This is a genomic window from Mycobacterium sp. C31M (assembly GCF_053345865.1).
This window is the reverse complement of sequence record NZ_JBKFAX010000028.1, coordinates 1-56,162: the sequence shown is the minus strand read 5'-3', so window position 1 is coordinate 56,162 and position 56,162 is coordinate 1. Positions and strand designations below refer to the sequence as shown.

The window sequence follows — 56,162 nt, the reverse complement described above, 5'->3', positions numbered from 1 at the left end:
CGGGCTGCCCGGTCACATCGGGCATCGTCCGCGCCGACGGCCCGGAGCCGACCAGGATGACGATCTCATTGCTGGTCGCCGAATCCTGCCGGGCCGCGGGGATGGTGCCGATGACACGGTCGAGCTGTTCGGCCGACGATGCCTGCGGTTGACGGCGGACATCAGAGAAGCCGGCATCCTCCAGCGCCTGCACCGCATCCTCGTAGCTCATGTTCGCGACGTCGGGGATGCGGCGCTGTTCGGGTCCGGTGGACACGTTGACGGTGACGTCGTCACCTGAGGACACCGACGAACCCGAGCCGGGATCGGTACCGATGACGCGTCCCGATTCCACCGAGCCGTCTGGTCGGGAGTCGACCACTGGGTTCAGCCCACTGTCCTGCAGTTGGCTCACCGCCTCCTGGCTGGTCAGGCCCTGCACATCGGGAATCTGAACACGATTGACCGCGCCCACGATGTAGACCCCGGCGATCACCAGCAGCGCCACCGCCGCGATCGCGCCGGCCGCCAGCCACCCGCGCGAGCGCCGTGGGACGGCCGGCAGCGTGCGGGTGTGCGAGCCGCCGACCGCGGGGGTCTGATCGGTGTCCTCGGATTCCTGCGGCGATGGTGGCTGCGCGATCGGCGCGTTCCCGCTGCCGACCCGCTGCAGATCGGCCTGCAGGGCGGCGGCACTCTGATAACGCTTCTCGGGTTTCTTCGCCAGTGCCGTCATCACCACCGCGTCGAGTTCGGGGGAGATGCCGGCACGGCGCTGTGACGGTGGTACCGCCCGCTCGCGGACGTGCTGATAGGCGACCGACAGCGGGGTGTCCCCGGTGAACGGTGCCTGCCCGGTCAACATCTCGTAGAGCACGCAGCCCAGCGAGTACACATCGGTGCGGGCGTCGACCTGCTGGCCGCGGGCCTGTTCCGGGGAGAAGTACGCGGCCGTGCCGACGACGGCGGAGGTGGCCGTCAGCCGGTCGCCGGTGGTGGCGCTCATCGACCGGGCGATGCCGAAATCCATCACCTTCACCGCGCCGGACTGGGTCACCATGATGTTCGCCGGCTTGATATCGCGGTGCACGATGCCGCGGCCGTGGCTGAACTCCAGGGCGGTGCACACCTCGGCGATGATCGAGATCGCGCGCTGCGGCGGCAGCGCGCCGTGCCGCTGGATCAGGGTGCCGACGGTCGCACCGTCGACGTACTCCATCACCAGGAACGGCAGCTTGCCGGTCGGAGTCTCCGCCTCGCCGGTGTCGAACACCGCGACGATTGCCGGATGGTTCAACGCCGCGGTGTGCCGGGCCTCGCGGCGGAACCGTTGCGAGAAGTTCGGGTCGCGGGCCAGGTCGGCGCGCAGGATCTTGATGGCGACGTCACGGTTGAGCCGGACGTCACGGGCCCGGTGTACCTCCGACATGCCACCGAAGCCGAGTGTCTCGAACAGCTCGTAACGGTCGGTCAGCTGCTGCGGCGCCGTCATCGCACCGTGCCGCTCGCACCAGAGCTGTCATGTCCCACGTGTCGATCTTCCCCCAACGCCGAAGCAGGTTGCCTTGCGGTAGCCGCAATACATGTTTGTCCACAATCACCGGTTCATCCACAGCCTGCCGCTCTGGACCGTCAGCCCTGGCCGCGCTGTCGGTGCCCGGCGGGTCAATGGGCGCACGGCCGGCATTCCGCCGACCGGTGGATGACCAGAGAGGCATGCCATGTTCGAGACACCCTTCACCGCCGTCGGCAACGTGATCACCGATCCTGTCCTGCGTCGCGTCGGCGATCAGGACTTCGTCAAGTTCCGGATGGCCAGCAATTCGCGCCGACGCACCCCCGAGGGCAGTTGGGAGACGATCAACACGCTGTACGTCACCGTCACCTGCTGGGGAAAGGTCGCCACCGGTATGGCCGCCGTGCTCTACAAGGGTGATCCGGTGGTCGTCGTCGGCCAGATCTACACCGACGAGTACGAGGACAAGGACGGTAACCGCCGGTCCAGCGTCGAGGTCCGCGCCTCGGCGGTCGGTCCGGATCTGTCGCGGGTGCGCGCCAAGCTGGAGCGCACCCGGCGGGTCGAGGACTCCGCCGAGGATGCCGAGGATCAGCCGGGTGAGCAGGCGCCGGATCCGGAGCTGCTCATCTCGGCGTAGCGCGGGATTCGGCCGTGCCTAGGATGGAACGCGAGTTTTACGCGATTTCCAGCCACAGGAAGGCACGAGCACGGCATGGCCGAATTCATCTACACGATGCGGAAGGTCCGCAAGGCACACGGCGACAAGGTGATCCTTGACGACGTCTTCCTGAACTTCCTTCCGGGCGCGAAGATCGGCGTTGTCGGTCCCAACGGGGCCGGTAAGTCGAGTGTTCTCAAGATCATGGCCGGCATCGACCAGCCCAACAATGGCGACGCCTTCCTCCAGCCCGGCGCGACGGTCGGCATCCTCATGCAGGAGCCCGAGCTCGACGAGACCAAGACCGTGCGGGAGAACGTCGAGGACGGCGTCGCCATCAAGGCCAAGCTCAACCGGTACAACGAGGTCGCCGAACTGATGGCGACCGACTACACCGACGAGCTCATGGAAGAGATGGGCCAGCTGCAGGAGGAACTCGACGCCGCCGACGCCTGGGATATCGACTCCCAGCTGGAGCAGGCCATGGACGCGCTGCGCTGCCCGCCGCCGGACGAGCCCGTCACCCACCTGTCCGGTGGTGAGAAGCGTCGCGTCGCGCTGTGCAAGCTGCTGCTGTCCAAGCCCGACCTGCTGCTGCTCGACGAGCCGACCAACCACCTCGACGCCGAGAGCGTGCTGTGGCTGGAGCAACACCTCGCCGACTACAAGGGCGCCATCCTGGCGGTCACCCACGACCGGTACTTCCTGGACAACGTCGCCGAGTGGATCCTGGAACTCGACCGTGGCCGTGCCTATCCCTACGAGGGCAATTACTCCACCTACCTGGAGAAGAAGGCCGAGCGCCTGGAGGTGCAGGGCAAGAAGGACCAGAAGCTGCAGAAGCGGCTGAAGGAAGAACTGGCCTGGGTGCGTTCGGGTGCCAAGGCCCGGCAGGCCAAGAACAAGGCCCGCCTGGACCGCTACGAGGAGATGGCTGCGGAGGCCGAGAAGACCCGCAAGCTCGACTTCGAGGAGATCCAGATCCCGGCGCCGCCGCGACTGGGCAACACCGTCGTCGAGGTCAGCCATCTGGACAAGGGTTTCGAGGGGCGCACCCTGATCAAGGACCTGTCCTTCACGCTGCCCCGCAACGGCATCGTCGGTGTCATCGGCCCCAACGGTGTCGGCAAGACCACGCTGTTCAAGACCATCGTCGGTCTGGAGGCGCCCGACAGCGGTGAGGTCAAGGTCGGCGAGACGGTCAAGCTCAGCTACGTCGACCAGAGCCGCGCCGGTATCGACCCGAAGAAGAACGTCTGGCAGGTCGTGTCCGACGGGCTGGACTACATCGAGGTCGGGCAGAACGAGATCCCGTCGCGGGCCTATGTATCGGCGTTCGGCTTCAAGGGACCGGACCAGCAGAAGCCGGCCGGCGTGCTCTCCGGTGGTGAGCGCAACCGGCTGAACCTCGCGCTGACCCTCAAGGAGGGCGGCAACCTGATCCTGCTCGACGAGCCGACCAACGACCTGGACGTCGAGACGCTGTCCTCACTGGAGAACGCGCTGGAGCAGTTCCCGGGCTGCGCCGTGGTCATCAGCCACGACCGCTGGTTCCTGGACCGCACCTGCACGCACATCCTGGCGTGGGAGGGCGACGGCGACAACGAGGCCAAGTGGTTCTGGTTCGAGGGTAACTTCGGTGCCTACGAGGAGAACAAGATCGCCCGACTCGGCGCGGACGCCGCACGCCCGCACCGCGTCACCCATCGCAAGCTGACGCGCGACTGAGAACTCTCCTCCAAAACGACAAAACGGTTGCGCCGACGGTGACGTCGGAGTAGCCGTTTTGTCGTTATGGCCCTGTGAATCCGGTGGGGTGAAGGCCAAGCGGTTCGCGGTGGCGATAGGGTCGCCGTGTGTGCCGCGCAGGTCGCTCGAGATGCTCAGTGAGGAGCCTTCTCCCATGACGGTGAATCCCGGAACCACCGACCAGTTGCAGTTGAGCCAGGATGCCGTTGCGCGCCTGGCCAATGCCTATACCGAAACCCATCACGGACCCTATGGGGACGCGCCCGCGGCCGATACCGCGATCACCGCGCCGATCGTCCGTGGCACCACCAAGCTGGTCCCACAGGAACTGCTGGCCGCACACACCCGGCTGGGTCACCGGCGCACACCGGGCGAGACTCTGGTCGCGGTCTATCCGGCCGATGATCCGGGCGGTTTCGGCCCGGCCATCCAGGTGGTGACCGACCACAGCGCCATGCTGATGGACTCGGTGACGGTGCTGTTGCACCGGCTCGGCGTGGCCTACACCGGCGTGATGAACCCGGTGCTGCGGGCGACCCGGACCGCGGACGGGTCACTGGTGGCGCTGGCGCCGGCCACCGATCCCGATGCCCCCGCCGACGGCACCGACGAGATGTGGGTGCATGTGCGGCTGGCCCCGGCGGTCGACTCCGAGGCCGTCGACCGGGTTGCCGCATTGATGCCCTCGGTGCTCGCCGACGCCCGGCAGGTGGCCGCCGATTCCGCGGCGCTCAACGCCACCCTGATCGGCCTGGCCAACGCGCTGGATTCCGATCACGCCGGGCATTTCCCCGGTCCGGACCGTCGCGATGTCGCCTCGCTGCTGCACTGGCTCGGCGACGGGCATTTTGTGCTGCTGGGTTATCAGCGGTGCGCGGTGCACAACGGTCAGGCCACCGTCGACCCGGCCAGCCGGCTCGGCGTGCTCAAGCTGCGCACCGATGTGCTGCCGCAGCTCAGCGATGCCGACGACCTGCTGGTGCTGGCCCAGGCCACCATGCCCAGCTTCGTGCGTTACGGCGCCTACCCGTACATAGTGGTGGTCCGGGAGAACCCGGCAGGCCCGGCCTCCAGTCAGGCCGTCGAACACCGCTTTGTCGGGTTGTTCACCGTCGCGGCGATGAACGCCAATGTTCTTGAGATCCCGTTGATCTCACGGCGGGTCGACGAGGTGCTGGCGCAATCGCATTCCGATCCGAGCCACCCGGGCCAGCTGATGCTCGACGTCATCCAGACCATCCCGCGCTCCGAGCTGTTCGCACTGCACACCCCGGACCTCATGGAGATGGCACGTGCGGTCGTCGACCTCGGGTCGCTGCGGCGCACCCTGCTGTTCCTGCGCGCCGACCAACTCGGGCACTTCGTGTCCGCCCTGGTGTACTTGCCGCGTGACCGCTACACCACCGCGGTCCGCCTGGAGATGCAGGACATCCTGGTCCGTGAGCTCGGCGGCGCAAGCATCGACTACGCCGCCCGGGTCAGTGAATCACCCTGGGCGGTGGTGCATTTCACCATCAAGATGCCCGACGGCACCCAACGTGGTGATATCGACGCGTCCTCGGACAACGAGGAGCGGATCCAGCATCTGCTCACCGAGGCGGCCCGCACGTGGGCCGACCGGCTGATCGGGTCGGTGAAAACCGGGTCCATCGATCAGGGCACCGCCGAGCACTATGCGGGCGCGTTCCCGGAGGTGTACAAGCAGGCCTTCACGCCGGCCGACGCCATCGGTGATATCGCGATCATCGAAGAGCTGCAGGACAACTCGGTCAAACTGGTCTTCCGCGACGGCGGTGATGATCGGGTGGACTGGCTGACCTGGTACCTCGGTGGCCGGTCGGCGTCGCTGTCGGAACTGCTCCCGATGCTGCAGTGCATGGGTGTGGTGGTGCTGGAGGAGCGGCCGTTCACCGTGAACCGCGCCGACGGTCTGCCGGTCTGGATCTATCAGTTCAAGGTGTCTCCACACCCGTCGATCCCGTCCACCCCGGACGCCCAGATCGAGGATGTGGCGCGGCGGTTCGCCGATACCGTGACCGCCATCTGGCACGGTCGCGCCGAGATCGATCACTTCAACGAACTGGTGCTGCGGGCCGGGCTGACCTGGCAGCAGGTCACCATTCTGCGTGGATACGCAAAGTATCTGCGCCAGGCGGGATTCCCGTACAGCCAGTCCTTCGTCGAGGGTGTGCTGAACGGCAATCCGAGCACGGCGCGTTCACTCGTCGAGCTGTTCGAGGCGCTGTTCACCCCGGAGGGGGACATGTCCGCCTCGGGGAAGACGCTGGATGCCCAGGCGGCTGCGGCGGCCGTCGCCGCCGATATCGACGCCCTGGTGAGCCTGGACACCGACCGTGTGCTGCGGGCCTTCGCCAGCCTGGTGCAGGCCACGCTGCGTACCAACTACTTCGTCGGAGCGCCGGGTTCGGCCCGCGCCCAGGACGTGCTGTCGTTCAAGCTCAACCCCGGCCTGATCGACGAATTGCCGCTGCCCCGGCCGAAATTCGAGATCTTCGTGTATTCGCCACGGGTCGAGGGTGTGCACCTGCGATTCGGGTTCGTCGCCCGCGGCGGGCTGCGCTGGTCGGATCGCCGGGAGGACTTCCGCACCGAGATCCTCGGTCTGGTCAAGGCGCAGGCCGTCAAGAACGCCGTCATCGTGCCGGTCGGCGCCAAGGGCGGGTTCGTGGTCAAGTCACCGCCGCTGCCCACCGGAGACGCCGGCGCCGACCGTGACGCCACCCGCGCCGAGGGGGTGGCCTGCTACCGGCTGTTCATCTCGGGACTGCTCGACCTCACCGACAATGTCGACAAGTCCACCGGCGACGTCGTCACCCCCGCGGGTGTGGTGCGCCGCGACGGGGACGACGCCTACCTGGTGGTGGCTGCCGACAAGGGCACCGCCACGTTCTCCGATATCGCCAACGATGTCGCGAAGTCCTACGGCTTCTGGCTGGGTGACGCGTTCGCCTCCGGTGGCTCGGTGGGTTATGACCACAAGGCGATGGGGATCACCGCCAAGGGGGCCTGGGAGTCGGTCAAGCGACATTTCCGGGAGATGGGTGTGGACACCCAGACCCAGGATTTCACCGTCGTCGGCGTCGGCGATATGAGTGGTGACGTGTTCGGCAACGGCATGCTGCTGTCCCAGCACATCCGGCTGCTGGCCGCCTTCGACCACCGGCACATCTTCCTGGACCCGAACCCGGATGCGGCCTCGTCGTGGGCCGAGCGGGAGCGGTTGTTCGCGTTGCCCCGGTCCAGCTGGGACGACTACGACAAGTCGCTGATCAGCGAGGGCGGCGGGGTGTTCAGCCGCGAGCAGAAGTCGATCCCGATCAGCGGTCAGGTGCGGCATGCGCTGGGCTTGTCCGACGGGGTCGAGGAGATGACACCACCCGCCCTGATGAAGGCGGTGCTGCTGGCCCCGGCCGACCTGTTCTGGAACGGCGGTATCGGCACCTACGTCAAGGCCGAGACCGAATCGGATGCCGACGTCGGCGACCGCGCCAACGATGCGCTGCGGGTCAACGGAAATCAGTTGCGGGTCAAGGTGGTCGGTGAGGGCGGCAACCTGGGTGTCACCCAGCGCGGCCGTATCGAGTTCGACCTGGCCGGCGGCCGGATCAACACCGACGCGCTGGACAACTCGGCCGGTGTCGACTGCTCCGATCACGAGGTCAACATCAAGATCCTGATCGACTCACTGGTCACCGCAGGCAAGGTCAGCGTCGAGGAACGCACCCCGCTGCTGATGTCGATGACCGACGAAGTGGGCCGACTCGTGTTGGCCGACAACATCGATCAGAACGACCTGATGGGCACCAGCCGGGCCAACTCGGCCAGCCTGCTGCCCGTGCACGCCCGCCAGATTCGGGAGTTCGTCACCCAACGCGGGCTGAACCGCGAGCTGGAGGCGCTGCCCTCGGAGAAGGAGATCCTGCGCCGCCGCGAGATCGGGATCGGGCTCACCTCACCGGAATTGGCGACGCTGATGGCGCATGTCAAGCTGGCCCTCAAGGATGAGGTGCTGCGCACCGACCTGCCCGATCAGGAGGTGTTCGCGGTGCGTATCCCGCAGTACTTCCCGGTTGAATTGCGTGACCGGTTCGTCGGCGACATCCGGTCCCACCAGCTGCGCCGCGAGATCGTCACCACCATGCTGGTCAACGATCTGGTCGATACCAGCGGCATCACCTACGCCTACCGGATGTCCGAGGACACCGGTGTCGGACCGGTTGATGCGGTGCGCGCCTACGCCGCCACGGATGCCATCTTCAAGGCGGGTGAGGTGTGGCAGGCCGTCAAGGTGGCCGGTATCGGCGGTCTGCCGACAGCGGTGACCGATCGGATGACGTTGGATCTGCGCCGGCTGATCGACCGCGCGGGCCGCTGGCTGGTCAACTACCGACCGCAGCCGCTGGCCGTCGGCGCCGAGATCAACCGGTTCGCCGACCAGGTCGCCGCACTGACCCCGCTGATGCCGCAATGGTTGCGCGGTGCCGACAAGGCGATCGTCGCCAAGGAGTCCGGCGAGTTCGAATCCCAGGGTGTGGCACCGGAACTGGCCTACACCATCGCCACCGGCCTGTACCGCTACAGCCTGTTGGACGTCATCGACATCGCCGACATCGCCGACCGTGACGCCGCGGAGGTGGCCGATACCTACTTCGCGCTGATGGACCACATGGGCATCGACGGTCTGCTGACGGCGATCTCCGGGCTGGAGCGCGATGACCGCTGGCACTCGCTGGCGCGGCTGGCGATCCGCGATGACATCTACGGCTCGCTGCGCGCGCTGTGCTTCGATGTGCTGGCCGTCGGCGAACCGGACGAGACGGGCGAGCAGAAGATCGAGGAGTGGGAGCTGACCAACAGTTCCCGGGTCGACCGCGCACAGCGCACACTCGACGAGATCCAGGCCGAGGGGCAGACAGATCTCGCGACGCTCTCGGTGGCCGCCCGGCAGATCCGCAGCATGACAAGGACTTCAGGAACGGGGACAAGTGGCTGAGCGTTTCGTCACACCGGTGCCGGTGCGATGGTCGGATATCGACATGTACCAGCACGTCAATCACGCGACGATGGTCACCATCCTGGAAGAGGCGCGGGTGCCCTTCCTTCGTGAGCCGTTCATCAACGATCTGGACACCATCGGTCTGTTGATCGCCGAGGTCAACGTCAAATACAAAGGCCAACTTCGACTGGTGGATTCACCGCTACAGGTCACCATCTGGGTGAACCGGTTGCGCGCGGTGGATTTCAACCTGGGTTACGAGGTGCGCTCGGTGGGTGCCGATCCGGATTCCAAACCCGCGGTGATCGGTGAGACCCAGTTGGCGGCGTTCAACATCGAGGAGCAAAAGCTGGTGCGATTGCTGCCGCATCACCGGGAGTATCTGCAACGTTTTCAACGGTCATGACTCCCGACCGCGGCCTCTGGCTGGACAACGCCGCCCATCGTGACGATCTGGCGACCTTCGTCGACCGCGCCCTGCGCCTCGACGACGCGGCGGTGATCCGGTTCCGGGAACGCGCCGGCACCGGTCAGGTGGTGGCCTGGGTGTCGACGGGTTTCGACGTGCTGGCCTGTCGGGTGGTGGCCGGCCGGGTGCGCCCCACCGACCTGTCGGCGGGCGCGGACACTCTGGTGCAGTCGCTGCCCGCGATGGACGATTCCGGTTATGTGGAGCCGGGTTTCGCGATGGACTCGGCGTGGCGGGGTGCGCTACCCCCGGACACCGGGTTCGAGCATTTCGACGATGTGCCTGCCTGGGCCATCCTGGACCTCGCGGAGCGCGGGACCGCGCTGGCCAAGGAGCACAGCAGTGCGCACGGCCCGCCGGCCTCGTTGCTGGATCAGGAGGTGCTGGCGGTCAGCGCCGGGGAGTCCAGCGTCGGCATCCCGATGCGGTGTGTGTTCGCGTTGACCGCCATGGGGTTCCTGCCGCAGAACGCCGATGTGCTGGCCACCGACGAGATCGTCCGGGTACGTGCGCATCCGGCGTGGTTGCGGGTCGACGCCCGGTTCGGATCCGTCTACCGACGACTGGGGGACCCGGCGCTGGTGCTGCGGTGATTTCGGCGCGCTCGCGTACGCCCACCGTACGCAAGCGCGCCGAAATCACACGAGCCAGGCCGCGGCGTCCGGCGGTAACATCCCGTCGTCCAGTGGCGTGCTGCTCAGCAGCACCTCACCGTCGGGCAGCAGCATCGACGCAGGCCCGGTGTTGAACACACAAATCAGTCCGCCGGGGCGTCGGAACACCGAAGTCCCCAGCCATTCCACTGTGGATCCCTCGAATTCCGGACGACGCGTGCGCAATTCGATCGCCCGCCGGTACAGCTCCAGCATCGACGCCGGATCGCCCGCCTGCGCAGCCACGGTCAAGGGTCCCCAGTCGGTCGGCATCGGCAACCAGGTCTCGGTGCTCGACGAGAACCCGTACGGCGGCTGGTGCCCACCCCACGGCATCGGTACCCGGCAGCCGTCGCGGCCGCGCTCCATACGACCGGAGCGCTCCCACACCGGATCCTGCAGCACCTCGTCGGGCAGCTCGACATTCGGCAGGCCGAGTTCGGCGCCGTTGTAGACGAACACCGATCCCGGCAGTGCCAGCTTCACCAGTGCCATCGCCCGGGCCCGTGCGACACCCGGAGTGCCGTCGCCGTAGCGGCTGACCTCGCGCACCACATCGTGATTCGACAGCGTCCAGGTCGGGGCGGCTCCCGCCAATGCAGCCGACGCCAGCGAGTTGTCGATCGCCGCGCGAATGGCGTTGCCGGAGAAATCCGCCTGCACCAGTTGGAAATTGAATCCCAGGTGCAGCTCGTCGGGACGCAGGTACTTGGCGAAGCGCTCGTTGCCATGCACCCAGATCTCGCCGACGGTCACCGCCTCGGGGTAGTCGTCGAGCACCCGTCGGATGAACCGGTGGATATCGTGCACCGCATCGTTGTCGAAGCGTGGATCGTCGGCGCGGTTGCGCAGCAGCTGATTGTCGGTCAGATCCATGTCCGGCAGGTCGGCCGGTTTGGCCATGCCGTGGGCGACGTCGATGCGGAAGCCGTCGACTCCGCGGTCGAGCCAGAACCGCAGCGTCGTCTCGATATCGGCGAACACCTCGGGGTGCTCCCAGTTCAGATCGGGCTGGGCGGCGTCGAACAGGTGCAGGTACCACTGACCGTCGGGCACCTGGGTCCAGGCCGGCCCGCCGAAGATGGACACCCAGTTGTTGGGCGGCCCGCCGTCGACACCGTCACGGAAGATGAACCGGTCCCGGCGCCCCGGATCGGCCAGCGCCTGCACGAACCACGGATGCGCCGAGCTGACATGGTTCGGGACCAGGTCCATGGTCACCTTGATGTCGCGGGCATGCGCGGCGGTCAGCAGCCGGTCCAGCGCGGGCAGGTCGCCGAACAGCGGATCGATATCGCGCGGGTCGGACACGTCGTAACCGTGGTCGGCCATCGGCGAGACCATCACCGGGTTCAGCCACAGCGCCTGCACACCGAGGGCCGCCAGGTAGTCGAGTCGCGAGGTGATGCCGTCCAGGTCGCCGACGCCGTCGCCATTGCTGTCGGCGAACGAGCGCGGGTAGACCTGGTAGAACACTGCGTCCGCCCACCAGGTCATCAGAAGGCCGAGTTCACCATCGAATCGGCGGCCATCTGGAAGTAGTCCAGCAGGGCCTGACGGTGCCGGTCGTCCAGGGTCTGCGCGTCGATGGTGGCGACCGCGGTGTGCATACAGCGCAGCCAGGCGTCACGTTCCAGGAAGCCGATCCGGAACGGCGAATGCCGCATCCGGAGCCGCGGGTGCCCGCGGTTGTCGGAGTAGGTCCGCGGCCCGCCCCAGTACTGCTCCAGGAACAGTCGCAGGCGCTCCTCGGCGCCGTCCATATCGTCTTCCGGGTAGAGCGGAAGCAGGATCTCGTCCTCGCGCACCAGTTCGTAGAACTTGGCCACGATCTTGGTGAAGGTGTCGTGGCCACCGACTTCGTCGTAGAACGAGTGCTGCGCCTGGGTCACCGGACCCATTGTTCCCGATCTGCCGTCATCGGTCCGCACGGGGCGGCGATCAGCCGGGCTAAAAGGCATGTCACCCGATGTTCACCGGACTGACCAGCGAACACAGTCGAAATAGCCGTGCGAGCGACCACAAATCATGGTGGACTGTCCCCCGGAGGACGAATGTCGCAGCGCAGAAAAAGCCCTGCTCGACGAGCGGGAGCCGGATACCCCACGGCCGTGGTCGCCCCTAGTGCCGCGCGTCCTCTACAAGTCGCCGACGCTCTGCCCACCGTCCACCAGGGTTCGGTCTGGGGGCGACGACGGGTGCTGTTGCTGAATTCGACCTACGAGCCGCTGACCGCGCTGCCCATGCGTCGCGCCGTCATCATGCTGATGTGCGGCAAGGCCGACGTCGTGCACGATGACCCGTCCGGACCGGTCATCCACTCCGCGACCCGCACCATCGTGGTGCCCTCGGTGATCCGGTTGCGCACCTTCGTCCGGGTGCCCTACCGGGCCCGTATCCCGATGACCCGCGCCGCGCTGATGCATCGCGACCGGTTCCGGTGTGCCTACTGCGGCGGCAAGGCCGACACCGTCGACCATGTGATCCCGCGCAGTCGTGGTGGCGAGCATTCCTGGGAGAACTGCGTCGCGGCCTGCTCGGCGTGCAATCACCGTAAGGCCGACCGGCTGCTGGCCGAGTTGGGTTGGGCGCTGCGTTCGGCACCGATGCCGCCCAAGGGGCAGCACTGGCGATTGATCTCCTCGGTGAAGGAACTCGACCCGGCATGGGTCAGATATCTGGGTGAAGGAGCGGCGTGAGCGAGGCTTACGCTAGGTTTGCCTGGTGAGCACAGCACTTACCCATGGCCTGATGGGTGGGATCCCGCTGCTCTTGTTTCTGGTGTTGGCCGCACTGGCCTATCGCCACAAGGGACCCCATCCGGAACCGTACAAGCTTTCCGAAGAGTGGACGCACGACCCGATTCTGTGGGCCGCCGACGAGCCGGCTGACCACGGGCACGGCGGCCATGGTGACCATGTGACGGTGGGAGGTGGCGCAAGTGGCAAGTGGTAGCCATGCCCCGGCCGTCCCGGTGACTGATGTCGATCTGCCCCACGGGTTCGCCCTGACCAGCTCTGGTCGTATCTCGGGTGTCACCGAGCCGGGCCAACTGTCGGTGCACTATCCGTTCTCGACCAAGGATCTGGTCAAGCTCGACGATGCGCTGAAGTACGGCTCTCGGTACGCCAAGGCGCGTTTCGCGGTCTACATCGGCGACCTCGGTGCGGATACCGCGGCGAGCGCTCGCGAGATCCTGGCCAAGGTGCCCACGGCCGACAACGCCATGCTGCTCGCGGTGTCGCCGAATCAGAAGGCCATCGAGGTGGTCTTCGGGTCCGAGCTCAAGGGCCGCGGTGCCGAGACGGCCGCCCCGCTCGGGGTGTCGGCCGCGCTCGGTTCGCTGCGCGAGGGCAACCTGATCGACGCACTCGTCAGCGCCGTCAACGTCATGTCGGCAGCGGTCTCGCCGGCCTGACAACAGCTTCATCGGCCCCGGTATCGAATTCGGTACCGGGGTCGACTGCTGTCCGGGAGATGAGTTGCGCCCGGATCGCGACGTAGCGCTCCAGGAACAGCCGCTCGTCGAGACGCTTGCGCCGCATCCAGCCGGTCACCTCGTCATTGCACTTGCTGGCATTACACGCCGCGCAGGCGGGCACCACGTTGTCGATCGTGTAGCGCCCGCCGCGCGATATCGCCATCACACAGTCCCGTTGCAGCGGCTTATCGGTCACCCCGCAGTAGGCGCAGCTGCCCCAGGCGTCCTGGATCGACGTCCACTGCGCGGTGGTGAGGTCGTTGGCCGCCGCCTTCACCCGCCGGGTACGACGGCGTGCCGCGCGGGCTCTGCGGCTGTTCGGGTGCGCCATGGCGGCAGCCTAGATGCCCCGACACCCAGATCCCGCGAGCGACCGTGAACTGTCATCTCTGACGGCGTGTCGACGTACAGACACGGCCGCTCGCGAGGAAATCAGCTCGCGTCGAAGGCGCGTGCCTTGAGCGAGCGCTCCACTCCGGCGCGACCCTCGAGGACCAGCCGACGCAACGCCGGCGGCACATCCGGGCCGGCCAGGAACGCGTCGGCCGCGGACAGTCCGCCCTCGCTGATATCCCAGGACGGGTACAGCCCGATCACCACGGTCTGGGCGACCTCACTGGAGCGACGTTCCCACACCCCGGAGATGGAGGCGAAGTACAGATCCCGGAAGGGAGCCAGCAGCTCACCCTGGCCGGGCTGCACGAAGCCGCCGACGATTGCGCGGGTGGTGATGTTGGCGATGGTGTCGTCCTCGATCACCTGCTGCCAGGCGGCGTTCTTGACGACCCGCTGGGGGCGTGCGGCCGCTGCGGCGGCGGCGTTGCGCTTACCCGCCGCGGTGTTGTCACCGGCGGACTCGCCGTCGATGAAGGGGGTCTCGGCACCGTCGGCGTCGATCACCCCGGCCCGGGCCAGCGCGGTCACGATGCGCCAGCGCAGATCGGTGTCGATCACCAGGCCGGCCAGGTTCACCGCGGCCGGCTCGTTGTCCAACAGTGTCGACAGCACCGCGACGTGGTTCGGGGCGAGCACCGAGGTGCACAGCGCGTTGACGAACGCCAGCTGGTGATCCGAGCCCGGAGCGGATTCGCGCGCCGCATCCAGCAGTGCATCGCCGAAGGCCGGCCAGCCGTTCTCCTGCGCCCACGCCGGGTCGGCGTAGGAGCCCAGCGCGGTCTGCGCCTGCAGCAGCAGCCGTTGGGCCACACCGACTTCGGTTTCGGCATGGATCCCGGCGATCACCAGCGCCACGAAATCGCGGGCCTTCAGTTCGGCCTCGCGGGTCATCTCCCAGGCCGCCGACCAGGCCAGCGTGCGGGGGAGTGGCTCGGCGATATCGGCGATCCGGTGCAGCAGCGTCTGCAACGACTCCGGGTCCAACCGCAACGAGCAGTAGGTCAGGTCGTCGTCGTTGACCAGGATGAACTTTCCGCGCGAAACACCCACCAGCGCAGGAACATCGGTGACGTCACCTTCGACGTCGAGTTCCTCGCGGTGCACCCGGACAAGCTTGCCGCTGTCATCGTCGTCGTAGATGCCGACCGCGAGCCGGTGCACCCGGGTCTCGCCGGCTCCCGGCGCGGCACCGGACTGGCGCACCGCGAACCGGGTGAATTTGCCGTCGGCGTCGACGTCGAAGGACGGGCTCAGCGTGTTCAGCCCGGTGGTCTTGAGCCACTGCCGGCCCCAGCCGGACAGGTCGCGGCCCGACGACTTCTCCAGGGCGCCAAGCAGATCACCGAAGGTGGCGTTACCGAAGGCGTGGTCACGGAAGTAGTCGCGCAGGCCGGCGAGAAAAGCTTCGAGGCCGACATATGCCACCAACTGCTTGAGCACGCTGGCGCCCTTGGCGTAGGTGATGCCGTCGAAGTTGACCTCCACGGCGTGCAGATCGGGGATGTCGGCGGCCACCGGATGCGTCGAGGGCAGCTGGTCCTGCCGGTAGGCCCAGGACTTCTCCACGTTGGCGAAGGTCGTCCACGCCTGGGTGTACTCGGTGGCCTCGGCCTGGCACAGCACCGAGGCGAAGGTGGCGAAGGATTCGTTGAGCCACAGGTCATCCCACCACTGCATGGTGACCAGGTCGCCGAACCACATGTGTGCCATCTCGTGCAGCACTGTCTCGGCGCGCCGCTCGTAGGAGTAGCGGGTCACCTTGGACCGGAAGACGTAGTCCTCCAGGAAGGTCACCGCGCCGGCATTCTCCATGGCGCCGGCGTTGAACTCCGGCACGAACAGCTGGTCGTACTTGCCGAAGGCGTAGGGTTCGCCGAAGTTGTTGTGGTAGAAGCCGAAACCCTGTTTGGTCTCGGTGAACAGCCGCTCGGCGTCCATGAACTCGGCCAGCGAGGCGCGGCAGAAGATGCCCAGCGGGATCTCGCCGTGGCCGTCGGAGTAGACATCGTCCCAGCGGGCGTACGGACCGGCGATGAGTGCCACCAGATAGGTGCTCATCTTCGGGGTGGTGACGAATTGATGGACTACCGCGGAACTCGATGTCGCCGCCGGGGCGGCTCCGGCGACGGACGAGGTCGCCCCGTTGGAGATGACCTGCCAGTGTTCCGGCGCCTTCACCGTCACATCGAAGGTGGCCTTCAGATCAGGCTGATCGAAGCAGGCGAACATCCGCTTGGCGTCCGCGGTCTCGAACTGCGAGTACAGGTAGACCTCGTTGTCGACGGGGTCTACAAAACGGTGCAACCCCTCGCCGGTGTTGGAGTACAGGCAGTCGGCGTCGACGACGAGTTCGTTGCGCTCGGCGAGCCCGGGCAGCGGGATGCCGGTGGCCTCGTCGTACCCGGACACGTCGAGCGGGTGGCCGTTGAGCGTGGCGCTGCGCACGGTGTCGGCGGCCAGGTCGATATAGCTGTCGGCGCCGGCCAGCGCGGAGAACGTCACGGTGGTGACGGATCGGAAGGTCTTCTCACCCACGGTGAGGTCCAGGTCGATGCGGTAGTTGTCGACGGTCACCAGTGCGGCGCGTTCGGCGGCCTGGTCGCGAGTCAGATTGGGAAGTGCCACGCGACCAACCTAGTCCTCTGGCGGGAACATATGCCCGGCGGCGATAGTTGTGCCGTCGTGGAGAGTGGCCACACTGCAACCGAGGGGATCGATCGAATGGCTGAGAAGACTGCCCAGAAGGACACCGCAGGATTCTGGTTCGACCCGCTGTGCCCGTGGTGCTGGATCACCTCGCGCTGGATCCTCGAGGTCGAGAAGGTGCGCGATATCGAGGTCAACTTCCACGTCATGAGCCTGGCGGTGCTCAACGAGGGCCGCGACCTCCCGGAGAACTACGCCGAGATGATGAAAAAGGCCTGGGGCCCGGTGCGGGTGGCGATCGCCGCCGAGCAGGCACACGGTTCGGAGATCCTGTCCCCGCTGTACACCGCGATGGGCACCCTCATCCACAACGAGGGCAACAAGGACTTCGACGACGTCATCAAGAAGTCGTTGGAGCAGGTCGGCCTGCCCGCCGAACTCGCCGAGGCCGCGGGCACCGACAAGTACGACGATGCGCTGCGTAAGAGCCACCACGCCGGGATGGATGCCGTCGGCGACGATGTCGGCACGCCCACCATCCACGTCAACGGTGTCGCGTTCTTCGGTCCCGTGCTGTCCCGGATCCCGCGCGGCGAGGAAGCCGGCAAGCTGTGGGACGCCTCGGTGATCTTCGCGTCCTACCCGCACTTCTTCGAGCTGAAGCGCACGCGGCACGAGTCGCCGGAATTCGACTGATCGATCTACAGCCCCTGCAGCTGCGACAGCGTCGCGTGCGCGATCATGAAGTAGATGATCAGCCCGGTGCCGTCGACGATGGTGGCGATCATGGGCGCCGACACCACCGCGGGATCGACCCGTAGTTTCTTGAGCACCGGCGGCAGGATCGACGCCACGAACGACGACCACAACACGATCGCCGCCACCGTCAGACACACCGTCAGCGTGATCTCCGGGCCGACACCGAGCATCCACGCCCGGATCAACGCGGCCAGCGCCATGGTCAGCGCGATCATCATGCCGGTGGACATCTCCTTGGCCAGCACGGCGGGCACATCGCGCAACCGGACCTGACCGGTGGCCATCGCGCGGACCAGCGTCGTGGTGATCTGGGTGCCGGTGTTGCCGCCGGTGCCGATCAACAGCGGGATGAAGAACGCCAACGCGACGACGGCCTCCATCTCCTCCTCGAAGTGGCGCAGCACGGTGCCGGTGTAGGCCTCGGCGATGAACAGCAGCAACAGCCAGCCGATGCGTTTCTTCCACAACAGCCACGGTGAGGCACGCAGGTACGGCACCTCCAGCGGTTCCGAACCACCCTGGCGCTCGGCGTCCTCGGTGGCCTCCTCCTCGGTGATATCGCCTGCGGTGTTCTCGGTGAGGATGCCCAGCAGCCGGTTCTCGGCATCGACGACCGGAACGGCCACCAGGTTGTAATCCAGCAGTGCCTGCGCCGCATCCTCGGCATCGGTCAATGGGGACACCGACAGCACATCGCTCTGGGTCAGCGCTGACACCGTCTCGTCGGTATCGGCGAGCACCAGGTCCCGGAAGGCGAGCACACCGAGCAGATGGTTGTCGTGGTCGGTGACGTAAACATAAGCGCCGGTGCGCGAATCGCTGCGCAAGGTCGCGGCGTCGCCGCGGATCGTGTGCATCGCCGCCGACACCGTCATGTCCGGGCGCACGGTCAATGCCTCGGGCACCATGTGCGCGGCCACCGAGTCGGCGGGCCAGCTCAGTAGTCCGCGCAGCGCCTCGGCGCGGACCTGCGGCAGCGCCGACAGCAGCGAATCACGCGGGGCGTCCCTGATTTCGCGCAACACATCGGCGGCGTGGTCGAGATCGAGGACGTCGAGCAGTTCGGCGGCGTTGCGCGGGCTCATCGCCTCCAACACCTCGGCGGCCAGCTTGTCGTCGATCGACTCGAACAACTCCACGGCTGCAACATGGTCCAGCCGCCCGCCCAGGGTGCGCAGCTCGTCGGTGGACAGCTTGGTCAGCTGGTGGGTGCGTTCGGCCGGATCCCGGACGTCGCGCAGCCATCGCCCCACCGCGTCACCCGCGATGGCCTCCCGCACCGATACCGACACCGCGCCAACCATCGGTTTCTCCCATCTGTGTCCGTCCACTCCGAAATGCGCAGACAATCTAGCAAGCACGACGAAGTTTATTGACGCGCGGGTTAGCTTGCTGGACAACCAATTCCGAGATGAACAGCAACCATCCAGCGGGTGTCCTCCAGGTGTCCGGCCACGAAATCCGCAGGTGTGAAATTCGGTCGTTCCGGTTGCAACCATGTGCCGCACAGGTAAAGGTGCTGAGAATGACAGCGGCTGAACCCAGCACCGACGGCAGCTACCGGGACCGTATCGTTGCGGTCGAACCCGGCGGCAATGAATTCATCGCAGCGGCCGACCGGCACGGCCGGCCCAGCCAACTGCTGTGGACGTGGGCCTCGCCCAACCTCGAATTCGCCACCATCTTCCTGGGTGTGCTGGCGGTGTCCTACTTCGGCATGAACTTCTGGCAGGCGGCCGCCGGCATCATCGTCGGCGCCGGGCTCGGTGCGATCGCACATGCCTTCCTGTCTTCCCGCGGACCTCGGCTGGGCGTACCGCAGATGGTGGTCGGGCGACTTTCCTTCGGCTACAAGGGCAATGCGGTGCCGTCGACGCTGATGGCTATCACCGCCGGTGTCGGCTGGTTTGCCACCAACAGCATCAGCGCGGCGTTCGCGCTGTCGACGCTGTTCGGTATCGGCGCGCTGCCCTCGCTGCTGCTGGTGGTCATCGTGCAGACCGCGCTGGCCTTCTTCGGGCACAACCTGGTCCAGGCGTTCGAGCGGTGGGCGTTCCCGGTGCTGGCGGTGATCTTCGCGATCACCTCGGTGGTCATCATGTCCAAGGCCGACCTGGCCGCACCCGCACTCGACGGCGGCGTCGGCGGGCTCGGCGGATTCCTGCTGACCGTCGGCACCACCTTCGGCTATGTGGCGGGCTGGGCGCCGTATGCAGCCGATTTCAGCCGCTACCTGCCGAGCAACGTGTCCCCGGCGCGCACCGGCCTGTTCGCCGCGGCCGGACTGTTCCTGGCCTGCACCATCCTGGCGATCGTCGGCGCCGCATCCGTCACCATCGTGACGGCCGCGACGGACAACCCGACCGACGCGTTCACCAGTTCGCTGCCGGGCTGGTTGGCCGCCGCGACACTGCTGGCCATCGCGATCGGTGCCGTCGCCGCCAACGCGATCAACGTCTACTCGGCCGGGATGGCCTTCGTCACCACCGGTGTCAAGCTGCCTGCGCACATCGCGCGGGCGCTGGCCACCGCCTTCTTCGGGCTGGCCGGTTTCCTGGTCGCGTGGTGGGCGCTGGCCGACGCCGCCACCAGTTACAAGAGCTTCCTGTTCCTGATCGCCTACTGGGTGGGCCCGTGGCTGGGGGTGGTGTTCGCCGATCAAATCCTGCGCCGCGGTCACCGCGTCGACGGATTCCTCTATGACCACACCTATTCCAATTGGCCGGGGCTACTGTCGTTCCTGGTCGGTCTGGTGGTGTCGTTCCTGCTGTTCTGCAATCAGGAGTTGTTCGTGGGATATGCCGTACGGGCGTTGCCCGAGTTGGGTGACATCGGATTCTTCGTCGGGTTCGTGCTCGCCGCCGGGTGCTATCTGGTGTTCTGCCGATCCAAGATCGAAGCCGAGAAGGTGCCGGCGTGACACCCGAACAGATGCTCGACGTCGCTGTCGACGAGGCCCGAAAAGGTCTGGCGGAGGGCGGAATTCCGATCGGTGCCGCACTGTTCACCAACGACGGCATACTGCTGGGCAGCGGCCACAACCGGCGCGTGCAGAACGACGATCCGTCGGTGCACGGTGAGACCGACGCCTTCCGCAGCGCCGGCCGGCAGCAGGACTACCGGTCGACGGTCATGGTCACCACGCTCTCGCCATGCTGGTACTGCAGCGGGCTGGTGCGCCAGTTCAACATCGGTGCGGTCATCATCGGCGAGGCCACGACCTTCTCCGGTGGACATGACTGGCTGGCCGAGAACGGCGTCGCGGTCACCGTGCTCGACGACCAACGGTGCGTGACGATGATGGAGGATTTCATCGCCGCGCATCCCGAACTGTGGAACGAGGACATCGGGGTGGCCGAATGAGTGCCATTGCAACAGTGGATATCTCGCGCTGGTATGCCGGCGGGGCGGATGCCGACAGATTGGCCGCCGAGGTCGACGAGGGTCTGCAGCGGGCCGGGTTCATCGTGGTCACCGGGCACGGCGTCGACGCCGAGCTGGCGGCGCGGGTGCGCGCGGCGAGTCGGGAATTCTTCGCGCTGCCCGACGAGGTGAAACAACGCTATTCGGTACCCGTCGGCGGGCACGGCTGGATCGGTCCGGGCGCAGAGGCCAACGCCTGTGCCGAGGGCACCGAGACCCCGCCCGATCTGAAGGAGAGCTTCAGCCTGGGTGCGGAGACCACGACCGGGGATCCGGAGGTGGACCTCATCTGGTTTGCACCCAATGTCTGGCCGGCCGAGGTCGCACACCTGCAGGCATTGGTGGACGAGTACACCGCCGCGATGCGCACCCTCTCCGATGACCTGCTGGCGCTGTTCGCACACGCTCTGGGGCTGTCGGACAACCCGTTCACGGCGCTGGCCAGCCAGCCGACCTGGACGATGAACATCAACCACTACCCGCCGGTGAGCGTGGTCGGCGAACCGGAGCCCGGGCAGTTCCGCATCGGCCCGCACACCGATTTCGGCACCGTCACGGTGCTGGATCGCGAACCGGGAGCCGGTGGGCTGCAGGTGTACTCGGAGGAGGCGGGCTGGGAAGACGCGCCCTGGGAGCCCGGCGCGCTGACCGTCAACATCGGTGACCTGCTGGAGTACTGGAGTGGGCGGCGCTGGCCGTCCGGACGGCACCGCGTGCTGCCCCCACAGCCGCATGCTCCCGAGGAGGACCTGGTCTCACTGATCTACTTCTACGAGGCCAACCATGACGCCCTGGTCACCCCGCTGGAACCGCCGATCGGGCGGGTCGGCGGGCTGGATCCGGTGACCTCGGCCGATTTCATCAAGGAACGCCTGGACGCGATCACAGTCGGCTGACGGCGGAATCTCCGATACCGAGACTGACGTTCTGGCGTGGTTCACTCGCACTTTTCCGCCCAAATGTTCGTTTGGGCGGGAGGTGTTTGTAGGGTTACCGCCATGCGCGTCTACATCGGTGCCGACCACGCCGGATTCGAGTTCAAGAAGACCATCATCGAGCACCTCAAGAGCAACGGCCACGAGCCGATCGACTGCGGCGCCTACACCTACGACGCCGAGGACGACTACCCGGCGTTCTGCATCGACGCCGCGGTCAAGACCGTCGCCGACCCGGACAGCTTGGGCATCGTGCTCGGCGGCTCGGGCAACGGTGAGCAGATCGCCGCGAACAAGGTGCCCGGCGCCCGCTGCGCGCTGGCCTGGAGTGTCGAGACCGCACAGCTGGCCCGCCAGCACAACAAGGCCCAGCTCATCGGGCTCGGCGGACGCATGCACAGCGAAGAGGAGGCGCTGGCCATCGTCGACGCCTTCCTGTCCACCCCGTGGTCGGAGGCCGAGCGCCACCAGCGTCGGATCGACATCCTGGCCGCCTACGAGGTCGACCACGTGGCGCCGCCGGTTCCGGGCGCGCCCGCCTGACCCATGCCCGAGGGCCACACTCTGCACCGGCTGGCCCGGTTGCACCAGAAGCGGTTCGGCCGCGCGCCGGTCACGGTGTCCAGCCCGCAGGGCCGCTTCAGCGATGGTGCGGCCGCGGTGAACGGTCGGGTGCTGCGCCGCTCCGACGCCTGGGGCAAGCACCTGTTCCACCATTACGACGGCGGCGCCGTGGTGCATGTGCACCTCGGTCTGTACGGCACATTCACCGAGTCGCCACTACCGCTGGCGATGCCCGTCGGCGCGGTCCGGATGCGCATCGTCGGCGCCGAGTTCGGCACCGATCTTCGCGGCCCGACGGTCTGTGAGGTGATCGACGCCGGGGGAGTCGACGACCTGGTGGCCCGGCTCGGGCCCGACCCGCTGCGCAAGGACGCCGACCCGGAGCCGGCCTGGAAACGAATCTCCAAGTCCCGCAGGACCATCGGTGGTCTGCTGATGGACCAGGCGGTGCTCGCCGGCGTCGGCAACGTCTACCGCAGCGAGCTGCTGTTCCGGCACGGCATCGACCCGTACCGGCCCGGCACGCATATCGATCGCGACGAATGGGACGCCATGTGGGCCGACCTCGTCGAGCTGATGAAGGTCGGGGTACGTCGGGGCAAGATCGTGGTGGTCCGCCCCGAACACGACCACGGCGCGCCGTCCTACGGCCCGGGCCGGCCGCGCACCTACGTCTACCGACGCGCCGGGGAGCCCTGCCGGGTGTGTGGAACACCGGTGCTCACCGCCGAACTCGAAGCCCGCAACGTGTTCTGGTGCCCCACCTGTCAGACCTGAGAACATCCTCAGGGGAGAATGTTCCGAGTGGAACTGATTCTCGTCGTCGTCGGAGCCATCGTTGTCACCGCCATCGCGCATCGGCGCGGGCTGGAACCTGCGCTGATCATCGTGGTGGTCGGCATCCTGGTGTCCTTCGCGCCGGATTTCGAGCCGCCGGAACTTGACTCGCACATCCTGCTGACGGTGGTGCTGCCGCCCCTGCTGTACTCGGCGGCGCTGAACTTCTCGTTCCCGACGTTCCTGCGCAATATCCGGCCCATCCTCGGGCTCGGCGTCGGGCTCGTCGTGGTCAGTGCATTCGCGGTGGCGGCCGTCTCGGCATGGCTGGTGGTGGTGCCGCTGACGTTCGCCACCGCGCTGGTGCTGGGTGCGATCGTCGCGCCACCGGATGCGGTGACGGCGGTGGCCGTCGGCCGCAAACTGGGTCTGCCGAAACGGGTGATGGCCATCCTGACCGGCGAAAGCCTGATCAACGATGCCGCGGCGCTGACGCTGTTCAGCATCGCGGTGGCGCAGGTGGCCGGCACCCACACCTTCATCGAGAACCCGTTCCTGCTGTTCACCTACAGCGCGGTGCTCGGGCCCGTGGTCGGTGCCGCGCTGGGTTACATCACGCTGTGGCTCCGCAAGCGCCTCGCCAACCCCGGGCTGGAGACGGTGCAGGGCCTCGTCGTCCCGTTCGCGGCGTTCATCGTCGCCGAGGAGATGCATGCCTCCGGGGTGCTGGCCGTCGTGGTCGCCGGGTTCATCGTCGGCAACGGCACGTTGTCCGCGGGGTACCAGACCCGCCTGCAGGAACGGTATGTGTGGAACTCGGTGGACGTGCTGCTGGAGGCGTTCGTCTTCGCCTATATCGGCCTGCACCTGCGATTCGTGCTGGAGGACCTGCAGGATGCGCACGAATCGGTGATGGAGGTCGTGGTGGCCTCGCTGATCGTGCTGCTGATCGTGTTGGTGATCCGACCGCTGTCGGTGTTCCTGATGTTCGGGCGCAGCAAGCTGGCCCGGCATGTGGAGGCCAAATGGAGTGTCCCACCGCCGGAGCCACGCCGAAAAGGTCCGGGCAGGTGGCGTTCCCGGATCGACCGCCGCTCGCTGAGTTGGCAGGAGAACGTCGTGGTGTCCTGGACCGGGATGCGTGGGGTGGTGACGCTGGCCGCGGCGGCCGCGATCCCGGCCACCACCGTGTCCGGTGAACCGTTCCCCGAACGCGCGACCATCCAGGCCATCGCATTCGTGGTCAGCGTGGGGACGTTGCTGATCCAGGGGTCGACGCTGCCGTTGCTGATCCGGCGGCTCCAGCTGTCGCGGTTCACCGACGACCACGCCGCAGACCGGGCCGAGGAGGTCAAGGCCGAGCTCGTCGTACAGGCCGCCGCCGACGAGGTGCTCGCCGAGTTCCGGGCCAACCCGCCGGCCGGCATCAATCCGCTGCTGGTGGCCGAGATCCGGGCGACCATCGCCCGGCACACCCAGGACGCCGACGAGATGCCCGACCCGGGTGCGCTCACCAAACGCGCCGAGGTGTTCTCCCGGGTCTACCGGTCGGTGCTCTCCGCGCAGCGCACGGCGTTGATCACCGAACGCGATGAGGGTCGCATCGAGGACGAGGCGGTGCGGGCCATGCTGGAACGTCTCGACCTGCAGGAGGCCGGCGTCACCGCCCGACTGGAAAGCCGGCTCTAAATCCCGCCCAAACGAACAAACGGGTCAACTTGTGTGAGTGCACGCGGCCATATCGTCAATCTCGGCGAGTCAGAAGTCGAACCCGCCGAAATCGCCGCCGCCGAAGTCGCCGCCGCCGTCCCAGCCGCCGGAATCCCAACCACCGGAGTCGCCGCCGCCGTCCCAGCCGGCCCCCTCGGCACCGTAATCGCCACCACCGTCGAGCTGGCCCTGCTCCATGCCGTCCTGGAATCCGTCGCCGTAGCCGTTCTCGAACGCCTGCGCGTCATAGCCGACGCCGGCCATCCCGGAGAACATCGCGCTGAACAGCAGCATCGACCCGACGCCCCAGGCGCCGGCCACCAGGGCCGGCTTCCACCACGGCTCGGAGTACCAGCCGGCGGGAACCGGCCGGCCGGCGACCCGGCCGCCGGGGTAGTAGTTCGGGGTGCGCTCCGAGGGGGTCGGGGAGGCTTCGATCTGGCGTCCCTCGAACTCGACCCGGCGATCCTCGGTAACCGAGCCCGCAGAGCGTTGTCCGGCAAGGGATTCCAGCTCAGGCCCGGGATCCATGCCCATGGCGGTACGGGCCGCCCGCACGTAGTAGAGGCCCTCGACGGCGCTCTCCTTGGCCAGCTCTGCCTGCTTGACCGTGGTGGCCTGGTCGATCTGCGAGGACGCTGCGGTGTAGCGCTCCGAGGCATCGGCCATCGCCTGCTTGGAGGCGTCGTCGCTACCTGTCAGGTTGAGCACCTGACCGCCGAGTCGCTCGATCACCCGCCTGGCGTCGGCCTTCGCGTCGGCCAGTGAGTCGGCGGCCTTGCGGCCGTTCGCCTGGGATGAGTTGTAGACGACGAACGCGATCGCCGCGATGACCAGGATGATGAGGATGACGAGAACGCCGTTCATGACTCCCAGCGTACCGACAGGAAACGGGCTTCTCTGAGGCTGAACTCAGGCGCTGACAGCGGCACCCAGCAGGCGCAAATTCGACTACGAGTAGAGCCGGAGTCGGATCCGGTGAAAGGTCTGCACATGGTGATCGATATTCGTCAGATCGTTCTCGTGGGCACCGCTGCGGTTACGCCGATCGCCTTCGCGACAGTGGTTGCAGCGGCCACCGCCGACGCTACCGAGCGTGGCAGCGGGACAGTCTTCGATCCACCGACCAACAGCTGCATGGCGGTACCGCTTCCACGCCGGGCCCGCTCCAGCCCCCGCCTGTGCGAAACGGCGGTCCCACGCCGGGTTTGTGCGTCGGGATCTGCGCGTCGATTCCTACGTCGCTTGTGCGCCGGAATCTGAACCGTTCGATTTTCAGACGGTGTTCGTCAACTCAGACAGCGCGGCGGCAACAAGCCGCCCGAAGACGTCGGCGTCTTCGTGATGGCCCAGATGCCCAGACCCCCGTGCACAAACAAGGCGACCGTTTGGAAACGCATTGCACAGGCGATCCAGCGCGGCCGGGGAAGACATTTGATCGCGATCGCCGGCGATGATCGCGGCAGGCAGACTGACTGCGCTTGCGTAGGCTCCGCACCCATGTTCAAACGCCAGGCGTAGCTGGGTTGCCATCGCGCTTGGATCGGCGGCGAATCCATGTTCGCGGAGCGACAACTTGCGTATGCGTGCAACTCCGCGAATACCCCGCCTGGCCAAGAGTGTGTTTGAAAGGTTGGCTATGGCTGACGACCGGATCAGACGATCAGATATGTAGCGTGGTGCCTCGCTCAGGATGTGGCTACTGATGCCTACAAAAGCTCTTGCCGCGTAGCCTGAAATCCTAGCTGCGGTATCGCCGGGATCGACCACCGGTGACACTAGGACGAGCCCCTTGATCGCATCCGGTTTCCGTGCCGCAAAGTAAGTGGCGATGGTTGCACCGAAAGAATGACCGAGGAGTATGAATTCCCCGATCTGAAGTTGACGCGCGGCCTCCTCGATCAACGTTATGAGGGCGTCCAGATCGTCTACGGCCACAGACCGAGCAGTCAGCCCAGCGCCAGGCAGGTTGACAGTTACTACCCGAAAGCCGGCAGCGACCATGTAACGGGTGAGCGTGCGAATGCCGACGTCTGTCCCCTTCCATCCGGGGATGGCCAGCACCACACGCCGGGAGCTGTTGGGGTGAGTGTCCGCAACGGTAACTTGGCTGCCGTCATTGAGGCTGACGGTCCGTCGCAGATTGAGGTGTGTAGGGACGCTGGGGCTAAGCTCTGTGCGATGACTATGCACCACCGTCAGATCCCTTGCCATTGAACGAGCCGACGTGAAAATTGCGCTCTGCGGCGAGACGTATCCGCCCGACATCAATGGCGCCGCTATATTTAGCCAGCGTCTGGCCGTCGGTCTTGCGGCCAAAGGCCACGAGATGCACGTCATCGCCCCCTCGCCTTCCGGTGAATCGTATCGAGAGGTGCGGCACGGTGTCATTATTCATCGCATCCCCTCGTACCGGTATCCCTGGCACCCCACTTTTCGCATTGCCGATATAAGCCGTGCCCGAGCTGCTGTTTCTGAAGTACTTGACGAAGCTGTGCCTGACATCATTCACATTCAGGCACACTTCTTGGTCGGTCGCCTGTCCGCCATCGAAGCTGGACGGCGGAACATTCCGCTGGTGGCTACCAATCATTTTATGCCCGAGAATCTGAGGTGGCAATTACCTGTCAGAGTTCCGAATTGGATGTACGGAACGATCAAATCAATTGCATGGCGGGATCTGGCGAATGTACTTCGAAAGGCTGACGCGGTAACGGTTCCAACGTCGCATGCAGTCGAGGTGCTTCGAGAAAAGACTGGTGAAACTCGTGGTCTTGCGATTTCGTGCGGCGTTGACTTACAGCGGTTCCGACCGAAGGGTGCCGATGGACATTCAGCGGCCTCCACGTTGCTCTTCGTCGGCAGGTTAGATAAAGAGAAGCACGTGGACGAATTGATACGCGTGCTGCCTTACTTGTCGGCAATGCAGCTGAGAATAGTCGGCAGCGGGTCCGAGGGGTCGCGACTCAAAAAGCTTGCTCGTTCGATCGATGTTGACTCGCGTGTCCATTTCATTGGGACGGTAGAAGATGCTGATCTGGGCGCCGAATACACGCGAGCCGACGTATTCTGCATGCCCGGCCGAGTTGAACTGCAGAGTATCGCAACTCTGGAGGCTATGTCTTCTGGACTGCCGGTGGTGGCCGTTGATTCGCATGCCCTACCGCTCCTTGTCCAGCAAGGCGTTAATGGCGCTTTATACCAACCCGGTGATATCGGCGGCCTCGCACGCGCGATAAAGATTGTAATCGCCTCTGATTCGGCACGGCTGGAGATGGGAAAGCGCAGTCGATCTATTGCACGCCGACACGATTTGACGAACACAATTTGTGCGTTCGAAGCGCTTTACGCGAACGTATTAACCTAGTGCGTTGCGGCGTCGACCGATATGCGCACACTTAGTTTTCCGCACCTAGCTTTCGTACAGTTTTCATTGCGAGGCTTGCGATAGAAATTCCCACGGTCAGGTAGATAAGCGATGCAGCATAGAAGGCGGGGCCGCATGAATCTGAAACGTTCGAGCATTGGGTGGAGACGTTCGACAGACACACAATGGTGAGGGCAAGTGCGGACAGGTACGGAACGAGAAAAGCGATTACTCCCGACGCGGTCATTGATAGGTTGTCTTTGCCCCAAGTAGTCCAGTTTGTCTCTGCGGCCGAACCGAAGGTATCGCGACTTGCCATGCCTACATCGGTCGAATGTATCTTTCGAAGCACACCCTTTTCGAGTTTTTCAATTGAGTTCGACCGGACTACTCCAATGCCGAAGAGGATCAGGTGGTAGCCGGCCAGTGCGCACGCAGGTGCAGGCAGCAAATAATAGAGGTACGGCGCGTCAAGCTTGTCGTGGAGCAACCCGATGACGCCAAAGGCGGCAGTCAGGTATGTGGTTGCCGCAATCCAGATCACCAAAATGCTGGTTTGCACAACTCCGCCGGCCTCGCGTTCAGCGACGTATAGGGCCAATAGAGCGTCGGCGCTTTCACCCAGGTTGACACCACCAGTCCCCAAAGGCACCAGAGTTTCTCCTTTCTGACGAAATGACCGTAGACGATGATCCGGTGGATGGTGTCGATCAGCGCTGGGTGTCGTGGCGATGCGGACTATCAGGGCTGAGAATTGCGGAGCATTGGCGGTGACGACGGACGCGACGCCAGCGAGTGCGAGGTGGACGTAGGCGACCCTCGACAACGCGATGAACGGCACTACCAGCATTTCAGCTGTTATTTCGATCTGGATCTGGCCGAGCGTCGGGAGTCGCACCCGCGTAGCTAGTTTGGAAGGGTATTTCGCCGCCTGAACGGGTGAGCGAATACGTCGGGGTCCTCACGTTATAGCGCCAGTGAGGTCGGAGAAGACGTGAGCATCGCGGCGGCGGGTTCGACGCTGTGGGCAGCAGTGGGGTTTCGGGCCGGGGCGGAAAGTCGCCCCGGCCCGAGGAGGTTCTACCTCCGCCACCAGCGATAACACTCTGCTAACCCACGCAGAACGTCGGCACGGTGCCGGGGCGGAACCCCGTTGAGTGCTGCCAGCATTGCGACAGTCCTGCTGGCGGACACGATTAAGAGTCCGAGCAGCGCTAATGCGAGACATTCCATTCCCAGACCCACCCATTCTCCTGCGCTACTTGTGACCTAATCGCAGGCACCACGGTCACGGCAGGAATCTATGTAGCGGCGAGCAACGGCACTCGCCAAAATGCTCGCACAGAAGTTGACTGTTTGCGGCAACTTCTCGTCTCAGCCCTCAGACTTGAACCGTGAGGCTCCCCCCGGTGTGTGGTGGACATCGAGATAGCGGGATTCTTGGTTCCGCTGGAAGGATGTCACTATGTCCTGAACCCGTCGGTCTTTCACGACTGAGTAGAAGGTCGAGGCTGCTCACCGGGTGATCGACTCCGGGCGCACGATCGCCGAGGTCGCCCCCGAACTTGGCCTCAACGAAGGCCTGTTGGGACGGTGGGTCACCGATGAAACGTCGCCGTGTTGAGGCGGCCACGGCCCGCAACGACGAGCCGCTGACTGCGGCTGAGCGCACCGAGTTGACGCGGTTACGCCGCCAAGTGGCCGAGCAGGAGAAGGACATCGCGTTCCTGAAAAAAGACTCGGCGTACTTTGCGGCCAACGGACCGAAGTAGAGCGGTTCGAGCTGATGGCTGCAGAGTGCGCCACCACCACAATCACCCGGATGGCTCGCCTGATGGAGGTGTCGACGTCGGGCTTCTACAAGCACAGAATCGTGCGGCTACAGATGAATTGACAAAGAGTAACCAACGGAAGGCCGATTTGACGCTCAAGATCGTCACCCACCACCGCGATTCCGGTGGGACCTATGGCTCGCCGCGGATCACCGCTGACCTGCGTGCGGCCGGCGAGCAGGTCTCGGAGAAAACGGTGGCCAAGATCATGGCCGAGATCGGTGTAGCCGGTATCAGCCCTCGCACCTTCAAGTCGCTACCACCGTGGTCGATCCTACGGCGTCGTTCCCACCGGATCTGGTCGAGCGTCAGTTTGATCAGGGCCGCCCCGATGCGGTGTGGAGCTCCGACATTACATATCTGACCTGCGGCGAAGGGGACGTGTACCTGTGTGCGATCCGCGACGAGCATCCCAAACGAGTGCTGGGCTGGGATCACATGCGTACCGAGCTGGTCACCGACGCACTGGCTCAAGCGGTTGCCGTCCGAGGCGGCCAGGTGGGTGGCACCATCATGCACTCGGACAGGGGAACTCAATGCACCGCGGCGGCGATGGCCCAGGCCTGCGCTGATGCCGGCCTGCGAAGGTCGATGGGTGCCACCGGGATTTGCTGGGACAACAGTGGCGCCGAATCGCTATGATCGACGATCAAGCACGAATACTACTACCGCCACACCTTCGCCACGATGCCCGAACTCATTGCAGCCGTTGACAAGTGGATGCATTTCGACAGCACTCAGAGGCGACACTCCGCGATCGGAATGCTCAGCCCCATCGCTTACGAACAATCACTGACTGCGGCTACTCAAGCCGCATAACCCGTGTCCACTTTCCGGGGGAACCTCACGCCACTGTGCTAATGCCTGGCTGGAGTCTCGCCAAGACTTGAAGGAGGACCACCCTCGCTGGATATCGGGATGCACTGGCGCCCAGCACCACGACGAGGCATCGGCGTCTTGCGGAGTTCCGCATCGACGCGGTGTTCGGCGGCTATCCAATCAGTGGAATTCGCCGCGAGAACATCCAAGACTGGGTGAACCGGATGGCTGCTGCGGGCAAGAAGCCGAGCACGGTCCGCAACGCCTACTTCCTTGTGCGGATGATCCTGGGCCAGGCAGTTGCGGACGGTGCGTTGCCGTCGAATCCTGCTGATTATGTGAAGTTGCCGTCGAACCACACCACCGGTCATGCCGGTGCGATCGACGACCCGTCTCAGTTCCTCACCCCGGCGCAGGTGTCGGCGCTGACCGCATCGATGCCGTGGCCGTACAACGTCTATGTCGATCTCGCAGTGTTCTCGGGTCTGCGGCCGGGCGAGATGGCGGGATTACAGGTCGGTGATCTCGAAGTTCTGAGCACCACCCGCGCTGGTTCTGTGCGCGTGGACCGAACCCTCGGCCGCGTCGGCGCAGAGCTGCGTTATCTGACACCGAAGACCAAGGGCAGTCGCCGACGGGTGCCGTTTCCAATTCCGACCGCTGGACTCCTGTGGGAGTACCTGGCCGCCCACCCCCGCCGTGACGATCCGACCGCACCCTTGTTCCCGGCGATGTCGCTGTCGAAGGTGAAGCCGACCGGCGTGCGGGTCAGCGCAGACGGCGAGCCTGACGACCGTGATCCGGCCGCACGCCAGATGTCCGCTTTGGCTGCTCTCACCGTGACAGAGGCCGAGGCGCGACTGGTGCTGGATTGGGATTCGCCGATGCGGCACGCCACCTTCTCGAAGTCGGTGTTCGGTCCGGCCGTCCTGCGAGCGATCACCAACTTCCCGAGGGTGGCTCTCTCACCCGACGTCACACCGCATTCCTGTAGGCACACCTACGCCTCGCTCTCGGTGGCGGCAGGTATTCCGGTCGAGAAACTGAGCCGTCGAATGGGGCACTCGAAGATCGGCACCACGCTCAGCGTGTACGTGCACCTGTTCCCCGACGAGGACGCAGCTCAGGACATGGCCGCCCTGGGAGCGATGGCAGCACCCACGCGGAGCGACAACGTCATCAAGCTCCGGGGTTAGCTCATCCGCCGTGCTGCTTCGTCAGCGGTCATCGGCTGGAAACTCATGTCGATGTAGCCGCGATATTCCCGGCACAGATCCCGGTCGTGCTCGGCCTTGTACTCGACCGCCTTCTGATTGTTCAGGGGACGCACGAGCGGGTTGTCCTGCTTGATGCTTCGTTTGGATTTAGCGCGCCGTTTGCCTTTATCGTCGACTGTCACGCTTTCGTCCTGAAGCACTTGAGTGGCAAACCTGTTGTAAAACTGCACCGGCTCCATCAAGGTGCGCCAGAACACCCATTCACGAGGGACAAGAAGCAACTGCTTTCCCGCGCAGTGGGGCAGTGTGAAGCTCTGTGTTTTCCATTCGGAACCGTCGGTCCATACATCACTTACCGCCGTTGTTGCGCCAGCGCGCAAGGCAGGGTAGGTGTCCATCATCTCGGCAGTGAAATCTGCGAGCACATTGAAGATTATGCGCGTCGTCATGTCCGAAATGCGGTCGTTTCCCACGTACGCGAGGAACACCCGTGTGTCTTCGAGGCGCTCCAGTACGGCTGCCTGACAAGCAGGGTTGGCTCGCAACTCATCCCAGAACTGGTCCGAAAGCTCGTCCCCGAAGCCCTTGCCGTTAGCGCCGAACTGAGACATGCCCAAGCGCGTCTCGTTGGGTTCGTGCATATGGCGAAGAAGCAGCCGGCCACGAGCATGATCTTTGGGGTCGCTACTGCGGGCCGCCTCGACCACGCGAGTAAACATCGACTGGAGCTGAGCGTATGCAGCCCGCCCTCGCGGGGAATGGTCATTCCGGATGGCGCTCGGGTCGAGAAAAATGAGATTGTCACGGTCGACATGCACATTGAGAAACGGCACCTCCCCGCTGATGCCGTAATGCTCAGTTACTGTCGTCATATCGATGGACCGCCTTTCTGCCACCAATTATGCCAGCAGGTAATGACATGCCTGTAAGTCATTTACTTGCGAAGTGAAGAAAGATTGACGAGAATACGTGCCGTCACCGTCGCATCGGTTACTTAAGCCACTCTGGCCCCGCAGGCCACAGATCTTGTCTTGATTCTCGAGTGGTATCAATCACTGTTCAAGATCGGCGAATCCGCATCGGATCTTGCTGACAACTTCCGGCCCACCGCTGTATTGACGGGCACAGTGCCCGAGTCAATCCGGGGCTGACCGGGGGTCGGAATGCCCGACTCGAAGGCCTCCCCACCTGGTAGAACGCTGTCTACCAGGTGCTTCGTGGAGCGGGCGACGGGAATCGAACCCGCGTAGCTAGTTTGGAAGACTAGGGCTCTACCATTGAGCTACGCCCGCATGCGGTGCATCGGAGACTGTACCGGCGAAGGCGCAATCAAATCCAATTGATTGCTCCACGACACGTGCCCGTAGTATTCCGCGTGGTCGGCGTGCGTGCGTGCCGACCGGCAGCACGTAAAGCACGGGGTGTAGCGCAGCTTGGTAGCGCATCCGCTTTGGGAGCGGAAGGCCGCAGGTTCAAATCCTGTCACCCCGACCGCACGAACATCACGACCCATACATACAAGGAGTAACGCAGTGAAGAGCACCGTCGAGAAGTTGAGCCCGACCCGGGTTCGGATCAACGTGGAGGTGCCCTTCACCGAGCTCGAGCCCGACTTCGACAAGGCGTTCAAGGCGCTGGCCGGCCAGGTACGCCTCCCGGGCTTCCGTCCCGGCAAGGCCCCGCGCAAGCTGCTGGAGGCCCGCGTCGGCCGCGGCGCCGTGCTGGAGCAGGTCGTCAACGACGCGCTGCCCAGCCGCTACAGCGAGGCCGTCGCCTCCGCCGAGATCCAGCCGCTCGGCCAGCCCGAGATCGACGTCACCAAGTTGGAGGACGGCGAGGAGCTCGTCTTCACCGCCGAGGTCGACATCCGCCCCGAGATCGAGCTGCCCGATCTGACCGCGCTGAAAATCTCGGTCGACCCGATCGAGGTCGGCGATGACGAGGTCGACACCGAGCTGCAGAACCTGCGCGCCCGCTTCGGCACCCTGACCGGTGTCGAGCGTCCGGCCGCCGACGGCGACTTCGTCTCCATCGACCTGTCGGCCACCGTCGACGGCGAGGACGTTCCCGAGGCCGCCACCGAGGGGCTGTCCCACGAGATCGGTTCCGGCCAGCTCATCGACGGTCTCGACGAGGCCATCATCGGTCTGAAGGTCGACGAGTCCAAGGTCTTCACCACCACCCTGGCCGCCGGCCCGCACGCCGGCCAGGAGGCCGAGGTCACCGTCACGGTGAAGTCGGTCAAGGAGCGCGAGCTGCCCGAGGCGGATGACGAGTTCGCCCAGCTGGCAAGCGAATTCGACACCATCGACGAGCTGAAGGAAAGCCTGGTCGACCAGGTCAAGCGGGCCAAGCGCATCCAGCAGGCCGAGCAGATCCGCGACAAGGCGCTCGAAGCGCTGCTCGAGGACACCGAGGTGCCGCTGCCCGAGGCCATCGTGCAGGCCCAGGTCGACGACACCCTGCACAACGCGATCCACGGTCTGGACCACGACGAGGACAAGTTCAACGAGAGCCTCACCGAGCAGGGCAGCAGCCGCGAGGAGTTCGACACCAACACCCGCAGCGAGGCCGAGAAGGCCGTCAAGACCCAGCTGCTGATGGACGCCGTCGCCGACAAGCTCGACATCCAGGTCGGCCAGGCCGACCTGACCGAGCGTCTGGTGCTGATGTCGCGCCAGTACGGCATCGAGCCGCAGCAGCTGCTGCAGGTGCTGCAGCAGAACAACCAGCTGCCCGCCATGTTCGCCGATGTCCGTCGTGGCCTGACCATCGCCGCCGTCGTGCACGGTGCGACCGTCACCGACAGCGAGGGCAACGTCGTCGACACCGCGGAGTTCTTCGGTCCGGCCGGCGGCGCGGAGACTGCCGAGATCGAGGCTGAGGCCGCCGAGGCCGAGGTCGAAGCGCCCGCCGATGACGACGACGAAAAGGCCGAGAAGAAGGCCAAGAAGGCTGACAAGGCCGACAAGTCCGAGAAGAAGGCCAAGAAGAAGTCCGACAAGAAGGACGACGAGGGCGAGTGACGCTGTGAGCGAAAGCGCGCCTGTTGGGGCGTGCTCTTCGCTGCGCGTTCGTTAATGTCGGTGAACGAGTACGACAACTCGAGAAAGCAGGTATCCAGCCGTGACTGACATGCGTGGTGGCACGTCGGGGCTCAACCTCATCGATTCGGTATATGAGCGACTGCTCGCCGAGCGCATCATCTTCCTGGGCACCCAGGTCGATGACGACATCGCCAACCGGTTGTGCGCGCAGATTCTGCTGCTGGCCGCGGAGGACCCCACCAAGGACATCCACCTCTACATCAACTCGCCCGGTGGTTCGGTGACCGCGGGCATGGCCATCTACGACACGATGGTGCTGGCGCCGTGCGACGTCGCCACCTACGCGATGGGCCTGGCCGCGTCGATGGGTCAGTTCCTGCTGGCCGCCGGCACCAAGGGCAAGCGGTACGCGCTGCCGCACGCGCGGATCATGATGCACCAGCCGTCGGCCGGTATCGGCGGTAGCGCTGCGGACATCGCCATCCAGGCCGAGCAGTTCGCACTGACCAAGAAAGAGATGAACCGGCTCAACGCCCAGTTCACCGGTCAGTCGTTGGAGCGGGTCGAGGCGGACGCGGATCGCGACCGTTGGTTCACCGCCCCCGAGGCGTTGGACTACGGCTTCGTCGACCACATCATCACCAGCGTCAGCGTCAACGGTGAGGGACCAGGAGCAGGTATCAAATGAACCCGATGCAATCGCGCTACATCCTGCCGTCCTTCATCGAGCACTCCAGCTTCGGTGTCAAGGAGTCCAACCCGTACAACAAGCTGTTCGAGGAGCGCATCATCTTCCTCGGCGTGCAGGTGGACGACGCGTCGGCCAACGACATCATGGCCCAGCTGCTGGTGCTCGAGTCGTTGGATCCCGACCGCGACATCACCATGTACATCAACTCGCCGGGTGGCTCGTTCACCTCGTTGATGGCGATCTACGACACCATGCAGTACGTGCGGGCCGACATCCAGACGGTCTGCCTCGGGCAGGCCGCCTCGGCCGCCGCGGTGCTGCTGGCCGCCGGCACGCCCGGTAAGCGACTGGCGCTGCCGAACGCCCGCGTGCTGATCCATCAGCCCGCGGTCGGTGGAGCCATCCAGGGCCAGGTCTCCGATCTGGAGATCCAGGCGGCCGAGATCGAGCGCATGCGCAGCCTGATGGACTCGACCCTGGCCCGTCACACCGGTAAGGATCCGGCCGTCATCCGCAAGGACACCGACCGCGACAAGATCCTCACCGCGGCCGAGGCCAAGGACTACGGCATCATCGACACGGTTCTGGAGTACCGGAAGCTGTCGGCGCAGAACGCCTGACCCGCAAGACATTCACGGCCCCGGCTCGCATCGCGAGTCGGGGCCGTGTGTCTTTCAGTAACTGAAGGTGGTCGCCCCGTCGCCGATCCACTCCCACAGCTGCACGGTGCCGCCCGGGTCGGCCCCGGGGATGAAATCGGTCGCATCCAGCTGCTTGGACTCGATGCAGATGGGACAGACGAGATATCGCCCGCCGGCCTTTGTGTAGCGGTCCATCAACGCCGCCAGCGGCGGGCAGCCCGCGCAGGCGGTCGCGACGGCCACACCCGGGACGACGAGGCGCACCGCCTCCTTGGTCAGGAACATCATGGTCGGCCGGCCCGATTCGGCTGCCCCGACGGCGACCAGGAAGGCCACCGTCACCTTCTCCGCATCCTCGAGCCCGGTGGTCAGGCTGATCGCGGCCTTGTTCGTTGTATTGGTCATGAACCGATCGTCGCTGAATCGGACGCCCGCGCAAATGGGGCATTCGCCCCACTTTTCGGGCCACCAAATGGGTCGCGATTGACGTTTGCGTCAAAAAGGCCTCACCAGGCGGTTCCGGGTGGGACCCTGTGTGCGGGTCGGGTCATCTGAGGGGAGTGGCCGCATGGCGAGGACGTTGGTGTGGATTGCCGCCGGGGTTGGGTGCTGCGCGCAGCTGTTGGTACCGGCGATCGCGCACGCCGAGGAACCGGTGTGCCCGGCCGGCACGTACTGGAACCCGGCGGTGGTGCAGTGCCTGCCCTACGGCGTGAATCCGGTGATCGGTCCCGCCGGACCCATCGGCGTGGGCGGGGTGGTCGGCCCGGTGGGTGTCGGCCCCGTCGGCCCGGGCCCGATCGGTCCCGGCCCGGTGGGACCCGGTCCGATCGGCCCCGGCGGATTGGGACCCCGCTAGCAGATCAGGGGTTGGCCAGCCCGTGCCGCAGGGCGTACAGGCTGGCGCCGATCCGGTTGGACACCCCGATCTTGGCGTAGGTGCGCTCGACGTGGTTGCGCGCCGTCTTCTCGCTGATGACCAGCGCGGCGGCGATCTCCCTGTTCGACGATCCCCGCGCCACCAGTCGCAGCACCTCGACCTCGCGCGGGGTCAGACCATCGGGGCGGGCCGCCGGGCGCTGTCCGGTATGTCCGGCGGCATGCAGCACCGCGTCGACGGCTGCGGCGTCGAGCTTCCCGGCGCGCACCCGCTCGTGCAGCCGGCGCTCGGCCGACGCCGGTGTCAACGGCTCGCGATAGGGCCGCGGCTCGCACCCGCACTGGTAGGCGACCGCAGCGGCCAGTATCCGGTCGGGCAGCCCCAGTGCGGGTTCCGGCAGCCCCCGCGGATACCCGGAACCGTCCAGACACTCGTGGTGGTTGCCGGCCAGCTCGGCCACCCGGGACAGTCCCGGCACCTGGCTCAGGATGCGCACCGTCAGGTACGGGTGCAGCCGCACCCGCTCGAACTCGCCGGCCGTCAACGGGCCGGTCTTGGACCACACCTGATTCGACACCCCGATCCGGCCCAGGTCGTGCACATGTGCCGCTCGCCGGGTCAGCGCCACGGCGTCGCAGTCCAGTCCGGCGACGACCGCGGCATCGCCGGCCAGTGCGGCGACCGCTCGTGAATGCCCAAGCGTGAACGGGCATTTCAGGTCGACGAAATCGCCGAGTGCGATCAACAAGCTGTCGAGTCCCTGATCATCCAGACGCTCGTGCCGGTCCGGTGCCTCCCGCAACGCCGCGGTCCAGGCATCCCCGGCCACCGGCCCGGCCAGGATCGACTCGGCGTGCGCGACGAACGTGTCGACGATGACGGGGTCGAACTGGCCACCGCGGCGGCCGCGGGCAAGCGCCACCGCGCCGGGCACACCGCCGGTGCGGTGATGCACCTCGACCATGTCGGCCAGTTGCGCCACCCGCATCTGGATCGGGATGGTCTCACCGCGCGCCCCGGACGGCATCCCGCCACCGTCGTAGCGTTCGAAGGCGAACGCCAACGCGGCCTGCACCTCGGGGCCCAGGCCCAGTCGGTCGGCGAGCAGCGCCGCCGAGGTGCAGTGCGAGTGGATCATCCGGGACAGCTGCCCGCGCGCGTCGACGAACAGTGCCGCCATCACCTGTAACCGGTGCAGCAGCGGCTCACCCCGGGCGATGTTGCCGACCAGGAACCGCATCAGCGGCAGACCGGCGTTGTCGGCCACCAGATAGGTGTCGTGGCGTACTGCGATGTCATCGCCGAACCAGCGGGCGTACTCATGGGAATCGGCGTGACAACCGATCCACATGATCAGCGTCGTGTAGTAGATGCAGTCGCGGTCGTGCCGCCCCAAACCCAAACGGTCGGCGATGCGGGTGGCGATCAACGCCGAGCGCAGCATGTGCTCACCGGGCTGGCCCAGACCCAGGTCGACGGCCACCGACAGCGCCGCGAGCAGCTCGGCGCGGCTCGGGGTGTCGGCCGGCGCAGCCATCGGCAGATTATGCCCTGCGGCCGGCGATCGGATCAGCACTGTCGTGACGGGTGGGGTCGAAGTTCTCGAAGTGGCCCGAGCCCACCACGAAGATTCCGCGTTGCGGCGGCCGGAACCCGGCCAGCCGCAGCTGCTCACCCATCGGTCCGGGTTCGCCCAGATCGACACCGCGCAGCGTCGCGTGACCCGCTGCCTGCCAGACCTGTGCCGGGGCGATCATGAACTGCTGGCCGTTGGGGGCCAGGCCCTGCAACCGGACCGTGCCCGCCCGCAGCAGGGGCCCGGCCGCGACCCCCAGTGCGGTCAGCGCCGCCCGGTTGGTCCAGGCCGCCGCCGGCAGTGCGCGGCCGATCGCGCTCATCAACCGGGTCGATCCGGTGGCGCGGATATCGACCGTCCACTGCAGCAGTCCGTCGATCTCGATGTACAACGTCCACGGGTCCACCCAGGCGACGTCGATATCGCACTGGATGGCCTGGTGGCCGGCGGCAGTGCTGAAATACCGGCTGCAGCTCTGCTGGGCGGGGGTGGTGGCGTAGAACTTCCACGTCCCGTCCGGGGCGCGGTGCCACACCGATCGGTAACCCGGCGCGAAGGTCGTGGCCGGAAAACAGCGCAGCGCCAGGTAGTGGCCCGACGTGAAGGGAAATCCCATCACACCGAAGCCGACGAAGCGTTCGTCATCACCGGGTGGGAGCGCGGGATCGTGCAGGACGGCCGTTGCGGCGGCGAGTGGGGTTCGTATGTTTCTCATGGTTCTCACGGTGCGCCGCGCGCCGGCAACCGCGCATGAGGCGTCTGCCCCATTCCCGGCGCGGGATAAACCCGATGTTTGCCGGTCGCTGCGGACGGTATCGTGGACGTCGGCGAACTGCACGGCGCGACCGGGGCATATGCACCGCGATCCTGTCACGACGGCGACACGCCAGGGATACGGTCCGCGTGCCGCCGGGTGGCAAGCCATCAGGAGAGATATGTTCTCCTGCACGCGAACAAATACCACCGACGCGATTCGGCCCTTCGGTCGCACCGCAACGGAACAAACGGGTAGCGTCGGGATTACACCCGGGGCAACCCACACTGAGTGACTGCGAAACAGGAAGTAGGACCCTCCCAGATGGCGCGCATTGGAGACGGTGGAGACCTGCTGAAGTGCTCGTTCTGTGGAAAGAGCCAGAAGCAGGTCAAGAAGCTCATTGCAGGACCGGGCGTGTACATCTGCGATGAGTGCATCGACCTGTGCAACGAGATCATCGAAGAGGAGTTGGCCGACGCCGACGACGTCAAGCTCGATGAGTTGCCCAAGCCGGCCGAGATCCGGGAGTTCCTGGAGGGCTACGTCATCGGCCAGGACACGGCGAAGAAGACGCTGGCCGTCGCCGTCTACAACCACTACAAGCGCATCCAGGCGCAGGAGAAGTCCCGCGACTCGCGTGCCGAGCCGGTCGAGTTGGCCAAGTCCAACATCCTGATGCTCGGCCCCACCGGCTGCGGTAAGACCTACCTGGCGCAGACGTTGGCCAAGATGCTCAACGTCCCGTTCGCCATCGCCGACGCCACCGCGCTCACCGAAGCCGGGTATGTCGGCGAGGATGTCGAGAACATTCTGCTCAAGCTGATCCAGGCCGCCGACTATGACGTCAAGCGCGCCGAGACCGGCATCATCTACATCGACGAGGTCGACAAGATCGCCCGCAAGAGCGAGAACCCGTCGATCACCCGGGACGTCTCCGGTGAGGGCGTGCAGCAGGCCCTGCTGAAGATCCTGGAAGGCACCCAAGCGTCGGTGCCCCCGCAGGGCGGGCGCAAGCATCCGCATCAGGAATTCATCCAGATCGACACCACCAACGTGCTGTTCATCGTCGCTGGTGCCTTCGCCGGTCTGGAGAAGATCGTCTCCGACCGCGTCGGCAAGCGGGGTCTGGGCTTCGGCGCCGAGGTGCACTCCAAGGCCGAGATCGACACCCAGGACCATTTCGCCGAGGTCATGCCGGAGGACCTGATCAAGTTCGGTCTGATCCCGGAGTTCATCGGCCGCCTGCCGGTGGTCGCCTCGGTGACCAACCTGGACAAGGAATCGCTGGTCCAGATCCTTTCGACGCCCAAGAACGCGCTGGTCAAGCAGTACACCAGGCTGTTCGAGATGGACGGCGTCGAGCTGGAGATGACGCCGGAGGCCCTCGACGCGATTGCCGATCAGGCCATCCACCGTGGCACCGGGGCCCGCGGCCTGCGCGCCATCATGGAAGAGGTCCTGCAGCCGGCGATGTACGACATCCCCAGCCGCGACGATGTCGCCAAGGTGGTCGTCACCAAGGAGACCGTGCTCGACAACGTGCTGCCGACCATCGTGCCGCGCAAGCCCGCGCGCTCCGAGCGTCGCGACAAGAGCGCCTAGGCACTCAGCCGTACCGAACGCCCCCGCCATCCGGCGGGGGCGTTCGTATGTCTCAGGCAGGCAAGCTGACCCGGTGCTCGGCGATCACCTCGTCGAGCAGCACCGCGATCTCGGCGACGCCGTCGCGCCGGGCGAACGCGGTCTCGTATTCGCGGGCGCGCTCGCGGTAGCGTCCGTCGTCCAGGATCGTGCGGACGGCATGCCGGATATCGGCCGACGCCGGTGTCCCGGTCCGCAGGTTGATCCCGACGCGGAAGTATTCGACGCGCGCGGCGACCTCCGGTTTGTCCTCGGTCTCACCGGCGACCACCAGCGGTACCCCATCGGACAGCGCGCGCTGCACCGCGCCGTAACCACCGTTGGTCACCATGACGTCCACCGCCGGGAGCAGGACGTCATGCGGAAGATATTCGGCGACATGGGTGTTCGCGGGCAACGGCACCCGCAGCTGGGACAGCGGACGGCCGCCGGTGGTGACCACGACGGTGACGTCCTCGTCGGCCAGGGCGGTGATGGTCGGCTCGACGAGACGGCTGAGGTCGGCGTTGTCGACGGTGCCCTGGGTGACGTGTACGACGGGCCGGCTGCTGCTCAGCACATCCCACCAGCTTGGTGGCATGAAATCGTCACTGGGCAACGGCATCACGGCGCCGACAAAGCGAACGTGGTCGGGTAGGTCGCTGCGGTGATACTCGAATTCGGGAATGGTCGGCACGATGACCCGGTCGGCCAGCACCGCGCAGTCCAGGACGAACACGGGCAGTTCGGGCAGGCCCATCGCGGTGAGCATCCGGTTGGCGGCCTGGTGTGCCGGCCGCAGCAGCACGTGATGGGTGAGCACGTTCAGCAGTCGGTTGCGCAGCCGGCCGATCGCGCCGGGCATCGGAGTGATTCCCGGGCCGCCGGGCGCGGTGTCCCGGCTGGCCAGGAACAGCGGGGTGGTGCTGTAGCTGATGATCGGGGGCCGCGCCACGGTCGGGTCGAGCAGATACGGCATGGTGCCCAGGAAGAATGCGTCGGTCAGGATCGCGTCATAGTGGTTGTCTGCCAACAGTTCCTGCAGTGCATTGAACTGATGCGGCATCGGCCGCACGAAGACACGCTCGACGTCGAAGTTGATGCGCTTCACACCGCAGGTCTCGGCCCGGCCGGGCAGCTCCGCATCGAAGGCCGAATCGTCGTAGTCGGCGGCCATCGGCAGCGGGCGAGGCTCGGCACCGACGGCGCGGATCTTGGCGGCGTGCCGTGCACTGGTGAGCACGGTGACACGATCACCGCGGGCGACCAGCCCGCGCGCGACGTTCAGCAGTGGGGAGATGTGGCCGACGGGCGGGCAGGAAGCGATGAGGATCTCAGACATGGCCACGATGTTCTGTCAGCGAGGCCGACCCGCACTTGGAGGTTGTCTGGAGATCGGGTGGAGATCGCAGGTAGATCAGGCGGACTGCGGTATTCGGAGGCCCGGGGCCAGCTCATCGAGCATCAGCCCGGCAACCTGGTGCTCGGCCGAGGTCAGCAACACGACTCCGTCGGCTATGCCGAGGCGACGCACGTCGGCGATCAGCCCGGCCAGACCGCGCGGTGTGCCGACGTAGCGCATGGCGGCGCCGGTGCTCTCCTGTCCGGCAGCCGACGCATGGGCGGTTTTCGCCTGCCGGTCGATGACGACCGCGATGTTGAGTAACACCTCGGGTTCGTCCTCACCGAGTGCACGGGCGTCGGCTCGCAGGGCGGCCGATTGGCGCGCGGCGTGCCGTAGATCGGTGGCGTTGATCCGAACGATCATGAGGTACTCCAGGTTTCGCTATTGGAAGGCGGGAACGACTTCCTTGATGAACAGTTCGAGGGACTTTCGCTTCTCGCCGTGCCGCAGGCTGTTGTCACACCAGAAGCTGAACTCATCGATACCAAGGTCCTGGTAGACGCGCAGTCGTTCGATCACCTCGTCGGGGGTGCCGATCATGGCGGTGCGGTGCAGCGAGTCGAGCTCGAACTCCGGTCGGTTCTCGAACTTGGACTCGGGGCTGGGATCGAGAAAGCCGTCGACGGGGGTCGTCTTGTTCCCGAACCACGCGTCGAAGGTGCGGTAGAACCGCGAGATGGCCTGCGCGGCTGGGCGCCAGCCGTCGGGGTCCTCGGCGGAGTGGACGTGGGTGTGGCGCAGCACCATGATCTCCGGGCGCTCGACCTCGGGATGGTTGCCGACGGCGGTGTCGAACTTGCTCTTGAGGTCGACGACCTCCTCGTCACCCTTCATCAGCGGCGTCACCATGACGTTGCAGCCCTCGCGGACCGCGAAGTCGTGAGAGTCGGGGTCGCGCGCGGCGACCCACATCGGCGGGGTGGGCTGCTGGATCGGCTTGGGCACGCTGGTCGAGGTCGGGAACTGCCAGACCTCGCCGTCGTGCGCGTAGTCGCCCTGCCATAGCTCGCGCACCGCGGGGACGAGCTCGCGCAGGTGCTTACCGCCGTCGGTGGCAGGCAGGCCGGCGGTCATCCGGTCGAACTCGAACTGGTATGCGCCGCGGGCCAATCCGATCTCGGCGCGACCATTGCTGATCACGTCGAGCAGCGCGCATTCGCCGGCGGCGCGGATCGGGTGCCAGAACGGCGCGATGATGGTTCCGGCGCCCAGGCGGATGGTGGAGGTCTTGCCCGCCAGGTAGGCCAGCAGCGGCATCGGGCTCGGCGAGATCGTGTACTCCATGCTGTGGTGCTCACCGATCCAGACCGTGCCGAACCCGCCGGCCTCGGCCATCTGGGTCAGCTCGGTCAGGTTCTCGAACAGCTCGCGGTGGCTGACCTGATCGTCCCACCGCTCCATGTGCACGAACAACGAGAATCGCATGGTTTACTCCTTGACTTCCGGGCTGACATTGCGCTGCGCATCCATTTCAGTCAGCGTGAGATCGCCTGTGGCCCAGTGGCTTCGCGGGACCTCGCGCACGATGACGCGGATATGTTCGGGGCGTGTGCCCACGGTGGACAGCACCGCGTCGTGCACCTTGTGCATCATGGCGCGGATCTGCTCGGGGGAGCGGCCCTCGGCAATGGTGACCTCGATGTTGGGCATCTCAGCTCCGCAGCACGAACGGATCGGGGACCGGGCCCTCGTCGGTGTTGATCCAGACGCTCTTGAGGCGGGTGTACTCGTGGATGGTCTCGGTGCCGTGCTCGACGCCGACACCGCTGCTCTTGAAGCCCTGGCGCGGCGACATCGGCGACATCGCCCGGTAGGTGTTCACCCACACGGTGCCGGCCTCCAGCCGTCCGGCAACACGGTGTGCCCGAGCCAGATTCGAGGTCCACACACCGGCGGCCAGACCGTACTCGGTGTCGTTGGCCAGCCGGACCACCTCGTCCTCGGTGTCGAACGGCATGATCGCCGCGACCGGGCCGAAGATCTCCTCGCGGACCACCCGCATGTCGTTGTTCACGTCGACCAGCACGGTCGGCTCATAGAAGTACCCACCCAGCCCGCCGTCCGTGGCCCTGCCGCCGGTGAGCACCCGGGCACCCTCGGAACGGCCGAGGTCGACATAGGAGGCCACCTTGTCACGCTGATCCTCGAACGCCAGCGGACCCAACTCGGTGTCGTCGAGCAGTGGATCGCCGATCCGGATGTTGCGGGCGCGTTCGCTCACCCGCTCCAGCAGTTCGTCGTAGACGGCGCGCTGGGCGAAGACCCGGCTGCCCGCGATGCAGGTCTGGCCGGCCGCGGCGAAGATACCCGCGACCACACCGGTCGCGGCGTTGGCGACATTGGCATCGTCGAACACGATGTTGGGGGACTTGCCGCCCAGTTCCAGCGTGGACCCGATGAACCGGCCGGCCGCCGCCGAGGCGATCCGGGAACCGGTGGCGGTGCTACCGGTGAACGAGATCTTCGCCAGCCCGGGATGATCCACCAGCGGCTGGCCGGCCTCGGCGCCGAATCCGGTGACCACGTTGACCGCACCGGGCGGGAAGCCGGCCTCGATGACCAGTTCGGCCAGCCGCAGCACCGTTGCCGACGTGTACTCCGACGGCTTGATCACGACGGTGTTGCCCACGCACAGCGCCGGGGCCAGCTTGCTGGTGGTCAGGGTCAGTGGTGAGTTCCACGGGGTGATGGCCCCGACGACACCCAGCGGTTCCCGCGAGGTGTAGTTGAGCACCCTGCGGTCCGAGGTCGGGATGACCGCACCGTGGATCTTGTCGGCCAGGCCGGCGTAGTAGTGGTAGTACTCGGGCAGGGTCGCGAGCTGACCGCGCATCTCCCGCAACAGTTTTCCGTTGTCCCGTGACTCCGAACGGGCCAGCTCCTCGGCGTTCTCGGCGACCAGGTCGCCGAGGCGGCGCAGCAGATGCCCGCGCTTGGTCTGGCTCAGGTCACGCCAGCGGGAATCCTCGAAGGCCCGCTGGGCGGACCGGACCGCGGCGTCGATATCGGCGGCGTTACCGCGGGCTGCCTCGTAGAGCACCTCACGGGTCGCGGGGTTGGTGCTCTGGAAGTATTCGCCGGAGGCCGGTTCGGCCGGCTTCCCGTCGATGAAGTGCTGCAGGGTTGTCAGGTCAGACATGGGCGTACCTCCCGAGGAATGTGGACAGGTGATGGACGAGCACCTCAGGGCGCTCGACCGGCAGCATGTGGCGGGCGCCGGGCACCACGACGGACTCGCAGTTCGGGATGGCGGCGGCCAACCGCCGGGTCATCTCCGGGGTGGATCCGGGATCGAGCTCACCGGTGACGGCCAGCGCCGGGATGGTGATCTGGTGCAGCTGGGCGGCGACGGCGGCATCGGCCGTGGCGAACACCCGGTAGCAGTGCCGGAAGCTGGCCGGATCGTTGGCCAGCAGCACGGCTTTCGTCCGCTCGACGATCGCCGGCTCGACATCGGTGCCGTCGAACCACCGGTGCAGCGAGGCCGCGATGCCGGCCGGGAAATCGGCTGCCGCGACATCCAACCGGGCGAGCACCGCGGCCCGCTCGGCGGGCGTGCGGTCGCATACCGAACTCACCGACGTCAGCGAGGCGACCAGATCCGGGCGGTGGATGGCGAGATGCTGGGCCACCAGCGCGCCGAGGGAGAAGCCGACGAGATGCGAGCCGGCCGGGATCTGCTCGGCCACCCGGTCGGCGAGATCGGCCAGCGCGACCGGCTCGACGATCGGCGCGTTGACACCGTGGCCGGGCAGATCCGGGCAGACCACCGACACCGAGTCGCCCAGCAGCGCGGTCACCGGCTCCCACACGGTGTGGTCCAGACCCACCCCGTGCAGGAAAACCAGTGTCGGCGTACTCATGTCAGGAATCCGTCTACTGCTCGGTGGACAGCGGCGCCAAGCGCTGCTGCGGGCGGCCCTGCGCGGCGGCGGCCAGTGCGACGACGATCTCGTCGGCATGCGGGGCGTCGGCGATGCGCACCTCGACGGTCTGGTGGTGCGACCGGATGGTGGCGTCGGTGATGTGCTTGAGCGGGATGTCGAACAGCACCCCCGCCGGTCCGCGCTTCTCGACGGCGGGCAGCAGCGTGGTCGCGTTGGCGGCCTTGCGGAAGTGGTCACCGAACTTGAGCGTGTGGATCAGGCCGGAGCCGTGCTCGATCTCGCCGTCGAGACCGACGATGGCGGCCTTACCGTACGCCTCGGGTGTGGCGTCGAGCGCCTCGATCACCTGCGGTGCCAGCAGTGCGCCGAGATCCGATGCGGTAGCGTCGATGCCCGGATTCAGGTCCTCGACGAAACCCTGACCAGCCCAGGGGTTTTCGATGATGGCCGCGACGATGGCGACGCGGGCGGGCGGGTAGACCTCGCGGCCCCCCTCGGTGCGGATCTCCTCGACGACGGTGACGATCTTGCGGACCTTCATGACAGAACGCTCTCCAGACTCTTCAGTGAAACGGCGGGGTCGGTGGTGCGGTCCCCGATGCGGGGGTGCGGGCGTGGCCCGGTGGATCCGGCGGCGATGATGACGATCTCGTCGGCACGCGGGCCGTCGGAGATCCGGGTCGTCACCGTCTGATAGTGGCTGCGGGTGGCGGCGGCGGTCTTGTGCCACAACGGGATCACCAGCGGATCGCCGGCGTCCGCGCGGGTGTCGGCGAAGCAGATGATCGACGTCCCCTCCAGGAACTCGCGCATCAGGTTCCCGAAATATGGGGTGTGGATGAGCGCGCCGCCGTGTTCGATCTCGCCGGCGGTACCCACGATGGCGGCCTTCCCGAACGCCTCGACGGCGTCCGCGCCACCGAGGGTGTCGATCAGCCGTTCGCTGAGCAGCCGGGCCAGTGCGGGGGCGATGCTCTCCACCTCGGCCGACAGGTCGCGGCTCGGGTCGGTGCCGACCCACGGGTTGGCGATGACGGCGGCGACGCTGGCCTGCCGGGCCGGCCGGGCCGGATGGACACCACCTTCGGTGATGACGGCGTCCCGCTGGACGACCAGTTTGCGTAGATGGATCGGGCCATCAGCCACGCTCTCTTGCATACAACAGACGATAGGCGTCTGCGTCGGCATCGTCAAGGTGTGTTGCGGTGCGATCGCAAGATTTCACATCTTCCTACTTGCCCGAACTGGGTCTAGATGCAGGCGAGGCGCTGTTTTTGGCAGTTTGTCGAGGGTCGTCGCCGGATGCTGTGCGGGAGCGAGACGGAATATGCTGGCCATCTTCATTGACTTTCACTGTGATGGCTCTTACATTCTGTTGTATGCCAGAGTGGCCTGATTGTCGGGCCTCGGCTCGGTTGATTGGCGAGGAGTCCTCATGACCAGTGAAGTCAGAACCCAAGCACCACCGCGTGACGCGATGGAGCCGTCAGGCCGGACGGAGGAAACGGTGATCGACGCAGCGGATCGCCCGACGCAGCCTGCGGGCCGACTCGGCTCGGTCTTCTGGACATCGGTCGGGGTGTCGGCGATCTTCGTCGCCTGGGCGGTGCTGTTCACCGACAACCTGGGCTCGGTGACCACGGCGTCGCTGAACTGGGTGACCGGCACCTTCGGCTGGCTGTACCTGGTGGTGTCACTGGGCATCCTGATCTTCCTGGTGTTCCTGGCCTTCAGCCCGTTCGGCGACGTGCGACTCGGCAAGGACGAACGGCCCGAGTTCGGCACCATCACCTGGCTGGCCATGATCCTGAGCGCCGTCATGGGAATCGGCCTGGTCTCCTACGGGGTGGCCGAACCCATCTCGCATCTGGCCGCCCCGCCCCACGGCCTGGCCGACCCGAACACCCCTGAGGCAGCCGTGCGGGCACTGCAGTACTCGTACTTCGACTGGGGCCTGCACGCCTGGGCCATCTTCGCGGTGTTCGGCCTTGCGATCGCCTACTCGACCTATCGCAAGGGACGGCGCACCCTGGTCAGCCAGCTCTTCGTGCCGCTGCTCGGAGATCGGGTGAACGGCCCGATCGGCAAGGCCATCGACGTCCTCGCCGTCTTCGCGACTCTGTTCGGCACCACTACGTCGTTGGGGCTGGGCGCACTGCAGGTCAACAACGGCCTGGCATCGCTTTTCGGCATCCCGGTCACCAACGTCACCCAGGTGCTGGTCATCGCCGCCGTGACGGCGGTGTTCACCATGTCCGCGGTCACCGGTGTCAGCAAGGGCATCAAGTTCCTCAGCCAGGGCAGCGCAGTGCTGGCCGGCGCGCTGTTCGTGTTCATGCTGATCGTCGGGCCGTCGGTCTTCATCGCGAATCTCTACATCGAGTCGATCGGCACCTGGGCCACCGACTTCTTTCGGATGAGCCTGCAGGGCACGGCCTTCGGGGACCTGGAATGGATGCAGTGGTGGACCTATTTCATGCTCGCGTGGTGGGTCTCCTGGGGCGCCTTCGTCGGGGTCTTCCTGGCGCGGATATCCAAGGGACGCACCATCCGCGGCTTCGTCATGGGTGTGCTGGTGGTACCGAGCGTGGTGTTCTTCACCTGGTTCACGGTGTTCGGCGGCACCGCGATCCACATCGACATGTTCGAGGGTGGCGACATCGCCAAGCGGACCGCCGAGGACATCAACAGCGCATTCTTCGCGACGCTGGAGCACTTCCCGCTCGCCACAGTCACCTCGGCCATCGCGATCCTGCTGGTCGTCATGTTCTTCGTCTCCGGCGCAGACGCCAACACCTTCGTGCTCGGCATGATGACCAGCGACGGTGACCTCGCGCCGCGGCGGTGGGTCCTGATCCTCTGGGGTGCGCTGACCGGGCTGACCGCGGTGGTGCTGATGCTCGGCGGCGGCCTCAACGCCCTGCAGAACACCGTCATCGTCGCCTCGCTGCCGTTCCTGGTCATCATCGCGGGTCTGGCCGTGTCCTTCTGGAAGGAACTCGTAGCCGACCGCCGCCTCAACAGCCCACTTCCAGAAGGAAAAACCAATGTCTGACAATGAATCTCGTCGTACCAGGATCCAGGATGCCTGGGTGGCCGCCTGGGACCGCGGCGAGGTCGACGCCCTCGACACCCTGCTCAGCGCGCAGTACCGGCGGATCAGCGCCACCGGCGCCGGCCAGGGACGCGATGAGTTCAAGGCGTCCATCGTCGCCACCCGTTCGGCCTTCCCGGATCTGCTGACCGTCGTCGACGAGGTGGTGGTCGAGGGCGACAGCGCCGCCATCCGCTGGCACAGCACCGGCAGCCACGAGCATTCGTTCCTCGGGGTGCCGGCCACCAAGCGTCAGGTCGCCGTCAGCGGCGCCACCTTCGCGAAGTTCGAGGGCGACCAGATCGTCGAGGAGCACGTGACGTGGGACCCGCGCACCCTGCTCTCGGCGCTGGGCATCATCTCCATCGGTCAGGACTACTGAGATGTCGTCCACGCATGTCCGGCCCGACTTCGACGTGATGAAGCGGGTGAACCGGCAATTCATCACCGGAGTGACGGTGGTGACCGCGATCGACGACGGGACGCCGCGTGGACTGGCGGTCAACGCCTTCGCCAGTATCTCGCTGGACCCGCCGACGGTCATGGTCGCCGTGCAGCACACCTCGTCCACCCACGACTGCCTGTTCCGGGCCGGGCATCTGGCCATCAACATCCTCTCGACCGATCAACTCGACGTCGTGGGCCGGTTCGCGACGAAATCGGCGGACAAGTTCGCCGGCCTGGGCTGGACGCCGGGGCCGTTCGGAAGCCCACTCATCGACCGCAGCGCGGCGCGTATGGAGGTCGAGATCAGGGAGCGCCTACAGGCCAGCACGCACACGGTGTTCATGTGCCGGGTGGTGCACGCCGAAGTCGGTGACGGCGAGCCGATGATCTACAGCGCGGGCAGGTTCTTCGACGGCGGTAGTCTCACTGCTCTGGACTGACGTGAGGGGACTGCGGTGAGCACCGACAACGGTTCGGGCAGAGGCTCGATCCAGGGGCGACTGATCGGCGAGATCCGGCGCCGCATCATCGCCGGCGAGATCAGCCCCGGAGTGAACATCTCCGAGCTGGCCATCGCCGAGGAGTTCGGTGTCAGCCGTACCCCGGTGCGCGAGACGTTCAAGCAACTGCAGACCGAGGGTCTGGTCGAGATCCGGCCGCGGGTGGGCACCTTCGTCACAACCCCGTCGCGGCGGGAGATCACCGAACTGTTCGAGATGAAGGAACTGCTCGAGGGGGCGGCGGCGCGGCTGCTGGCCCAACGCGGCCGGGTGCCCGAGGTCGAGTTGATCGAGGAGAACCTGCGACAGGCCGATCTGGCGGTGGCCGCCAACGACACCGCGCGCTACGCGGAACTGGTCGAGGAGTTCCACAACCTGCTGATCACCGGTGCCGACAACAGCAAGCTGGAAGCGCACTACCGGACGCTGATGAACCAGTTGGCCTATGCGCGGCTGGTACACACCTCACTGAGTCAGCCCGGGCGTGCGCTGCAGTCCGATCGCGAGCACCACCATGTGCTGGAACTGATCCTGGCCAAGGACGGAGACAGCGCCGAACTCGTCATGCGCGAACACGTCCGCGCCAGCCGCCGCGCCTTGCTGGCCGGACTGGAACGCGACGGCCAGGCTCAGCCGATCCGGTCGGGCCGGGTGTAGACGTTCATCGAGTCGCCACGCAGGAACGCCACCAGGGTGAGGCCGGACTGACTGGCCAGATCGACGGCCAGTGAGGATGGCGCCGACACCGCGGCGAGTACCGGGATACCGGCCATCACGGCCTTCTGGGTCAACTCGAACGAGGCCCGTCCGCTGACCAGCAGCACGGTGCCGCCCAACGGAATCCGATGCGATTCCAGCGCCCAGCCGATGACCTTGTCCACGGCGTTGTGCCGACCGATGTCCTCACGCACCACCAGCGGTTCGCCGTCGGCGTCGAACAGCGCGGCGCCGTGTAGTCCGCCGGTCGCGGCGAACACCTTCTGCCGGTCGCGTAACTTGCCCGGCAGTTCCGCCAGCGTCTCGGCGGTCACCGTTGTCGGATCGTCGCCGGGGGCGTGCTTGCTGATCAGTCGGACGGCATCCAGTGACGCTTTGCCGCAGACCCCGCATGACGAGGTCGTGTAGAAGTTGCGGGTCGGGTCGACATCGGGCTTCGGGACGCCCGCTGCCAGGGTGATGTCGAGAACGTTGTAGGTGTTGAGTCCGTCCTCGCCGGCGCCGCGGCAGTACTGGACGGTGGCGATGTCCTCGCGGCGGGCGATCAGCCCCTCGGTGAGCAGAAAGCCCTGTGCCAGTTCGACATCGGAGCCTGGTGTGCGCATGGTGACGGTCAGCGGGGTGCCGTCGACCCGGATCTCCAGGGGTTCCTCGACCACCAGCGTCTCGGGCCGCGCGACGGTGTCATCGGGGGTGACGTGCCGGACCCGGACCCGGGTCGTGACCCTACCCATACCTATTTCCCGTCGCTTCGCTCGCCCGGCCGCGTTTCACCAGCCTGATGACGATGGCCTTGGAGACCGGTGTGTTCGATTTGGCCGCAACATGATCCAGCGGGACCAGGGGATTGGTCTCGGGGTAGTAGGCCGCGGCATTGCCGACGGGGGTGGAGTATGGCACCACCCGGAACTCGGTGGCCCGGCGCTCCTGCCCCTCGAATTCGGAGACCAGGTCCACCATGTCGCCGTCGGCCAGGCCGAACGTGGTCATATCGTCCGGGTTGACGAAGACGACGCGGCGCCCACCCTTGACGCCGCGGTAGCGGTCGTCGAGGCCGTAGATCGTGGTGTTGTACTGGTCGTGGCTGCGCATGGTCTGCAGCACCAGTCGGCCCGGTGGCACCGGCACCCATTCCAGCGGGTACGCCGCGAAATTGGCCTTGCCGGTGACGGTGGGGAATTCACGCGAATCCCGTGGTGGGTGGGGGAGTTGGAAACCGTCGGGAGCGCGGACCTTGCGGTTGTAGTCGGAACAGCCGGGAACGACGGCGGCGATGGCGTCACGGATGGTGTCGTAGTCGGCGTTGAAGGTGCTCCACGGCACCGGGTGTCGCGGACCGAACAATGTCTGCGCGAGCTGGCAGACGATGGCGACCTCGCTGCGGACCTCGTCACTCGGCGGATGCAGGCTGCCGCGGGACAGGTGCACCATGGACATCGAGTCCTCGACGGAGACAAGCTGTTTGCCGGCGGCCTGGATGTCGCGATCGGTGCGTCCGAGCGAGGGCAGGATCAGTGCGGCGCGGCCGTGTATCAGGTGGCTGCGGTTGAGCTTCGTCGAGATCTGAACGGTCAGTGCGCAGTTGCGCAGTGCGGCTTCGGTGACCTCGGTATCCGGTGTGGCGGAGGCGAAGTTACCGCCCATGGCGAGGAACACCTTGGACTTGCCGTCGCGCATGGCGCGGATCGCGTCGACGGTGTCGTAGCCGTGCTTGCGGGGGCTGACGATGCCGAACCGGTCGTCGAGAGCCTGCAGGAACCGTTCGGGCATCTTCTCCCAGATGCCCATGGTGCGGTCGCCCTGCACGTTGGAGTGTCCGCGGACCGGGCACAGGCCGGCGCCGTGCTTGCCCACCATGCCGCGCAGCAGCAGCAGATTGGAGATCTCGGCGATGCTCGGCACTGCGTGCTTCTGCTGGGTCAATCCCATGGCCCAGCACACGATGATGCGCTGCGAGGACGCGACCATGTCGGCGATCTTGTCGAGCTGGGCGCGGTCGATACCGGTGGCGGCCAGCACGGTGTCCAGGTCGACGTCGCGGGTGCGGCGTTCGTATTCGTCGAAGCCCGCGGTGTGGGCGTCGATGAACTCGCGGTCCACGACGGTGCCGGGATCAGCGTCCTCGGCCTCGAACAGCAGCCGCCCGAGTCCGGCGAACAGCGCCATATCGCCACCGATGCGGATCTGGACGAACTCGTCGGCGATCGGCACACCGTCACCCACCACGCCGTGCACCTTCTGCGGATCCTTGAATCGGATCAGACCGGCCTCGGGCAGCGGGTTCACGGCAATGATCTTGGCGCCGTTGGCCTTCGCCTTCTCCAGGGTGGAGAGCATGCGCGGATGGTTCGTGCCCGGATTCTGGCCGGCGATGATGATGAGGTCGGCGACGGTCAGGTCCTCGACGGTGACCGAGCCCTTGCCGATTCCGATCGCATCGACCAAGGCGGTGCCCGAGGACTCGTGGCACATGTTGGAGCAATCCGGCAGATTGTTGGTGCCGAAGCTGCGGACCAGCAGCTGATAGAGGAACGCGGCCTCGTTGCTGGTACGGCCCGAGGTGTAGAACACCGCCTCGTCCGGGCTGTACAGGTTGTTCATCTCCTGGGCGATCAACCGGTAGGCGTCATCCCAGGAGATGGGTCGGTAGTGATCGTCTCCGGGCGGCAACACCATCGGGTGGGTCAGTCGGCCCTGCTGGGACAACCAGTATTCGGGCTTGTCGAGCAGTTCGGTCACCGAGTGCCGCGCGAAGAACTCCGGGGTGACGACGCGTTTGGTGGCCTCCTCGGCGACCGCCTTGGCGCCGTTCTCACAGAACTCTGCGACCTTGCGGCCGCCGTGCTCTTCGGGCCAGGCGCAGCCGGGGCAGTCGAACCCGCGGCGTTGATTGAGCCGGGTCAGGGTGGCGGCGGTGCGCAGCGGACCCATCTGTTCGATGGCGCGCTGCAGACTTACCATGACGGCCTTGACGCCGGCCGCCTCGTGCTTGGCTCCGCTGACCACGACATCGTGCTCGTCATATGTCGCGTCAACGTCGGTCATATCTCCAATTTAGACCTCCGGCAGTGGAACCTCGGCCAGATGATATTTGCCATTTCACATGCAGTGATAGACCGTATCTATCGATGGCCAACGATATCCAGCTGCAGCACCTCGACTACCTGCTGGCGCTCGCCGCCGAACGGCATTTCGGGCGGGCCGCGGCGCGCTGCCACGTCAGTCAGCCGACGCTGTCGGTGGCGATCCGTCGGTTGGAGAAGGACCTCGGGATCGTCATCGTGCAGCGCGGGCACCGCTTTGAAGGATTCACCGAGGAAGGTCGACGGGTCGTGGCCTGGGCGCAGCGCATCGCCGCCGAGCGCGATGACATGTTGATCGATATCGACCGCATGCGGGGACGGTTGACGGTCACGGCGCGTATCGGCGCGATCCCGACGGCGGTGCCGGTCAGTCCGTTCGTGTCGGCGGAGTTCCTGCTGCGTAATCCGGCGGCGTCGGTGCGCATCGAGGCGCTGTCGTCTCGGGAGATCGCCCGCAGGCTGGCCGATTTCGAGATCGATGCGGGTCTGACCTATCTGGACGACGAGGCGCCCCCGGGGACACGATCGGTGCGGTTGTACGGGGAGCGGTATGTGTTGTTGGCACCGGCGGACCATTCGTTGATGGGCCAGCCCGAGGTGGCGTGGTCGGCCGCTGCGGAGCTCGATCTGTGTGTGTTGACGACGACGATGCGCAACCGGCGGATCCTCGACGCGAACATGGCCGCCGAGGGTGTTCAGTACCGGCCTGCGGTCGAGGCTGGATCGGTCGACGCGCTGTATGCGCACCTGGCCGGTTCGCGGCGCGCGACTATCGCATCGACGGCGTGGCTACCGAAGCTGGGTTTGCCGATCGGTTTTGCCGCACGGCCCATGGTTCAGCACGGTCCCCGGCCGGCAATCGGTCTGGTGGTGCTCGATCGGGTGCCGGCCTCGATCGTCGCCACCGCGCTCGTCGAGGTGGCCGAGGGAATGGAACTCGGCGGCCGCATCGACGGTGAATGGGCGCAGATATCGGGCGCCCGGCCCGGCTAGTCCCGTCAGGGGCTGTGGAGGCCGATGCTGTTGTGGGTGTGGTCGGTGGTGATGGTTTCCCAGAATTCGAGTTCGGCTTTGATGTAGTGGCTTTGTTTCAGGAGTGCGGTTTCGTCGGTGTGGTCGTCTTCGGGGTAGGGGTCGTCGAGATTGACCTCGTCGGGGTAGCTCTCGTCGAATCCGTTGTCCCGGGGTGTGTTCTCGGGCGGGTTCAGCAGTCGGTCGAGTTGTCCGATCCGCTGGGCCCATTCCGATCCTTCGTCTGGTGGGTTGCGTAGCAGTTCGGGGCGGTGGTGGTAGTTGATGCGGGCTTGGCCGTGGTCCAGTGCTGCCGGTGGGTGCCACTCGCATTCGTTGCGGTTGTTGAATGTGGTGGTGTAGCCGGTGCCCTCACCGGCGTCGTCGACCATCCGGTTGTCACACCCACAGGCCAGGGTGAGTTCGTCGACGTTGGTGTTGCCACCGCGGGAGAACGCTCTCTCACCGTGGTGGACCTGGCAGTAGTAGGGGCCGTGGGTGCAGCAGGGCTTGGTGCAGCCCCCGTCGCGGGCGATGAGCATGATGCGCTGTGCCGGACTCGCGGTACGCCGGCTGCGGAAGTAGTTCAGGGCCGCGCCGGTCGCGTCGTCGAAGACCGCCAAATGATGGGAGGCGTGGCCGGCCATCCGGATGACGTCGCGGATCGGGATCTTGGTGCCGCCACCGGAGACACCGATCCCGGCCAGTGCATGCAGTTCGCCGACGGTGGTGCGGATGATGAGGGTGACCGGGAGGCCGTTGAGTTGACCCGGGTTGGACATCAGGGCGATGCGTCCGATGGCGATCATGGCGTCGTGTTGACGTTGGGCCTGGGT

56 protein-coding genes, 2 tRNA genes and 1 pseudogene (1 of these 59 running past the window's edge) are annotated in these 56,162 nt (G+C 66.0%); 34 read left to right on the top strand and 25 right to left on the bottom strand.

Translation table 11 applies throughout. The features are described 5' to 3' along the window. Positions 1-1,471, bottom strand: the 5' portion of a protein-coding gene (gene pknB / locus ACLBYA_RS29890) for a Stk1 family PASTA domain-containing Ser/Thr kinase (RefSeq protein ID WP_447713101.1). It extends 368 nt beyond the left edge of the window; the window shows 1,471 of its 1,839 coding nt (coding positions 1-1,471); the start codon lies at positions 1,469-1,471; its stop codon lies beyond the left edge, outside the window. Between the two features lie 229 nt (positions 1,472-1,700). Here pknB and ssb point away from each other — a divergent pair, with 229 nt between their 5' ends. From ssb to ACLBYA_RS29865, 5 genes are all read left to right on the top strand, one after another. Further along, positions 1,701-2,135 carry a single-stranded DNA-binding protein gene (gene ssb / locus ACLBYA_RS29885; RefSeq protein ID WP_447713100.1) on the top strand — a complete coding sequence of 145 codons (435 nt, stop codon included), beginning with the start codon at positions 1,701-1,703 and terminating at the stop codon, positions 2,133-2,135. Between the two features lie 75 nt (positions 2,136-2,210). After that, entirely contained in the window at positions 2,211-3,884 is a 1,674-nt protein-coding gene (gene ettA / locus ACLBYA_RS29880; RefSeq protein ID WP_447713099.1) for an energy-dependent translational throttle protein EttA, read from the top strand. 175 nt (positions 3,885-4,059) lie between these two features. Beyond that, positions 4,060-8,919 carry an NAD-glutamate dehydrogenase gene (locus ACLBYA_RS29875; protein ID WP_447713098.1) on the top strand — a complete coding sequence of 1,620 codons (4,860 nt, stop codon included), beginning with the start codon at positions 4,060-4,062 and terminating at the stop codon, positions 8,917-8,919. Next, positions 8,912-9,328, top strand: coding sequence for an acyl-CoA thioesterase (locus ACLBYA_RS29870; RefSeq protein ID WP_447713097.1), 417 nt, complete (start codon positions 8,912-8,914; stop codon positions 9,326-9,328). The genes ACLBYA_RS29875 and ACLBYA_RS29870 overlap by 8 nt, the downstream gene beginning before the upstream one ends. After that, positions 9,325-9,984: a hypothetical protein gene (locus tag ACLBYA_RS29865; protein WP_447713096.1), complete on the top strand. Its 660-nt coding sequence runs from the start codon at positions 9,325-9,327 to the stop codon at positions 9,982-9,984. The genes ACLBYA_RS29870 and ACLBYA_RS29865 overlap by 4 nt, the downstream gene beginning before the upstream one ends. Before the next feature lie 45 nt (positions 9,985-10,029). Here ACLBYA_RS29865 and ACLBYA_RS29860 read toward each other — a convergent pair whose 3' ends face one another. Then, on the bottom strand, positions 10,030-11,541 hold the full coding sequence (locus tag ACLBYA_RS29860; protein WP_447713095.1) for a glycoside hydrolase family 13 protein: 1,512 nt from the start codon (positions 11,539-11,541) through the stop codon (positions 10,030-10,032). After that, on the bottom strand, positions 11,541-11,945 hold the full coding sequence (locus tag ACLBYA_RS29855) for a globin (protein ID WP_447713094.1): 405 nt from the start codon (positions 11,943-11,945) through the stop codon (positions 11,541-11,543). Before ACLBYA_RS29855 ends, ACLBYA_RS29860 begins: the two co-directional genes overlap by 1 nt. A gap of 153 nt (positions 11,946-12,098) precedes the next feature. Between ACLBYA_RS29855 and ACLBYA_RS29850 the strand changes: the two genes are divergently transcribed. Genes ACLBYA_RS29850 through ACLBYA_RS29840 form a run of 3 tightly spaced genes read left to right on the top strand, consistent with a single transcriptional unit; the run spans position 12,099 to position 13,462 of the window. Then, entirely contained in the window at positions 12,099-12,743 is a 645-nt protein-coding gene (locus ACLBYA_RS29850) for an HNH endonuclease (protein ID WP_447713093.1), read from the top strand. Positions 12,744-12,768: 25 nt separating this feature from the next. Then, positions 12,769-12,999: an aa3-type cytochrome oxidase subunit CtaJ gene (gene ctaJ, locus ACLBYA_RS29845; protein WP_447713092.1), complete on the top strand. Its 231-nt coding sequence runs from the start codon at positions 12,769-12,771 to the stop codon at positions 12,997-12,999. Beyond that, the gene (locus ACLBYA_RS29840; RefSeq protein ID WP_447713091.1) at positions 12,986-13,462 is read left to right on the top strand and encodes a DUF5130 domain-containing protein; all 477 of its coding nucleotides are present in this window, start codon (positions 12,986-12,988) and stop codon (positions 13,460-13,462) included. The genes ctaJ and ACLBYA_RS29840 overlap by 14 nt, the downstream gene beginning before the upstream one ends. Here the strand turns inward: ACLBYA_RS29840 and ACLBYA_RS29835 are convergent. Next, the gene (locus tag ACLBYA_RS29835) at positions 13,434-13,856 is read right to left on the bottom strand and encodes an HNH endonuclease (RefSeq protein WP_447713090.1); all 423 of its coding nucleotides are present in this window, start codon (positions 13,854-13,856) and stop codon (positions 13,434-13,436) included. The genes ACLBYA_RS29840 and ACLBYA_RS29835 overlap by 29 nt on opposite strands. 101 nt (positions 13,857-13,957) lie before the next feature. Beyond that, positions 13,958-16,546, bottom strand: a complete 2,589-nt coding sequence (gene pepN / locus ACLBYA_RS29830) for an aminopeptidase N (RefSeq protein WP_447713089.1) — start codon at positions 16,544-16,546, stop codon at positions 13,958-13,960. A gap of 96 nt (positions 16,547-16,642) precedes the next feature. Between pepN and ACLBYA_RS29825 the strand changes: the two genes are divergently transcribed. Beyond that, entirely contained in the window at positions 16,643-17,263 is a 621-nt protein-coding gene (locus ACLBYA_RS29825) for a mycothiol-dependent nitroreductase Rv2466c family protein (protein ID WP_447713088.1), read from the top strand. A 5-nt stretch (positions 17,264-17,268) separates the two neighbouring features. On the opposite strand, the gene mgtE is transcribed toward ACLBYA_RS29825, so the two are convergent. Continuing rightward, positions 17,269-18,630: a magnesium transporter gene (gene mgtE / locus ACLBYA_RS29820; protein ID WP_447713087.1), complete on the bottom strand. Its 1,362-nt coding sequence runs from the start codon at positions 18,628-18,630 to the stop codon at positions 17,269-17,271. Between the two features lie 221 nt (positions 18,631-18,851). On the opposite strand from mgtE, the gene ACLBYA_RS29815 reads away from it, so the two are divergent. The 6 genes from ACLBYA_RS29815 (at position 18,852) to ACLBYA_RS29790 (ending at position 24,714) form a co-directional block, all read left to right on the top strand. Beyond that, positions 18,852-20,246 carry a purine-cytosine permease family protein gene (locus tag ACLBYA_RS29815; RefSeq protein WP_447713086.1) on the top strand — a complete coding sequence of 465 codons (1,395 nt, stop codon included), beginning with the start codon at positions 18,852-18,854 and terminating at the stop codon, positions 20,244-20,246. Further along, positions 20,243-20,689, top strand: a complete 447-nt coding sequence (locus tag ACLBYA_RS29810; RefSeq protein ID WP_447713085.1) for a nucleoside deaminase — start codon at positions 20,243-20,245, stop codon at positions 20,687-20,689. Before ACLBYA_RS29815 ends, ACLBYA_RS29810 begins: the two co-directional genes overlap by 4 nt. Beyond that, the gene (locus ACLBYA_RS29805) at positions 20,686-21,645 is read left to right on the top strand and encodes an isopenicillin N synthase family dioxygenase (RefSeq protein WP_447713084.1); all 960 of its coding nucleotides are present in this window, start codon (positions 20,686-20,688) and stop codon (positions 21,643-21,645) included. The genes ACLBYA_RS29810 and ACLBYA_RS29805 overlap by 4 nt, the downstream gene beginning before the upstream one ends. Before the next feature lie 102 nt (positions 21,646-21,747). After that, on the top strand, positions 21,748-22,227 hold the full coding sequence (locus tag ACLBYA_RS29800) for a ribose-5-phosphate isomerase (protein ID WP_447713083.1): 480 nt from the start codon (positions 21,748-21,750) through the stop codon (positions 22,225-22,227). Between the two features lie 3 nt (positions 22,228-22,230). Beyond that, positions 22,231-23,025 (top strand): Fpg/Nei family DNA glycosylase, encoded by a 795-nt coding sequence (locus ACLBYA_RS29795; RefSeq protein ID WP_447713082.1) that lies wholly within the window; start codon positions 22,231-22,233, stop codon positions 23,023-23,025. A 27-nt stretch (positions 23,026-23,052) separates the two neighbouring features. Further along, positions 23,053-24,714: a cation:proton antiporter gene (locus ACLBYA_RS29790; RefSeq protein ID WP_447713081.1), complete on the top strand. Its 1,662-nt coding sequence runs from the start codon at positions 23,053-23,055 to the stop codon at positions 24,712-24,714. 69 nt (positions 24,715-24,783) lie between these two features. Here ACLBYA_RS29790 and ACLBYA_RS29785 read toward each other — a convergent pair whose 3' ends face one another. After that, positions 24,784-25,602, bottom strand: coding sequence for a DUF1542 domain-containing protein (locus tag ACLBYA_RS29785; RefSeq protein WP_447713080.1), 819 nt, complete (start codon positions 25,600-25,602; stop codon positions 24,784-24,786). 408 nt (positions 25,603-26,010) lie between these two features. Next, positions 26,011-26,802 carry an alpha/beta fold hydrolase gene (locus ACLBYA_RS29780; RefSeq protein WP_447713079.1) on the bottom strand — a complete coding sequence of 264 codons (792 nt, stop codon included), beginning with the start codon at positions 26,800-26,802 and terminating at the stop codon, positions 26,011-26,013. A gap of 160 nt (positions 26,803-26,962) precedes the next feature. Between ACLBYA_RS29780 and ACLBYA_RS29775 the strand changes: the two genes are divergently transcribed. Further along, positions 26,963-28,102: a glycosyltransferase gene (locus tag ACLBYA_RS29775; protein WP_447713078.1), complete on the top strand. Its 1,140-nt coding sequence runs from the start codon at positions 26,963-26,965 to the stop codon at positions 28,100-28,102. 31 nt (positions 28,103-28,133) lie between these two features. Here ACLBYA_RS29775 and ACLBYA_RS29770 read toward each other — a convergent pair whose 3' ends face one another. Continuing rightward, positions 28,134-29,000, bottom strand: a complete 867-nt coding sequence (locus tag ACLBYA_RS29770; RefSeq protein ID WP_447713077.1) for a hypothetical protein — start codon at positions 28,998-29,000, stop codon at positions 28,134-28,136. Between the two features lie 624 nt (positions 29,001-29,624). On the opposite strand from ACLBYA_RS29770, the gene ACLBYA_RS29765 reads away from it, so the two are divergent. The 7 genes and pseudogenes from ACLBYA_RS29765 to ACLBYA_RS29735 all read left to right on the top strand — a co-directional run bounded on the left by ACLBYA_RS29765 (position 29,625) and on the right by ACLBYA_RS29735 (position 31,949). Then, positions 29,625-29,726 (top strand): hypothetical protein, encoded by a 102-nt coding sequence (locus ACLBYA_RS29765; protein WP_447713076.1) that lies wholly within the window; start codon positions 29,625-29,627, stop codon positions 29,724-29,726. After that, on the top strand, positions 29,707-29,874 hold the full coding sequence (locus ACLBYA_RS29760; RefSeq protein WP_447713075.1) for a hypothetical protein: 168 nt from the start codon (positions 29,707-29,709) through the stop codon (positions 29,872-29,874). Before ACLBYA_RS29765 ends, ACLBYA_RS29760 begins: the two co-directional genes overlap by 20 nt. Before the next feature lie 25 nt (positions 29,875-29,899). Continuing rightward, positions 29,900-30,298, top strand: coding sequence for an IS3 family transposase (locus ACLBYA_RS29755; RefSeq protein WP_447713074.1), 399 nt, complete (start codon positions 29,900-29,902; stop codon positions 30,296-30,298). Beyond that, on the top strand, positions 30,199-30,576 hold the full coding sequence (locus ACLBYA_RS29750; protein ID WP_447713073.1) for a DDE-type integrase/transposase/recombinase: 378 nt from the start codon (positions 30,199-30,201) through the stop codon (positions 30,574-30,576). Before ACLBYA_RS29755 ends, ACLBYA_RS29750 begins: the two co-directional genes overlap by 100 nt. A gap of 6 nt (positions 30,577-30,582) precedes the next feature. Then, positions 30,583-30,753 carry an IS3 family transposase gene (locus tag ACLBYA_RS29745; RefSeq protein WP_447713116.1) on the top strand — a complete coding sequence of 57 codons (171 nt, stop codon included), beginning with the start codon at positions 30,583-30,585 and terminating at the stop codon, positions 30,751-30,753. A 98-nt stretch (positions 30,754-30,851) separates the two neighbouring features. Then, a pseudogene (locus ACLBYA_RS29740) lies at positions 30,852-30,968 on the top strand (hypothetical protein); the annotation flags it as partial. A 9-nt stretch (positions 30,969-30,977) separates the two neighbouring features. After that, positions 30,978-31,949, top strand: a complete 972-nt coding sequence (locus ACLBYA_RS29735) for a tyrosine-type recombinase/integrase (RefSeq protein WP_447713072.1) — start codon at positions 30,978-30,980, stop codon at positions 31,947-31,949. Here the strand turns inward: ACLBYA_RS29735 and ACLBYA_RS29730 are convergent. Continuing rightward, a complete protein-coding gene (locus tag ACLBYA_RS29730; RefSeq protein WP_447713071.1) occupies positions 31,946-32,842 on the bottom strand; it encodes a hypothetical protein in 897 nt (298 codons plus the stop codon). The genes ACLBYA_RS29735 and ACLBYA_RS29730 overlap by 4 nt on opposite strands. A gap of 346 nt (positions 32,843-33,188) precedes the next feature. Further along, positions 33,189-33,262, bottom strand: a tRNA-Gly gene (locus ACLBYA_RS29725). Between the two features lie 125 nt (positions 33,263-33,387). On the opposite strand from ACLBYA_RS29725, the gene ACLBYA_RS29720 reads away from it, so the two are divergent. From ACLBYA_RS29720 to ACLBYA_RS29705, 4 genes are all read left to right on the top strand, one after another. Further along, positions 33,388-33,461 (top strand) — tRNA-Pro (locus tag ACLBYA_RS29720). Positions 33,462-33,502: 41 nt separating this feature from the next. Continuing rightward, positions 33,503-34,996 carry a trigger factor gene (tig, locus tag ACLBYA_RS29715; RefSeq protein WP_447713070.1) on the top strand — a complete coding sequence of 498 codons (1,494 nt, stop codon included), beginning with the start codon at positions 33,503-33,505 and terminating at the stop codon, positions 34,994-34,996. A 109-nt stretch (positions 34,997-35,105) separates the two neighbouring features. Further along, complete coding sequence (locus ACLBYA_RS29710; protein ID WP_447713115.1) at positions 35,106-35,705, top strand: ATP-dependent Clp protease proteolytic subunit; 600 nt, start codon at positions 35,106-35,108, stop codon at positions 35,703-35,705. Further along, positions 35,702-36,328, top strand: coding sequence for an ATP-dependent Clp protease proteolytic subunit (locus ACLBYA_RS29705; protein WP_019511797.1), 627 nt, complete (start codon positions 35,702-35,704; stop codon positions 36,326-36,328). Before ACLBYA_RS29710 ends, ACLBYA_RS29705 begins: the two co-directional genes overlap by 4 nt. A 54-nt stretch (positions 36,329-36,382) precedes the next feature. Here the strand turns inward: ACLBYA_RS29705 and ACLBYA_RS29700 are convergent, their stop codons facing one another. Continuing rightward, on the bottom strand, positions 36,383-36,754 hold the full coding sequence (locus ACLBYA_RS29700; RefSeq protein WP_447713069.1) for a peroxiredoxin: 372 nt from the start codon (positions 36,752-36,754) through the stop codon (positions 36,383-36,385). A 163-nt stretch (positions 36,755-36,917) separates the two neighbouring features. Here ACLBYA_RS29700 and ACLBYA_RS29695 point away from each other — a divergent pair, with 163 nt between their 5' ends. After that, complete coding sequence (locus ACLBYA_RS29695) at positions 36,918-37,208, top strand: hypothetical protein (RefSeq protein WP_447713068.1); 291 nt, start codon at positions 36,918-36,920, stop codon at positions 37,206-37,208. Between the two features lie 4 nt (positions 37,209-37,212). On the opposite strand, the gene ACLBYA_RS29690 is transcribed toward ACLBYA_RS29695, so the two are convergent. Both ACLBYA_RS29690 and ACLBYA_RS29685 read right to left on the bottom strand, forming a co-directional pair. Continuing rightward, on the bottom strand, positions 37,213-38,766 hold the full coding sequence (locus ACLBYA_RS29690) for an HD domain-containing phosphohydrolase (protein WP_447713067.1): 1,554 nt from the start codon (positions 38,764-38,766) through the stop codon (positions 37,213-37,215). Positions 38,767-38,773: 7 nt separating this feature from the next. After that, the gene (locus ACLBYA_RS29685) at positions 38,774-39,520 is read right to left on the bottom strand and encodes a hypothetical protein (RefSeq protein WP_447713066.1); all 747 of its coding nucleotides are present in this window, start codon (positions 39,518-39,520) and stop codon (positions 38,774-38,776) included. A gap of 363 nt (positions 39,521-39,883) precedes the next feature. Between ACLBYA_RS29685 and clpX the strand changes: the two genes are divergently transcribed. Further along, the gene (clpX, locus tag ACLBYA_RS29680) at positions 39,884-41,164 is read left to right on the top strand and encodes an ATP-dependent Clp protease ATP-binding subunit ClpX (protein ID WP_083057920.1); all 1,281 of its coding nucleotides are present in this window, start codon (positions 39,884-39,886) and stop codon (positions 41,162-41,164) included. Positions 41,165-41,216: 52 nt separating this feature from the next. On the opposite strand, the gene ACLBYA_RS29675 is transcribed toward clpX, so the two are convergent. From ACLBYA_RS29675 to ACLBYA_RS29640, 8 genes are all read right to left on the bottom strand, one after another. After that, entirely contained in the window at positions 41,217-42,524 is a 1,308-nt protein-coding gene (locus ACLBYA_RS29675; protein WP_447713065.1) for a glycosyltransferase, read from the bottom strand. 75 nt (positions 42,525-42,599) lie between these two features. Then, positions 42,600-42,950: a hypothetical protein gene (locus tag ACLBYA_RS29670; RefSeq protein ID WP_447713064.1), complete on the bottom strand. Its 351-nt coding sequence runs from the start codon at positions 42,948-42,950 to the stop codon at positions 42,600-42,602. 18 nt (positions 42,951-42,968) lie between these two features. Beyond that, the gene (locus tag ACLBYA_RS29665) at positions 42,969-44,012 is read right to left on the bottom strand and encodes an LLM class flavin-dependent oxidoreductase (protein WP_447713063.1); all 1,044 of its coding nucleotides are present in this window, start codon (positions 44,010-44,012) and stop codon (positions 42,969-42,971) included. A gap of 3 nt (positions 44,013-44,015) precedes the next feature. Continuing rightward, the gene (locus ACLBYA_RS29660; RefSeq protein ID WP_447713062.1) at positions 44,016-44,237 is read right to left on the bottom strand and encodes a tautomerase family protein; all 222 of its coding nucleotides are present in this window, start codon (positions 44,235-44,237) and stop codon (positions 44,016-44,018) included. A gap of 1 nt (position 44,238) precedes the next feature. After that, positions 44,239-45,726 (bottom strand): aldehyde dehydrogenase, encoded by a 1,488-nt coding sequence (locus ACLBYA_RS29655; protein WP_447713061.1) that lies wholly within the window; start codon positions 45,724-45,726, stop codon positions 44,239-44,241. After that, positions 45,719-46,450, bottom strand: a complete 732-nt coding sequence (locus ACLBYA_RS29650) for an alpha/beta fold hydrolase (protein ID WP_447713060.1) — start codon at positions 46,448-46,450, stop codon at positions 45,719-45,721. Before ACLBYA_RS29650 ends, ACLBYA_RS29655 begins: the two co-directional genes overlap by 8 nt. A gap of 13 nt (positions 46,451-46,463) precedes the next feature. Continuing rightward, a complete protein-coding gene (locus ACLBYA_RS29645; RefSeq protein WP_447713059.1) occupies positions 46,464-47,015 on the bottom strand; it encodes an amino acid synthesis family protein in 552 nt (183 codons plus the stop codon). Then, the gene (locus tag ACLBYA_RS29640) at positions 47,012-47,632 is read right to left on the bottom strand and encodes an amino acid synthesis family protein (RefSeq protein ID WP_447713058.1); all 621 of its coding nucleotides are present in this window, start codon (positions 47,630-47,632) and stop codon (positions 47,012-47,014) included. The genes ACLBYA_RS29645 and ACLBYA_RS29640 overlap by 4 nt, the downstream gene beginning before the upstream one ends. A gap of 349 nt (positions 47,633-47,981) precedes the next feature. On the opposite strand from ACLBYA_RS29640, the gene ACLBYA_RS29635 reads away from it, so the two are divergent. From ACLBYA_RS29635 to ACLBYA_RS29620, 4 genes are read left to right on the top strand one after another with little or no spacing between them, the layout of a single operon-like run. Continuing rightward, positions 47,982-49,529, top strand: a complete 1,548-nt coding sequence (locus ACLBYA_RS29635; RefSeq protein WP_447713057.1) for a BCCT family transporter — start codon at positions 47,982-47,984, stop codon at positions 49,527-49,529. After that, entirely contained in the window at positions 49,522-49,950 is a 429-nt protein-coding gene (locus ACLBYA_RS29630; RefSeq protein ID WP_447713056.1) for an ester cyclase, read from the top strand. The genes ACLBYA_RS29635 and ACLBYA_RS29630 overlap by 8 nt, the downstream gene beginning before the upstream one ends. A gap of 1 nt (position 49,951) precedes the next feature. Then, a complete protein-coding gene (locus ACLBYA_RS29625; protein ID WP_447713055.1) occupies positions 49,952-50,455 on the top strand; it encodes a flavin reductase family protein in 504 nt (167 codons plus the stop codon). Between the two features lie 15 nt (positions 50,456-50,470). After that, a complete protein-coding gene (locus ACLBYA_RS29620) occupies positions 50,471-51,172 on the top strand; it encodes a GntR family transcriptional regulator (RefSeq protein ID WP_447713054.1) in 702 nt (233 codons plus the stop codon). Here the strand turns inward: ACLBYA_RS29620 and fdhD are convergent. Together fdhD and ACLBYA_RS29610 are read right to left on the bottom strand one after the other, a co-directional pair. After that, the gene (gene fdhD / locus ACLBYA_RS29615; protein WP_447713053.1) at positions 51,145-51,966 is read right to left on the bottom strand and encodes a formate dehydrogenase accessory sulfurtransferase FdhD; all 822 of its coding nucleotides are present in this window, start codon (positions 51,964-51,966) and stop codon (positions 51,145-51,147) included. The genes ACLBYA_RS29620 and fdhD overlap by 28 nt on opposite strands. Next, positions 51,959-54,277, bottom strand: a complete 2,319-nt coding sequence (locus ACLBYA_RS29610; RefSeq protein WP_447713052.1) for an FdhF/YdeP family oxidoreductase — start codon at positions 54,275-54,277, stop codon at positions 51,959-51,961. Before ACLBYA_RS29610 ends, fdhD begins: the two co-directional genes overlap by 8 nt. 83 nt (positions 54,278-54,360) lie before the next feature. Here ACLBYA_RS29610 and ACLBYA_RS29605 point away from each other — a divergent pair, with 83 nt between their 5' ends. Continuing rightward, on the top strand, positions 54,361-55,308 hold the full coding sequence (locus tag ACLBYA_RS29605; protein WP_447713051.1) for a LysR family transcriptional regulator: 948 nt from the start codon (positions 54,361-54,363) through the stop codon (positions 55,306-55,308). 5 nt (positions 55,309-55,313) lie between these two features. On the opposite strand, the gene ACLBYA_RS29600 is transcribed toward ACLBYA_RS29605, so the two are convergent. After that, a partial coding sequence (locus ACLBYA_RS29600) for a DUF222 domain-containing protein (RefSeq protein WP_447713050.1) occupies positions 55,314-56,162 on the bottom strand: 849 nt, incomplete at its 5' end.

Bases quoted from the DNA above. Each gene is read 5' to 3' on its own strand.
- ssb (WP_447713100.1), top strand. From the start codon at position 1,701: ATGTTCGAGACACCCTTCACCGCCGTCGGCAACGTGATCACCGATCCT.
- ettA (WP_447713099.1), top strand. From the start codon at position 2,211: ATGGCCGAATTCATCTACACGATGCGGAAGGTCCGCAAGGCACACGGC.
- ACLBYA_RS29875 (WP_447713098.1), top strand. From the start codon at position 4,060: ATGACGGTGAATCCCGGAACCACCGACCAGTTGCAGTTGAGCCAGGAT.
- ACLBYA_RS29865 (WP_447713096.1), top strand. From the start codon at position 9,325: ATGACTCCCGACCGCGGCCTCTGGCTGGACAACGCCGCCCATCGTGAC.
- ACLBYA_RS29860 (WP_447713095.1), bottom strand. From the start codon at position 11,541: ATGACCTGGTGGGCGGACGCAGTGTTCTACCAGGTCTACCCGCGCTCG.
- ACLBYA_RS29855 (WP_447713094.1), bottom strand. From the start codon at position 11,945: ATGGGTCCGGTGACCCAGGCGCAGCACTCGTTCTACGACGAAGTCGGT.
- ACLBYA_RS29850 (WP_447713093.1), top strand. From the start codon at position 12,099: ATGTCGCAGCGCAGAAAAAGCCCTGCTCGACGAGCGGGAGCCGGATAC.
- ACLBYA_RS29835 (WP_447713090.1), bottom strand. From the start codon at position 13,856: ATGGCGCACCCGAACAGCCGCAGAGCCCGCGCGGCACGCCGTCGTACC.
- ACLBYA_RS29825 (WP_447713088.1), top strand. From the start codon at position 16,643: ATGGCTGAGAAGACTGCCCAGAAGGACACCGCAGGATTCTGGTTCGAC.
- mgtE (WP_447713087.1), bottom strand. From the start codon at position 18,630: ATGGTTGGCGCGGTGTCGGTATCGGTGCGGGAGGCCATCGCGGGTGAC.
- ACLBYA_RS29815 (WP_447713086.1), top strand. From the start codon at position 18,852: ATGACAGCGGCTGAACCCAGCACCGACGGCAGCTACCGGGACCGTATC.
- ACLBYA_RS29805 (WP_447713084.1), top strand. From the start codon at position 20,686: ATGAGTGCCATTGCAACAGTGGATATCTCGCGCTGGTATGCCGGCGGG.
- ACLBYA_RS29800 (WP_447713083.1), top strand. From the start codon at position 21,748: ATGCGCGTCTACATCGGTGCCGACCACGCCGGATTCGAGTTCAAGAAG.
- ACLBYA_RS29795 (WP_447713082.1), top strand. From the start codon at position 22,231: ATGCCCGAGGGCCACACTCTGCACCGGCTGGCCCGGTTGCACCAGAAG.
- ACLBYA_RS29785 (WP_447713080.1), bottom strand. From the start codon at position 25,602: ATGAACGGCGTTCTCGTCATCCTCATCATCCTGGTCATCGCGGCGATC.
- ACLBYA_RS29760 (WP_447713075.1), top strand. From the start codon at position 29,707: ATGAAACGTCGCCGTGTTGAGGCGGCCACGGCCCGCAACGACGAGCCG.
- ACLBYA_RS29735 (WP_447713072.1), top strand. From the start codon at position 30,978: ATGGCTGCTGCGGGCAAGAAGCCGAGCACGGTCCGCAACGCCTACTTC.
- ACLBYA_RS29730 (WP_447713071.1), bottom strand. From the start codon at position 32,842: ATGACGACAGTAACTGAGCATTACGGCATCAGCGGGGAGGTGCCGTTT.
- ACLBYA_RS29710 (WP_447713115.1), top strand. From the start codon at position 35,106: ATGCGTGGTGGCACGTCGGGGCTCAACCTCATCGATTCGGTATATGAG.
- ACLBYA_RS29705 (WP_019511797.1), top strand. From the start codon at position 35,702: ATGAACCCGATGCAATCGCGCTACATCCTGCCGTCCTTCATCGAGCAC.
- ACLBYA_RS29700 (WP_447713069.1), bottom strand. From the start codon at position 36,754: ATGACCAATACAACGAACAAGGCCGCGATCAGCCTGACCACCGGGCTC.
- ACLBYA_RS29695 (WP_447713068.1), top strand. From the start codon at position 36,918: ATGGCGAGGACGTTGGTGTGGATTGCCGCCGGGGTTGGGTGCTGCGCG.
- ACLBYA_RS29690 (WP_447713067.1), bottom strand. From the start codon at position 38,766: ATGGCTGCGCCGGCCGACACCCCGAGCCGCGCCGAGCTGCTCGCGGCG.
- ACLBYA_RS29685 (WP_447713066.1), bottom strand. From the start codon at position 39,520: ATGAGAAACATACGAACCCCACTCGCCGCCGCAACGGCCGTCCTGCAC.
- clpX (WP_083057920.1), top strand. From the start codon at position 39,884: ATGGCGCGCATTGGAGACGGTGGAGACCTGCTGAAGTGCTCGTTCTGT.
- ACLBYA_RS29675 (WP_447713065.1), bottom strand. From the start codon at position 42,524: ATGTCTGAGATCCTCATCGCTTCCTGCCCGCCCGTCGGCCACATCTCC.
- ACLBYA_RS29670 (WP_447713064.1), bottom strand. From the start codon at position 42,950: ATGATCGTTCGGATCAACGCCACCGATCTACGGCACGCCGCGCGCCAA.
- ACLBYA_RS29665 (WP_447713063.1), bottom strand. From the start codon at position 44,012: ATGCGATTCTCGTTGTTCGTGCACATGGAGCGGTGGGACGATCAGGTC.
- ACLBYA_RS29660 (WP_447713062.1), bottom strand. From the start codon at position 44,237: ATGCCCAACATCGAGGTCACCATTGCCGAGGGCCGCTCCCCCGAGCAG.
- ACLBYA_RS29655 (WP_447713061.1), bottom strand. From the start codon at position 45,726: ATGTCTGACCTGACAACCCTGCAGCACTTCATCGACGGGAAGCCGGCC.
- ACLBYA_RS29650 (WP_447713060.1), bottom strand. From the start codon at position 46,450: ATGAGTACGCCGACACTGGTTTTCCTGCACGGGGTGGGTCTGGACCAC.
- ACLBYA_RS29645 (WP_447713059.1), bottom strand. From the start codon at position 47,015: ATGAAGGTCCGCAAGATCGTCACCGTCGTCGAGGAGATCCGCACCGAG.
- ACLBYA_RS29640 (WP_447713058.1), bottom strand. From the start codon at position 47,632: ATGCAAGAGAGCGTGGCTGATGGCCCGATCCATCTACGCAAACTGGTC.
- ACLBYA_RS29630 (WP_447713056.1), top strand. From the start codon at position 49,522: ATGTCTGACAATGAATCTCGTCGTACCAGGATCCAGGATGCCTGGGTG.
- ACLBYA_RS29625 (WP_447713055.1), top strand. From the start codon at position 49,952: ATGTCGTCCACGCATGTCCGGCCCGACTTCGACGTGATGAAGCGGGTG.
- fdhD (WP_447713053.1), bottom strand. From the start codon at position 51,966: ATGGGTAGGGTCACGACCCGGGTCCGGGTCCGGCACGTCACCCCCGAT.
- ACLBYA_RS29610 (WP_447713052.1), bottom strand. From the start codon at position 54,277: ATGACCGACGTTGACGCGACATATGACGAGCACGATGTCGTGGTCAGC.
- ACLBYA_RS29605 (WP_447713051.1), top strand. From the start codon at position 54,361: ATGGCCAACGATATCCAGCTGCAGCACCTCGACTACCTGCTGGCGCTC.